Annotated in this window: 54 protein-coding genes and 1 pseudogene (2 of these 55 running past the window's edge); 25 read left to right on the plus strand and 30 right to left on the minus strand. The window is 72.0% G+C overall.

Annotated features, from left to right (window positions below; genetic code table 11):
* Positions 1-404, minus strand: partial view of an SRPBCC family protein gene (locus tag ACGF4C_RS09910; protein WP_393564856.1) — the 5' portion only. The gene continues 76 nt to the left of window position 1, outside the view; only the first 404 of its 480 coding nucleotides appear in the window; the start codon lies at positions 402-404; its stop codon lies off the left edge, out of view.
* 495 nt (positions 405-899) lie between these two features.
* On the opposite strand from ACGF4C_RS09910, the gene ACGF4C_RS09915 reads away from it, so the two are divergent.
* Entirely contained in the window at positions 900-2,450 is a 1,551-nt protein-coding gene (locus tag ACGF4C_RS09915) for a M4 family metallopeptidase (RefSeq protein WP_393565018.1), read from the plus strand.
* Positions 2,451-2,579: 129 nt separating this feature from the next.
* Here the strand turns inward: ACGF4C_RS09915 and ACGF4C_RS09920 are convergent, their stop codons facing one another.
* The gene (locus ACGF4C_RS09920; protein WP_393564857.1) at positions 2,580-2,804 is read right to left on the minus strand and encodes a hypothetical protein; all 225 of its coding nucleotides are present in this window, start codon (positions 2,802-2,804) and stop codon (positions 2,580-2,582) included.
* 161 nt (positions 2,805-2,965) lie between these two features.
* Here ACGF4C_RS09920 and ACGF4C_RS09925 point away from each other — a divergent pair, with 161 nt between their 5' ends.
* On the plus strand, positions 2,966-3,730 hold the full coding sequence (locus tag ACGF4C_RS09925; protein WP_393564859.1) for a Clp protease N-terminal domain-containing protein: 765 nt from the start codon (positions 2,966-2,968) through the stop codon (positions 3,728-3,730).
* Between the two features lie 146 nt (positions 3,731-3,876).
* Here the strand turns inward: ACGF4C_RS09925 and ACGF4C_RS09930 are convergent, their stop codons facing one another.
* Positions 3,877-5,514, minus strand: coding sequence for an APC family permease (locus ACGF4C_RS09930; protein WP_393564861.1), 1,638 nt, complete (start codon positions 5,512-5,514; stop codon positions 3,877-3,879).
* Between the two features lie 805 nt (positions 5,515-6,319).
* On the opposite strand from ACGF4C_RS09930, the gene gntA reads away from it, so the two are divergent.
* The 3 genes from gntA to ACGF4C_RS09945 all read left to right on the plus strand — a co-directional run bounded on the left by gntA (position 6,320) and on the right by ACGF4C_RS09945 (position 8,458).
* Complete coding sequence (gntA, locus tag ACGF4C_RS09935) at positions 6,320-7,060, plus strand: guanitoxin biosynthesis heme-dependent pre-guanitoxin N-hydroxylase GntA (RefSeq protein WP_393564862.1); 741 nt, start codon at positions 6,320-6,322, stop codon at positions 7,058-7,060.
* Between the two features lie 109 nt (positions 7,061-7,169).
* Entirely contained in the window at positions 7,170-7,862 is a 693-nt protein-coding gene (locus ACGF4C_RS09940) for an RraA family protein (protein ID WP_393564863.1), read from the plus strand.
* 56 nt (positions 7,863-7,918) lie between these two features.
* Complete coding sequence (locus ACGF4C_RS09945) at positions 7,919-8,458, plus strand: DinB family protein (protein WP_393564865.1); 540 nt, start codon at positions 7,919-7,921, stop codon at positions 8,456-8,458.
* A gap of 138 nt (positions 8,459-8,596) precedes the next feature.
* On the opposite strand, the gene ACGF4C_RS09950 is transcribed toward ACGF4C_RS09945, so the two are convergent.
* On the minus strand, positions 8,597-9,460 hold the full coding sequence (locus tag ACGF4C_RS09950) for a calcium-binding protein (protein ID WP_393564867.1): 864 nt from the start codon (positions 9,458-9,460) through the stop codon (positions 8,597-8,599).
* Between the two features lie 177 nt (positions 9,461-9,637).
* Between ACGF4C_RS09950 and ACGF4C_RS09955 the strand changes: the two genes are divergently transcribed.
* The gene (locus tag ACGF4C_RS09955) at positions 9,638-10,036 is read left to right on the plus strand and encodes a DUF3662 domain-containing protein (RefSeq protein WP_393564869.1); all 399 of its coding nucleotides are present in this window, start codon (positions 9,638-9,640) and stop codon (positions 10,034-10,036) included.
* Between the two features lie 567 nt (positions 10,037-10,603).
* Complete coding sequence (locus ACGF4C_RS09960) at positions 10,604-11,104, plus strand: RICIN domain-containing protein (protein ID WP_393564870.1); 501 nt, start codon at positions 10,604-10,606, stop codon at positions 11,102-11,104.
* A 263-nt stretch (positions 11,105-11,367) separates the two neighbouring features.
* On the opposite strand, the gene ACGF4C_RS09965 is transcribed toward ACGF4C_RS09960, so the two are convergent.
* Positions 11,368-11,898 (minus strand): hypothetical protein, encoded by a 531-nt coding sequence (locus ACGF4C_RS09965; RefSeq protein ID WP_030415604.1) that lies wholly within the window; start codon positions 11,896-11,898, stop codon positions 11,368-11,370.
* A gap of 202 nt (positions 11,899-12,100) precedes the next feature.
* Positions 12,101-12,820: a 1,4-alpha-glucan branching protein gene (locus ACGF4C_RS09970; RefSeq protein WP_393564872.1), complete on the minus strand. Its 720-nt coding sequence runs from the start codon at positions 12,818-12,820 to the stop codon at positions 12,101-12,103.
* Between the two features lie 260 nt (positions 12,821-13,080).
* Here ACGF4C_RS09970 and ACGF4C_RS09975 point away from each other — a divergent pair, with 260 nt between their 5' ends.
* Positions 13,081-13,596: a hypothetical protein gene (locus tag ACGF4C_RS09975; RefSeq protein WP_393564873.1), complete on the plus strand. Its 516-nt coding sequence runs from the start codon at positions 13,081-13,083 to the stop codon at positions 13,594-13,596.
* An 89-nt stretch (positions 13,597-13,685) separates the two neighbouring features.
* Positions 13,686-16,718 carry a M48 family metalloprotease gene (locus ACGF4C_RS09980; RefSeq protein ID WP_393564874.1) on the plus strand — a complete coding sequence of 1,011 codons (3,033 nt, stop codon included), beginning with the start codon at positions 13,686-13,688 and terminating at the stop codon, positions 16,716-16,718.
* On the opposite strand, the gene ACGF4C_RS09985 is transcribed toward ACGF4C_RS09980, so the two are convergent.
* Positions 16,664-18,157, minus strand: coding sequence for a VCBS repeat-containing protein (locus ACGF4C_RS09985; protein ID WP_393564876.1), 1,494 nt, complete (start codon positions 18,155-18,157; stop codon positions 16,664-16,666). The genes ACGF4C_RS09980 and ACGF4C_RS09985 overlap by 55 nt on opposite strands.
* Before the next feature lie 252 nt (positions 18,158-18,409).
* On the opposite strand from ACGF4C_RS09985, the gene ACGF4C_RS09990 reads away from it, so the two are divergent.
* The gene (locus ACGF4C_RS09990; protein WP_351535016.1) at positions 18,410-18,649 is read left to right on the plus strand and encodes a hypothetical protein; all 240 of its coding nucleotides are present in this window, start codon (positions 18,410-18,412) and stop codon (positions 18,647-18,649) included.
* 24 nt (positions 18,650-18,673) lie between these two features.
* On the opposite strand, the gene ACGF4C_RS09995 is transcribed toward ACGF4C_RS09990, so the two are convergent.
* Together ACGF4C_RS09995 and ACGF4C_RS10000 are read right to left on the minus strand one after the other, a co-directional pair.
* On the minus strand, positions 18,674-18,964 hold the full coding sequence (locus ACGF4C_RS09995) for a hypothetical protein (RefSeq protein ID WP_393564877.1): 291 nt from the start codon (positions 18,962-18,964) through the stop codon (positions 18,674-18,676).
* 217 nt (positions 18,965-19,181) lie between these two features.
* The gene (locus ACGF4C_RS10000) at positions 19,182-19,646 is read right to left on the minus strand and encodes a hypothetical protein (protein WP_393564878.1); all 465 of its coding nucleotides are present in this window, start codon (positions 19,644-19,646) and stop codon (positions 19,182-19,184) included.
* A gap of 365 nt (positions 19,647-20,011) precedes the next feature.
* Between ACGF4C_RS10000 and ACGF4C_RS10005 the strand changes: the two genes are divergently transcribed.
* Positions 20,012-22,279 carry an FUSC family protein gene (locus ACGF4C_RS10005; protein ID WP_393564880.1) on the plus strand — a complete coding sequence of 756 codons (2,268 nt, stop codon included), beginning with the start codon at positions 20,012-20,014 and terminating at the stop codon, positions 22,277-22,279.
* Between the two features lie 21 nt (positions 22,280-22,300).
* On the opposite strand, the gene ACGF4C_RS10010 is transcribed toward ACGF4C_RS10005, so the two are convergent.
* Positions 22,301-23,089, minus strand: coding sequence for an MBL fold metallo-hydrolase (locus ACGF4C_RS10010; protein ID WP_393564881.1), 789 nt, complete (start codon positions 23,087-23,089; stop codon positions 22,301-22,303).
* A gap of 111 nt (positions 23,090-23,200) precedes the next feature.
* On the minus strand, positions 23,201-24,124 hold the full coding sequence (locus tag ACGF4C_RS10015; RefSeq protein WP_393564883.1) for a PhzF family phenazine biosynthesis protein: 924 nt from the start codon (positions 24,122-24,124) through the stop codon (positions 23,201-23,203).
* A gap of 84 nt (positions 24,125-24,208) precedes the next feature.
* Between ACGF4C_RS10015 and ACGF4C_RS10020 the strand changes: the two genes are divergently transcribed.
* On the plus strand, positions 24,209-25,117 hold the full coding sequence (locus ACGF4C_RS10020) for a LysR family transcriptional regulator (protein ID WP_393564885.1): 909 nt from the start codon (positions 24,209-24,211) through the stop codon (positions 25,115-25,117).
* Positions 25,118-25,459: 342 nt separating this feature from the next.
* A complete protein-coding gene (locus tag ACGF4C_RS10025) occupies positions 25,460-26,122 on the plus strand; it encodes a CAP domain-containing protein (RefSeq protein WP_393564887.1) in 663 nt (220 codons plus the stop codon).
* A gap of 86 nt (positions 26,123-26,208) precedes the next feature.
* Here ACGF4C_RS10025 and ACGF4C_RS10030 read toward each other — a convergent pair whose 3' ends face one another.
* From ACGF4C_RS10030 to ACGF4C_RS10070, 9 genes are all read right to left on the minus strand, one after another.
* Positions 26,209-27,441: a cytochrome P450 gene (locus tag ACGF4C_RS10030; RefSeq protein ID WP_393564889.1), complete on the minus strand. Its 1,233-nt coding sequence runs from the start codon at positions 27,439-27,441 to the stop codon at positions 26,209-26,211.
* Positions 27,442-27,487: 46 nt separating this feature from the next.
* Positions 27,488-28,858 (minus strand): NAD(P)/FAD-dependent oxidoreductase, encoded by a 1,371-nt coding sequence (locus tag ACGF4C_RS10035; RefSeq protein WP_030411827.1) that lies wholly within the window; start codon positions 28,856-28,858, stop codon positions 27,488-27,490.
* The gene (locus ACGF4C_RS10040) at positions 28,848-29,057 is read right to left on the minus strand and encodes a ferredoxin (protein ID WP_393564891.1); all 210 of its coding nucleotides are present in this window, start codon (positions 29,055-29,057) and stop codon (positions 28,848-28,850) included. Before ACGF4C_RS10040 ends, ACGF4C_RS10035 begins: the two co-directional genes overlap by 11 nt.
* Positions 29,058-29,330: 273 nt before the next feature.
* A complete protein-coding gene (locus tag ACGF4C_RS10045; RefSeq protein ID WP_393565020.1) occupies positions 29,331-30,215 on the minus strand; it encodes an aminoglycoside phosphotransferase family protein in 885 nt (294 codons plus the stop codon).
* Positions 30,216-30,327: 112 nt separating this feature from the next.
* The gene (locus ACGF4C_RS10050) at positions 30,328-31,599 is read right to left on the minus strand and encodes an FAD-dependent oxidoreductase (RefSeq protein ID WP_393564893.1); all 1,272 of its coding nucleotides are present in this window, start codon (positions 31,597-31,599) and stop codon (positions 30,328-30,330) included.
* A gap of 169 nt (positions 31,600-31,768) precedes the next feature.
* Positions 31,769-32,344, minus strand: a complete 576-nt coding sequence (locus ACGF4C_RS10055) for a hypothetical protein (RefSeq protein ID WP_393564895.1) — start codon at positions 32,342-32,344, stop codon at positions 31,769-31,771.
* A gap of 171 nt (positions 32,345-32,515) precedes the next feature.
* Complete coding sequence (locus ACGF4C_RS10060; RefSeq protein WP_393564897.1) at positions 32,516-33,142, minus strand: alpha-ketoglutarate-dependent dioxygenase AlkB; 627 nt, start codon at positions 33,140-33,142, stop codon at positions 32,516-32,518.
* A 74-nt stretch (positions 33,143-33,216) separates the two neighbouring features.
* The gene (locus tag ACGF4C_RS10065; protein ID WP_393564899.1) at positions 33,217-33,615 is read right to left on the minus strand and encodes a DUF4345 domain-containing protein; all 399 of its coding nucleotides are present in this window, start codon (positions 33,613-33,615) and stop codon (positions 33,217-33,219) included.
* A 43-nt stretch (positions 33,616-33,658) separates the two neighbouring features.
* Positions 33,659-35,053, minus strand: a complete 1,395-nt coding sequence (locus ACGF4C_RS10070; RefSeq protein WP_393564900.1) for a tetratricopeptide repeat protein — start codon at positions 35,051-35,053, stop codon at positions 33,659-33,661.
* A gap of 238 nt (positions 35,054-35,291) precedes the next feature.
* Between ACGF4C_RS10070 and ACGF4C_RS10075 the strand changes: the two genes are divergently transcribed.
* Positions 35,292-36,092, plus strand: coding sequence for an alpha/beta fold hydrolase (locus ACGF4C_RS10075; RefSeq protein ID WP_393564901.1), 801 nt, complete (start codon positions 35,292-35,294; stop codon positions 36,090-36,092).
* Here ACGF4C_RS10075 and ACGF4C_RS10080 read toward each other — a convergent pair.
* The gene (locus ACGF4C_RS10080; protein ID WP_393564903.1) at positions 36,049-37,536 is read right to left on the minus strand and encodes a PLP-dependent aminotransferase family protein; all 1,488 of its coding nucleotides are present in this window, start codon (positions 37,534-37,536) and stop codon (positions 36,049-36,051) included. The two genes, ACGF4C_RS10075 and ACGF4C_RS10080, sit on opposite strands and share 44 nt — an antisense overlap.
* Positions 37,537-37,690: 154 nt before the next feature.
* Here ACGF4C_RS10080 and ACGF4C_RS10085 point away from each other — a divergent pair.
* A pseudogene (locus ACGF4C_RS10085) lies at positions 37,691-38,410 on the plus strand (YitT family protein); the annotation flags it as partial.
* Here ACGF4C_RS10085 and ACGF4C_RS10090 read toward each other — a convergent pair.
* Positions 38,382-39,119 (minus strand): ribonuclease H, encoded by a 738-nt coding sequence (locus tag ACGF4C_RS10090; RefSeq protein ID WP_393564904.1) that lies wholly within the window; start codon positions 39,117-39,119, stop codon positions 38,382-38,384. The pseudogene ACGF4C_RS10085 and the gene ACGF4C_RS10090 overlap by 29 nt on opposite strands.
* A gap of 134 nt (positions 39,120-39,253) precedes the next feature.
* Here ACGF4C_RS10090 and ACGF4C_RS10095 point away from each other — a divergent pair, with 134 nt between their 5' ends.
* The 3 genes from ACGF4C_RS10095 to ACGF4C_RS10105 all read left to right on the plus strand — a co-directional run bounded on the left by ACGF4C_RS10095 (position 39,254) and on the right by ACGF4C_RS10105 (position 42,060).
* Positions 39,254-40,516, plus strand: coding sequence for an alpha/beta hydrolase family protein (locus ACGF4C_RS10095; RefSeq protein ID WP_393564905.1), 1,263 nt, complete (start codon positions 39,254-39,256; stop codon positions 40,514-40,516).
* A gap of 206 nt (positions 40,517-40,722) precedes the next feature.
* Entirely contained in the window at positions 40,723-41,271 is a 549-nt protein-coding gene (locus tag ACGF4C_RS10100; protein ID WP_393564907.1) for a DoxX family protein, read from the plus strand.
* A gap of 51 nt (positions 41,272-41,322) precedes the next feature.
* A complete protein-coding gene (locus ACGF4C_RS10105) occupies positions 41,323-42,060 on the plus strand; it encodes a class I SAM-dependent methyltransferase (RefSeq protein ID WP_393564908.1) in 738 nt (245 codons plus the stop codon).
* Between the two features lie 33 nt (positions 42,061-42,093).
* Here ACGF4C_RS10105 and ACGF4C_RS10110 read toward each other — a convergent pair whose 3' ends face one another.
* Both ACGF4C_RS10110 and ACGF4C_RS10115 read right to left on the minus strand, forming a co-directional pair.
* A complete protein-coding gene (locus ACGF4C_RS10110; RefSeq protein WP_393564910.1) occupies positions 42,094-42,567 on the minus strand; it encodes an SRPBCC family protein in 474 nt (157 codons plus the stop codon).
* The gene (locus ACGF4C_RS10115) at positions 42,564-43,343 is read right to left on the minus strand and encodes an alpha/beta fold hydrolase (RefSeq protein WP_393564912.1); all 780 of its coding nucleotides are present in this window, start codon (positions 43,341-43,343) and stop codon (positions 42,564-42,566) included. Before ACGF4C_RS10115 ends, ACGF4C_RS10110 begins: the two co-directional genes overlap by 4 nt.
* A 64-nt stretch (positions 43,344-43,407) precedes the next feature.
* On the opposite strand from ACGF4C_RS10115, the gene ACGF4C_RS10120 reads away from it, so the two are divergent.
* A complete protein-coding gene (locus tag ACGF4C_RS10120) occupies positions 43,408-44,055 on the plus strand; it encodes a TetR/AcrR family transcriptional regulator (protein WP_393564914.1) in 648 nt (215 codons plus the stop codon).
* A gap of 123 nt (positions 44,056-44,178) precedes the next feature.
* Entirely contained in the window at positions 44,179-44,880 is a 702-nt protein-coding gene (locus ACGF4C_RS10125) for a hypothetical protein (protein ID WP_393564916.1), read from the plus strand.
* A 69-nt stretch (positions 44,881-44,949) separates the two neighbouring features.
* On the opposite strand, the gene ACGF4C_RS10130 is transcribed toward ACGF4C_RS10125, so the two are convergent.
* Positions 44,950-45,321 (minus strand): cupin domain-containing protein, encoded by a 372-nt coding sequence (locus ACGF4C_RS10130; protein ID WP_393564917.1) that lies wholly within the window; start codon positions 45,319-45,321, stop codon positions 44,950-44,952.
* A gap of 98 nt (positions 45,322-45,419) precedes the next feature.
* On the opposite strand from ACGF4C_RS10130, the gene ACGF4C_RS10135 reads away from it, so the two are divergent.
* The 4 genes from ACGF4C_RS10135 (at position 45,420) to ACGF4C_RS10150 (ending at position 50,414) form a co-directional block, all read left to right on the plus strand.
* Positions 45,420-46,388, plus strand: a complete 969-nt coding sequence (locus ACGF4C_RS10135) for a helix-turn-helix domain-containing protein (RefSeq protein ID WP_393564918.1) — start codon at positions 45,420-45,422, stop codon at positions 46,386-46,388.
* 159 nt (positions 46,389-46,547) lie between these two features.
* Positions 46,548-47,474 carry a carbohydrate kinase family protein gene (locus ACGF4C_RS10140; protein ID WP_393564920.1) on the plus strand — a complete coding sequence of 309 codons (927 nt, stop codon included), beginning with the start codon at positions 46,548-46,550 and terminating at the stop codon, positions 47,472-47,474.
* Positions 47,475-47,553: 79 nt separating this feature from the next.
* On the plus strand, positions 47,554-49,680 hold the full coding sequence (locus ACGF4C_RS10145; RefSeq protein ID WP_393564922.1) for a trehalose-6-phosphate synthase: 2,127 nt from the start codon (positions 47,554-47,556) through the stop codon (positions 49,678-49,680).
* A 227-nt stretch (positions 49,681-49,907) separates the two neighbouring features.
* A complete protein-coding gene (locus tag ACGF4C_RS10150; RefSeq protein WP_393564924.1) occupies positions 49,908-50,414 on the plus strand; it encodes a hypothetical protein in 507 nt (168 codons plus the stop codon).
* Positions 50,415-50,503: 89 nt separating this feature from the next.
* On the opposite strand, the gene ACGF4C_RS10155 is transcribed toward ACGF4C_RS10150, so the two are convergent.
* Entirely contained in the window at positions 50,504-51,253 is a 750-nt protein-coding gene (locus ACGF4C_RS10155) for a L,D-transpeptidase family protein (RefSeq protein WP_393564926.1), read from the minus strand.
* 190 nt (positions 51,254-51,443) lie between these two features.
* Here ACGF4C_RS10155 and ACGF4C_RS10160 point away from each other — a divergent pair, with 190 nt between their 5' ends.
* Complete coding sequence (locus ACGF4C_RS10160) at positions 51,444-51,953, plus strand: DUF664 domain-containing protein (RefSeq protein WP_030411800.1); 510 nt, start codon at positions 51,444-51,446, stop codon at positions 51,951-51,953.
* Between the two features lie 209 nt (positions 51,954-52,162).
* Here ACGF4C_RS10160 and ACGF4C_RS10165 read toward each other — a convergent pair whose 3' ends face one another.
* The 4 genes from ACGF4C_RS10165 to ACGF4C_RS10180 all read right to left on the minus strand — a co-directional run.
* The gene (locus ACGF4C_RS10165; protein ID WP_393564928.1) at positions 52,163-52,666 is read right to left on the minus strand and encodes a metallophosphoesterase family protein; all 504 of its coding nucleotides are present in this window, start codon (positions 52,664-52,666) and stop codon (positions 52,163-52,165) included.
* A 115-nt stretch (positions 52,667-52,781) separates the two neighbouring features.
* Complete coding sequence (locus ACGF4C_RS10170; RefSeq protein WP_393564929.1) at positions 52,782-53,606, minus strand: SDR family oxidoreductase; 825 nt, start codon at positions 53,604-53,606, stop codon at positions 52,782-52,784.
* A gap of 215 nt (positions 53,607-53,821) precedes the next feature.
* Positions 53,822-54,493, minus strand: coding sequence for a hypothetical protein (locus ACGF4C_RS10175; protein WP_393564931.1), 672 nt, complete (start codon positions 54,491-54,493; stop codon positions 53,822-53,824).
* Positions 54,493-54,695: the 3' end of an RNA polymerase sigma factor gene (locus ACGF4C_RS10180; RefSeq protein WP_051823151.1), read on the minus strand. 340 nt of this gene lie beyond the right edge of the window; only the last 203 of its 543 coding nucleotides appear in the window; its start codon lies beyond the right edge, outside the window; the stop codon is at positions 54,493-54,495. The genes ACGF4C_RS10175 and ACGF4C_RS10180 overlap by 1 nt, the downstream gene beginning before the upstream one ends.

Genomic DNA, 54,695 nt, shown 5'->3' on the forward strand with positions numbered 1-54,695 from the left:
TTGGCGAGCATGCGGCGGTGGCGCAGCTGGAGCAGCATGTCGACGCCGGCATTGTGCAGCCGTCCGCTCGGGCCGGTCAGCGGGTGCTCGTCGGCGATGACCACGGTGTGCTCGCCCCAGGGGCGCAGTTCCAGGGCGATGCGTGCGGTGCCGAGCCGGCCGCTGTCGATCTCCAGCTCGAGCCGTCGCGGTGGCTCGCTGCACCGGACGATGGTCTGGCCGTCGAGTGCCCACGGGCCCAGCCGGAACGTGTAGGCAAGGGCGGAGCCGAGCTGCGGCCAGTTGTCGTCCTTCGGGCGCGAGTGGACCGTTCCCACCACCCAGTCCTGGTAGCGCGAGCCGTCCGCCAGGACGGCCCATACCGTCTCCCGCCGGGTCCTGATCAGCTGGTGTCGTAGTGCCATGGGCACGCCACCGCCTCACCGTGTGCCTTGGCGTTCAGCCTAGGGCGCTGCGCCGTGGTTGGCAGGTGCAGGAATACCCTCCCCCGGGCGGCACACGGTCGGTGAACGTGCCGATGCGCTCTGTTCCCGTGGGCTGTGGTGGGTGTGCGTCCTGCGGCATGTGGTGGGCGCGAGCAGCAGGAGTCACGTCGGCGGGGGCCGCAAGCACAGCCGGGCGTCCACAAGACGCCGCACTGCGGGACAAAACCTGTCAGGAAACGGTCCGATTCGTAAATTCGCAGTTTCTTGCTTGTTGAACATCTGTCAATCGATCTCAACTCGTGGCAATCTTCGGTCGATTCACTCCTCCACCGGGCACCCCACCCCTCGGCTGCCCGGCCCCACCTCTTGGGCCGCGACCCCGCGGCCCTCACAAGGGAGACCGAGTTGAGACGGACTTCGTCCACCCCCCGCAAGAACACCCTGCGCGCTGCCGCCCTGGTCGCCTCTGCCGCGATGGTCGCGGTCGGCGTCCAGGCCGGATCGGCCAGTGCGCAGGCGGACCGCGCGACCGGCGCGTCGGCGGTCCAACTCTCCGCAGCTCAGCGGGTATCCGCGCTGCAGGAGGCGCAGAGCAGCGCCGCCACGATCGCCGCCAAGATCGGCCTTGGCGCGAAGGAGAAGCTCGTCGTCCGGGACGTCATCAAGGACGCGAACGGCACGGTGCACACCCGCTACGACCGCACCTACGCCGGCCTGCCCGTTCTGGGCGGTGACCTGGTGGTGCACCAGGCCAAGAACGGCACCCGCAGCGTCACCAAGGCGACCAAGTCCCGGATATCCGTGGCCAGTACGACCGCCGCGCTCGCCCCCTCCGCCGCGAAGAAGAGCGCCCTCAGCGCTGCCGCGGCGAAGAAGGACACCGAGACCGGCACCTCCGGCACGCCGCGCAAGGTGATCTGGGCCGCCTCGGGCAAGCCGGTCCTCGCGTACGAGACCGTCGTCACCGGCACCCAGAAGGACGGCACCCCCAGCGCACTGCACGTCATCACGGACGCGGCCACCGGCAAGAAGCTGTTCGAGGACGAGGCGATCGAGACCGGCACCGGTACCAGCACCTACAGCGGCAAGGTACCGCTGACCACCACGAAGAGCGGGTCGACGTACCAGCTCACCGATGGTGCCCGCGGCGGCCACAAGACGTACGACCTCAACCAGCGGACGTCCGGCACCGGGACGCTGTTCACCGACGCGGACGACGTCTGGGGCGGCGGCCGGCAGACCGCCGGTGTCGACGCCCACTACGGTGCGGCGGTCACCTGGGACTTCTACAAGAACACCTTCGGCCGCAACGGCATCCGCAACGACGGCAAGGGCGCATACTCCCGCGTCCACTACGGCAACAGCTACGTCAACGCCTTCTGGGACGACGGCTGCTTCTGCATGACGTACGGCGACGGCAGCGGCAACAGCCACCCGCTGACCGCCCTCGACGTGGCCGCCCACGAGATGAGCCACGGTGTCACCGCGGCCACCGCCGGTCTCAACTACAGCGGTGAGTCCGGCGGTCTGAACGAGGCGACGTCCGACATCTTCGGCACCTCGGCCGAGTTCTACGCCAAGAACGCCACCGACCCGGGCGACTACCTCATCGGCGAGAAGATCGACATCAACGGTGACGGCACCCCGCTGCGCTACATGGACAAGCCCAGCAAGGACGGCGGCTCGGCGGACTACTGGTCGAGCACGGTCGGCAACAAGGACGTGCACTACTCGTCCGGCGTCGCCAACCACTTCTTCTACCTGCTCTCCGAGGGCAGCGGCGCCAAGACCATCAACGGCGTCAGTTACAACAGCCCCACCGTCGACGGCTCCAAGGTCACCGGCATCGGCCGGGACAAGGCCGAGAAGATCTGGTACAAGGCCCTCACCACGTACATGACCTCCACCACCAACTACAAGGCCGCGCGCACCGCGACCCTGAAGGCGGCCGGTGACCTGTACGGCACGACCAGCGCCGAGTACACGGCAGTCGGCGCCGCCTGGGCGGGCGTGAACGTGAAGTAAGCCCCTAGCCGGCTCACGGCATCGGGCACCGGGCACCAGGGCGTCCCGGCACCGCGCGGACCTCGATGAACGGACATCGAGGTCGGCGTCGGCGCCGGGACGCTTTTCGTCGGTGCGCGACGCAGGCCGTCAGCGGCCGGCGGCATTGCGCGGATGGCGGCGCGCCGACCGTTCGTTCCCCCTGCGGTAGTTGCCCGTCCACCGCGCCATCACCAACTGGGCGTCCCCGGAAGTCACTTCGCGCAGGAACTGCCCGGCCCGATCGCCGCGCAGCACCGCCGCCCGCCGCCCGTGGTGCCACACCACGACGCCGTCACCCTCCTCTTCGTACGTGAAGCCCTGCGCCCTCGACACCGATTGCCCCCTTCGCCACCGTCCGGGAGAGTCGCCCCGGAACGGGCCTCGCACGCCATCGTGGCCTTCTCCCTGACCTCGCGCGACCCGATTTCGCCCCGGATCCAGCCATCGTCAACCACGGGTTGACACCCGCTCTACTGTCAACCTACGGTTGTCACATGACGAATCCAGGCGCACCCACCCATCCCGTACGCCTCGACGACCTGATCGAGGCCATCAAGAAGGCCCACCCGGACGCCCTCGACCAGCTCACCGACGCGGTGATCGCCGCTGACCACCTCGGCGACATCGCCGATCACCTCATCGGCCACTTCGTGGACCAGGCCCGGCGTTCCGGCGCCAGCTGGACGGACATCGGCAAGAGCATGGGCGTCACCCGCCAGGCCGCCCAGAAGCGGTTCGTGCCGAAGACGTCGGGCGACTCGGACCTCGACCCGAGCCAGGGCTTCAGCCGGTACACCACGCGGGCGAGGAGCGTCGTGGTGGCCTCCCAGAAGGAGGCCCATGCGGCGGGCAACGGTGAGATCGGCACCGTGCACCTCGTCCTCGGGCTGCTCGACGAACCCGATGCGCTCGCGGGGAAGATGATCCTCGACCAGGGCGTGTCGCTGGACGCCGTCCGGGAGGCGGCGACGGCGGCCCTGCCTCCGTCCGGTGGACCGGTCCCCGCGCTCATCCCGTTCGACGCCGAGTCGAAGAAGGTCCTCGAACTCACCTTCCGCGAGGCCCTGCGGCTGGGTCACAACTACATCGGCACCGAACACATCCTGCTGGCACTCCTGGAGCACGAGAACGGCTCAGGGCTGCTCACCGACGCGGGCCTCAGCAAGGCCGCAACGCAGGAGCGCGTGGAAGCCGCCCTGGCGGTGCTCAAGGGGGTGCAGGGAGCAGCGGCGGACGAGCAGGAGAAGGCGGACGGATAGCGGGATCCCGGCCTCGGCATCCTGACGAGGAAAAGCAGAGGCCGGCGCGGAAGCCGCCGGACGCCCGTGCGAAGACCGATGGGCCCGGCCGGAAAACCGGCCGGGCCCATCGGCTCTTGGTCGTTCAGGTGGAGGGTCGAGTGCGGTCAGTGGCCGCCCTCGTCCACGACCGCGACCTCCTCGATGTTCTGCTCGATGGCCTCGGTCGAAACCGCGGTGCTGCGGGCCCAGTAGTAGATGCCCAGCGCGAACGCCGTGACGAGCACGATGTCCCACCACATCGGGATGTGTCCCTGACCGCCGAAGCCGCCCTGCCAGGCGATGAGGCCCATGCCGAGCAGGTAGACCGGCAGCCACTGGGCGGCCTTCCAGTCCAGCCGGGGCGCGTTCGGCAGCTGCTTCTTCGTCGCGTACCAGGCGTAGCTGCCGAGCAGCACGTACCCGAGGATGATCGCCCAGCCGAGCCGCTGCAGGGTCTCCCAGCCGGCCCAGTAGATGATCAGGCTGGCCACGACGAAGGACAGCGGCGAGATGATGTTGCCGCCGGGCAGGCGGTACGGACGCTCGCGGTTCGGCAGGCGGTCGCGGAAGACGCCGAACGCGAGCGGGGCGCCGGCGTACATCAGGACGCTCGCCGAGGTGATGAAGGAGACCAGCTCCTGCCAGCTCGGGAACGGCAGGAAGCAGATCACTCCGGTCAGGAAGGAGATGATCAGGCCGAACCACGGCACACCGCGCTTGTCGATGCGCTCGAACAGCCTCGGGGCGTAGCCGTTCTTGCTCAGGCCGTAGGAGATGCGCGAGGTGGAGGTGGTGTAGATGAGGCCGGTGCCGCCGGGGGACACGATGGCGTCCGCGTACAGGACCCAGCCGAGCCAGCCCAGGCCGATGACGGTGGCCAGACCGGCCCACGGGCCGCTGATGCCGACGTAGTCCAGCTTGGCCCAGCCGTGCGCGAAGGAGGCCAGCGGCAGTGCGCCGATGTAGACCACCTGCAGGAGCGTGTAGATGACGGCGCCGATCACGACCGAACCGATCGTGGCGCGCGGCAGGTCACGCTTGGGGTTGCGGCTCTCGCCGGCCAGCTGGATGGCCTGCTCGAAGCCGAGCAGCGCGAAGATGATGCCGCTGGTGCTGATGGCGCTGAGGACGCCCTTGGCGCCGAACGGCGCGAAGCCGTGCGAGGTGAAGTTGTGCGGGTGGAAGTTGGTCGCCGCGATGACGAAGATCGCCCCGAGGGGTACGGCGATCTTCCACCAGGTGGCGGCGCTGTTGGTGTGGGCGAGGACCTTCACACCGAGGAAGTTCACCGCGACGAAGACCGCCATCAGGATGACGGCCACGATGAAACCGCTGGTGGTGAGGGTGCCATTGGCATGCAGGAAGCCCTGGGCCCAGGACCAGTGACCGGCGTAACCGATCATGGCCTCGACCTCGATGGGAGCCACGGTCGCGGCCTGGAGCCAGGAGAACCAGCCGAACGACATGCCGGCCAGGCCGCCGAAGGCGTAGTGCGGGTACCGCGCCGTACCGCCGGCCACCGGGAAGAGTCCGCCGAGTTCGGCGTGCACCAGGGCCAGGAGCACGATCGCGACCGCGCCGATGCTCCAGGAGATGATCGCGGCCGGGCCCGCCACGACCACGGCTTTCTCTGCTCCGTACAGCCAACCGGAGCCGATGATCGAACCGACCGAGGCCCACATCAGGCCGATCAGTCCCACGTCCCTGCGGAGGGAGCCCGGATCGCGTGTCTTCAGGGGAGCGATCTGGTCAACGCTTGCCATAGGAGGCCTTTCAAGACAGGGCTGGCCGAAAAGTTGCCTCAGATTAGAGAGCATTCAGAGCCCTGCAAAGAGCCGTTGACTGAATAGTTACATTCGGAGGAAATGCGTGCCCGATACAGAGATTTAGCGTCGGGCCATTCGGGCGGCACGGGGCGCCCAGTTGAGCCTCACAGCGCCCCCTGCACACCGGAGAGCTACCGACCGATTACTCGTACGGGCCGGAAATTCTAGAATTCGAGTTGGCGAAAATTTGAACATTCGCAGCGGATAAATTGGCCTGGCGGGTATTGCTCGGAGTCGGCATTCGGGGTAGTTGCGGCGGGACGGGAGTGGGGATCCGCCCCCTCGGTGGATACGACTCGGGCGGACAGTCCGGTCGACCCCGGCGATCATCACCGCAAGCGATCACTACATGCCGCCCGATGAAATACCGAACCCCAACGCCCTTACCGTTTCGGCAAGTTGCGACATGGCGCACCCACAGCCCCACGGAAAGGCGGCACCGACTCCACCCCAGGCCGCCGCACAGGCGCTTCTCATGACCGGACCGGGCTGCCCGTCCTGAGGCTGGATGCCGCCATGAGCCACAGTTTGTCCGCTTTAGGTATTGCCTAGGGGACTCGTGCACCTCAGTGTCGATTCGGTCAGCCGTTGATCACGTCCCGGGAGGGCGGCGATCAGCAGCCACGGTGCCCTGCGCTCCCCCACCGGCACGCCGACGGCACCCCTGAAGCAGGGGACGCATCCGGGCCCGCCCACACCGCTGACATCAAGCGCTCACATCCAGCCAAGGCAAGGTCTCACGATGACTGAACCCGATACCGCCCTGCGCAGCACCGCAGCCATACGCAGCCAACTGGACCGCTTCATTCAAACCCGGGAGTTCAGCTGCCTGGGCGCCCGCGCCGCACTCAAACGCGACACCATCACACACCGGCACTACCGAAGAATGGGCGACGAAAGGTCGGCCCGGGAGAATTACCGCGACCTCCTGGAATATGTGGAGACCGTGCGGCCGCTGCTGTCGGACCAGAGCTTCCGTACGTTCGTCGCGACGTTCGACGAGCCGGGGACCGTGGACGAGCTCACCTACGAGGGCCTCATATGGCGGCACCTCCAGCTCATGCATGACCTCGACAGCCGCACCTTCGGGCTGGACAAGGGCGCCTCGTCCGATCCCCGCACACCGAACTTCGGATTTCACACGGGCGGCCACGCGTTCTTCGTCGTGGGAATGCACCCGGGCGCGTCCAGGGCGAGCCGTCGCTTCTCGACGGCGGCGATCGCTTTCAACTCCCTGGCCCAGTTCATGCTTCTCGGTGAGAAGTTCTACTCGATGCAGGGCGCCATTCGCCGGCGCGAGACCACGAACAACGGTTCCGTCAATCCGAGCTTCACCGAGTATGAATACGAGCAGCCCGCACGGCACTTCTCCGGCCGGTTCACGGAGCGGGACTGGACGTGTCCGTACACCTCACGGCACGCACCGGCGACCGAGGACTTCACCGAGGGACTGCTCCAGCACGGGGCCCCGAGCGGGCGATGAGCCAGCAGGAGGACCGGCCGGCACTCCTCACCACGGTCCGGCGCCGACGCGTAGAGTCCCGGCCGGTAAGAGATCTTGGAAGCCGCACGTCAGAGAGCGGGGATCGCACATGCTGAGTTCCTTCACCGACCTGTCCACCCCACTGGTGGCCGACGCATGCGTCCGCCGTGGCGCACCGCTGCGTACGGCACCGGCCGGTATCGCCCCCGTCGTCCCCGGTCAGCGGGTCGCCGGCCGCGCGTTGCCGGTGCGCCATTACGGCAGTGTGGACGTCTTCCTGGAGGCGTTCGCCCAGGCCGAAGCGGGCGACGTACTGGTCATCGACAACGGCGGGCGGACGGACGAAGCGTGTATCGGTGACCTGACGGTCCTGGAGGCCGAAGCGGCGGGTGTGGCGGGGCTGGTGGTGTGGGGCCTGCACCGCGACACACCGGAGTTGGTGGACATCGGCCGCCCGGTATTCAGCTACGGCGCCTGCCCGCCCGGCCCGGTACGGCTCGACGAGCGGGAGCCCGAGGCGCTCACGACGGCACGGTTCGGGGAGCACCTGGTGGGCCGGGACGACCTGGTCTTCGGTGATGACGACGGTGTGCTGTTCCTCGCCGCCGAACATGCCGAAGAGGTCCTCGCCACCGCACACGAGATCCGGCGGACCGAACGCGACCAGGCCCGCAAGATCCGCGCCGGCCAGACCCTGCGCGACCAAACGGCCTTCGACGACTACCTGGCCCGCCGCGCCGCCGACCCCACCTACACCTTCCGGCAGCACCTCCGCCGCATCGGCGGTGCCATCGAGGAGTGATCGAGGAGGAGGACAAGCCCCTGCCCTGCCCCGCCCCCTGTGCGAAGGTGTGGTTCATGGTCATGACACCGGACGGACGCACCGTACCGCCACCGCTCGCCGATGAACGCGCCACGTTGGAGGCCTGGTTGGATTTCCACCGCGCCACGCTCCCCCTCAAGTGCGAGGGGCTTGACGATCAGCAGCTGCGGGCGGCCTCGGTGCCGCCGTCACCGATGACGCTGCTGGGCCTGGTGCAGCACATGGCGGAGGTGGAACGCAATTGGTTCCAGCGGGTGTTCGCCGGCCAGGACGTGCCCGCGGTCTTCGGCGATGACCACGGCCAGGGGGCGGGCGACGGCTTTGCACTCGTTGCCGGGCGCGGGATCGACGAGGCGCTGGCGGCCTGGCGGGCGGAAGTCGCCCGGAGCCGCGAGCTGCTCGCGGGCCGTTCCCTGGACGACTCCGGCCGGCTCTCGGAACGAGAGGCCGGCCATGTCGGCGGCCAGGACGTCTCGCTGCGCTGGATCCTGGTCCACATGATCGAGGAGTACGCGCGCCACAACGGCCATGCGGACCTGCTCCGGGAGCGCATCGACGGCGTCACGGGGGCGTGAGCGGCAGCGGGGCCGGCGCCACGGCCCCGCTGCCAAAGACTGCGGGCGGGGCGGCCGTCAACCGGCCGCCCCGCCCCGGTTTCCCCGACTTCACCTCGGCGAGTCACCTCGCGCGGCCGGGGACCTCACCTCGGCGCGTTACTTCACGTCGACGTAGTCGCTCGTGGAGGTCGCCACCGACGACGTCGGCGTGCCGGCGAAGACGTAGCGCCAGTAACCGTCGGCCGACGCCTTCACGGTCGTCTTCAGGTTGCCGCGGCTGTCCGACGTCACGGTCTTGACGGTGCTGTAGCTGCTGGCGCCCTGCTTGCGGAACTGCAGCTGCACGGACTGGTTGCCGTACCCGCCGTACGTGTCGTTGTCCCAGTTCGCCCGGGTCAGGGCGCCGGTGACGGTGAGGGTCGCGCCCGCCTTCACCGGCTCGGGCCCGGCGTTCGTGGTCAGCTTGGACGCACGCTTCACCCAGCCGGACTTGTAGGTGTCCTTGATGGTGTAGTCACCGTCCTTGCCCACCGCGGCCGCGTAGACGTGCCACCTGCCGGCGAGGAGGTTGCCGTAGATCGTGGAGGCGGGGTCGGCGACCAGGGTGACCGAGCAGGTGGAGGTCGTGGCGTTGACCTGCTTGCAGCTGCCGTGGTCGGTGCCCGGGGTCATGGCACCGTCCACACCGGTCTTGGAATCCAGGTCGGTGCCGTGCCACAGGAAGGCGTAACCGTCGTAGATGCCGGCCGGGTCGGTGGCGGTGACGGAGACGGTGTACGTCTTCTTCAGGCTGGTGCCGACCACGATGTCCTTGCCGCCGTTGACGGTGACGTTCGTGATCTTGGTGTCTCCCTGTGCGTCGTCCGCCCCTGCTACGGCGGGGGACTGCGCGGCGAACGACGAGAGCTGCGCCTTGGCGGCGCCGGCGCCCGGGGCGTCCGCGGCCTGTGCGGCCGGGATCGCGAGGGCGGATATGGCCAGGGCGCCGGACAGTGCGGCGGCAGTGGCACGAATGCGCATGTGTTCCTCGAATGAGAAAGGGGAACCGCCGGCGTGGAAGACGCCCGGCGGGACCCGGATCGGTCGTGGAGTCCACTGACTCCGATCACGAGACCCGCGAAGGATGTGAAGGGTTGTGCGTTCACCTGGAGTTCTTGTGTCCGCATGCACCCGGCACTCCCGGGCACGCGCCCTTCCATGGGACTCCTGAAGCAGATGGAACAGGTAGTGGAGGAGTGCGAGAGCGCGCTGATCGCCAAGATCGCCGGGAACGACCCCGTCGAGCTGTGCGACGACCTGCGGCGTGAATGCGACGACCACGCGGTCGTCTGCAGCCAGCACCGCGTCCTCGTGCCCAATGAGTACACGGTCGAACTCGCACCCGAGGTCCATGACGAACTGGCCGCGCAGGGCGGCCAGATAGGCCAGCGGCTCACCGACGTACTGGCGCAGCACGCCGCGAAACGCGAGTACGAGTGGGCCGGCCCGCTCGCCGTCCATGTCACCGCGGCGCCCGTACCCAACGGCCGCTACCGCATCACCAGTTCGGCCCGCACCCACATCCCCGCGGGCGCTCTCGGCCCACGGACGGACTGACCCCGCGCGGACACCTCCCTCTCCCCCGGGCGCCCGCCCTTCGCACCCGGCAGCTTTACACCGACACCTGCGGCGATGTCACGCTTTGCCGGGATCCGGCCACGTACGCCGTCGCCGTCGCGCACCGTTTCGCGCCGAGGGACGGGTTTCGCACCACCTCGCACGCGCCCTGATCACGACGCAACCGTCGGAGCAAACCTCCCTCCCGGGCGTGGAGATCAGCGGGCCGTTCCCGCCCCCGTAGCGGCCGTCCCCTATCCTTTCCCGTCCGGCCCCGCATACTGACGACCGAGTACTGGCCGGAAATTCTCCGCATTCGGCCGAACCGGCCGGCGTGCCGTACGGGCGGCCTTCGGACAGGCCGAACGACCCCTTGCCGTAAAGCCACTCCTCTGGGAATGCAATTCGTTTGAACGGGAAACCGCTCGGCCTGTTCGACGTCCGGAACTCGGCTTCCGGGCGGGCCGCGGCCAGCCATAGGTTCCTTTCCGAGGCACATGCCTTGGGAAAGTGCACAATCAACCTTTTCGCGTGACGCGCACAGCGTCACCAGGTCAGGAGGAGCCCGTGGCAAGTCGCAAGGCCATCGCCGCCGTTCTGTCCGCATCCGCCCTGCTGAGCATGGGTCTGTTGAGCACCGGCAGCGCCCAGGCGGCGACCGTCCCGACGATCCGGCCGGACGTGCGGTACACGTTCCAGAACGTCGGTAGCGACCGCAACCTCGACGCCTTCGGAAACGACACCCTCAAGTCCTGGACTCCCGACATCTCCGGAACTCAGGACTTCTACTTGAAGTCCGGAAGGTTCCAGGGTTACCAGCTGGAAAGCGCCATCCACCCCGGCCGGTGCGTCACGGCCAAGGCTATCGGACAGCAGATCGCCCTGGAGGACTGCAATTCCGGAATCCAGGCCCAGTACTGGGACTACGCGAACAGAGACGAGGGCTCGGCCCTCATCAGCCGTAAGTTCGCACGGGGTTGCATTGCCGATGCCGGCAATCGCAGCGCGGTAGCCCTCGCACCGTGCACCGGGTCCGACGACCAGCGGTGGATCCCCTTGATCGGCTGAGTCGGCGGCACCATCTCAACCTGGCGGGGCGGCCTGCCCGGCAGACTTACCGCCCCGTCAGGCGTTCAGCGCCTCCGTCACCCCGGACCGCCAGTCGGTCAACGTCCCGAATACGTCGAATACCGCGGCATCGATGTCCATGTCCGTCGTCCCCCCGTTCCTCGAAGCCGGCCGAAGCCGACCGCCGCCCGCAGGAAACGGGCGACGTCCGGCGTCACCTGATGAGCGGGACACGCGATGAGCAAGCAGCCGCGAGCGGCGGATCAGACCTTGCTGAAGCACAACGTGTAGCTGGCGGTGTGGCGGCCCACGTACTCGATGCCGTAGTCCCACTTCGGCCCGCACTTCTGGGCGGGCCCGTCCAGCCGCTCGCCCAGCTTGTACTCGGCATCGGCGGAACCGCAGTCGACGATCAGCGTCACCGGCTCGCCCTGGGGGTCCTTGATCTTGACGCAGTCGCCGATCTTGGGGTTGTACTTCTTGTCCGCCGCCTCGCGCCGGGCGACCCGATCGGCCTCCTCCTTGGCCTTACCGCCGTTGGGATTGGTGTTGTAGTCCCACACGTACCAGGCCCCGCCGCCGAAGATGGCCAGGATGACGACGGCGGTGATGAGCCCCCGCAACGGGCTGCGCTGCGGCGGCCGCTGGGGACCGCCGGGGGGCTGCGGGTGTCCGTAGGGCTGCTGTCCGTACGGCTGCTGTCCGTAGGGCTGCTGGACGGGCGGCTGGACCGGCTGCGCATAGCCGTACTGCTGGTGCGGCGGCTGGTTCTGGTACGGCGGTGGTGCGGACATTCCGGGGTCCCCCATGGTGGACTGCTCGACTGTGGCTGAAGATCAACGGGATGTTGACCGGGGCAGGCTACCTGCCGCAACCTGCACGGCGGGCATCAGTCCCCCGCCGGATGAGCCTTCTGCCGCTCTGTGCCGTATGGGCGGTCGGCCCGGCACATACGGGTTGTCGGTCCACCCCCCGGCACTCCCCCGCTATTCCCCGCTATGCGGTGGTGCGGCCCGGCGCACCGTCATGGACGGAGACGAACGGACCGTGTGCGGTGCTGCCGTCGGGCAGCTGCCAGCCAGCGGTGACGTGCCCAATCGCCTTCGGGTCGCCGGGAGTTGAGTCGCCCCCGCGCTGCGGCTGAAGCACACGGTGGAGGGAAAGGGTGAGGTGCCTGCTGGGCTCCGTGGCCACGAGGGCGTCGGTGCCGCGCGGTCCGTTGAGCACGTCCACGAGGGTGAGCGCGACCGAACCGTCGCCGCTGACGCTCGCCGCTGTGGTTGCGGCGGCGGTGAACGATGCGGTGACGGACGGGTCGACGGCGTCGCTCGCATCCTGGTCCTGGGCCTGCGCCTGTCCGGTGACAAGGGCGAAGAGTTGGGCTATCAGGACCGGGTCGTGAGTGCCGTCGTAGATCCAACGGCGGCCCAGCACCCCGTGCTCCGTGTTCCCGACGAGCGCGTGCGCACTGCCCTCCAGCGGCGCGCCCCGGTAACTGAGCGGAACGTGGTACGTGACCGGCAGGTCGCCGGACGCGTCGGTGACGGCCATGAATTCGAGGCCGACCTCACCTTCCGGATCGTCGAGCCGGAAGCCCCCGGCCTTGGTGAGGTCCGGCGCACTCCCGGTGCCGAGGTACCAGGGCTGCGTGGGCAGCCATGAGGTGAGCAGCTCCAGTTTGCCGGGCTTGAGGGTGGTGTGGTGGACGACGGCCATGGTGCCTCGGACCCTTCTCGGACTTCCCCAGGGTTTCCCCCTGTTGCGGCCATCTTGCCAAGACGGAAAGCCCGCTGTCGGAGGCACCGGAGAGAGGGCGTTACTACGATGTGGGGGCGGTGGGTCGTTCGTTCGGGGTGAGGTTGAGGGCGACGAGGGGGCTGGGGCGGATGGAATCGGTGCGGGGGACTGACGGTCGTACTGCGGGCGGGCAGGGCGCGGGGGCCCGGGTCGGCGGGGGTGGCCGGGGTGGGGTCCCGGTGCGGGAGGTGGTCCGGGAGGTCGTCGGCGATGTCGCGCCGGACGAAGTCGTCCTGGTGGAAGGGCTGTTGCGGATCGATGACGAGCGGGCCGTGGCGCGGCTGAGGGGGCGGGGGCGGGCCCGGGAGCCTCTCGGGTTCGGGGTGCAGGAGGTCACGGCGCTGGTGACGCCGGTGGTGTGGCTGGCGCTGGACGAGGCGGCGCGGAAGGTGGCGGGCGCGGCCGTCGAGAACGTGGGCCGCCGGTCGAAGGCGTGGCTGCGCAGGGTGGCGCGCCGGCCCGCGGCGGTCAGGGTCGTTCCCCCACTGACGGCGGAGCAGTTGGAGTCGGTACGGCAGCGGGTCCTGGAGCTGGGGGCGGAGAGCGGGCTGGCGTCGGAGACGGCGACCGCGCTGGCCGAGCGGGTGGTGGCGCGGCTGGTGCTACCGCCGCCGCAACGGCAGTTGGCGCAGGAGGGCGGGGCCGGTGGGGCCGGCGGGGACGACAGGTCCGGGGAGCCGGGGCCCGAGGCGTAGGGGCGGCCGTCGTGAGTGAGGGCGGGAAAGCAATCGGGAATGGATGGGCGGGGCGTCGGGTGAGCGTGGGGCCGGCTGCCGGGCCGGGTGTGGACGAGCGTGTCCTCGGGGCCGGCACGGGGCTGCGCTTCGTCCTGCTGATGGTGCTGTTCGTGACCAGCAGTGCCACCGTGACGGACAAGATCGTGGAGTCGGTCGCCGATCCCCGCAACATCCGGGTCGGGTGTGCGCTCGCGGCCGGAGCCGATCCGGACAGCGACTACCTGGGCATCGCGCTGACCACGGTGCGCGCCGGTGACGCGTACCAGAACTGTCTGGACCGCTTCGTCCCGTCGGCCGCGGGATGGGTGCCGGTCGTCGTGCTCGGTGCGCTCCTCGCCGCGGCGGGCGGGCTCTACTGGATGCTGCCACGCTGGAAGGGCCGCCGCGGGCGGGTCGTTCCGGTGGAAGGGAGACCTCTCGAGGGAGCCGGTGAGGGGCCGGGCGGCGGACGGGCCGACGGCCGGGGCGAGTTGCGTGCGGTGCTGGACGAGCTGGTCGAGGTGGCCGGGCTGTCCGGTCGTCCGCCGCGGTTCGTGATCGCGCCGGCGGAGGTCACGGCCGGTGCGGTGGTGTTCGGACGGCTGCGGCGCCATACGGTCTGTCTGCACGGCGGGCTGGTGGCGCGCAGACGGCAGGATCCGGCGGGCTTCCGTGCGGTGGTCCTGCATGAGCTCGCGCACATCCGTAATCGGGATGTCGACGTCACGTACGCCACGGTCGCCCTCTGGCGCGTGTTCCTGGTCGCTGTGCTGCCGGCGTACCTGGTCTGGATCGCGCTGGACCTCCGGTCGTCCGCGGCGTCGGCGGTCCTCGGGCCCGCGGAGCGGCTCGGGATGGCGCATGAACTGGTGCTGTCGGCCGCGATGATCGCGTTCGTCCATCTCGCCCGGGCGGATGTCCTGCGGACCCGTGAGACCTATGCGGACCTGGACGCACTTGCCTGGGGCGCGGATGCCGGGGCGTGGCGCGGCCCGGGGTCCTCGCCGGCTTCCGGTTTTCGCCGGCTCTGGGGGTCGTTCGTCGCGTGGTGGCGGACGCATCCCTCCTGGGACCGGCGGGTCGCGTCGCTCAGCGATCCGCGGGAGCTGTTCGCGCCGCACGCCGGCACCCTCTTCGTCGCCGGTGCCACGTCGACGATCGTCGGCGACCAGATGACGGACCTGTTGCCGGGCGTGCGGCAGGGATGGCTGCTCGGGCCGCTGACGGCCCTGCTCGCGGGCCTGATCGCGGCGATTCCGGGCGTGGCGTTGTGGCGCGGTGTGGCGCGTGCGGTGCTGACCGGCGGGCGGGTGCCGTCGGGGCTGCGTGCGGGGTGGTGGCTCGGAGTGGGGCTCGTCGTGGGCGAGTTGCTGATGAGCACGACGTCCGGGAGCACGCGGTGGCTGCCGCGGCATCCGGAGGCGTTCGCCCTGCTCATCGTGATGAGCGTGGGCATCCTGTGCTGGACCGCGCAGTACGCGGAGCTGTCGGTGCGGTCGTGGCGGGGCCGCACGCTGCGTCCGGCGATGCTGCTCGGGCTGGCGGCGACCTGGGCGGTGTTCGCCCTGTGGTACGCCTGGTGGCAGGCCGACGGCCATGTGCTGACCATGGGGTGGGCGTACTCCGGGACCGGTATCCGGGAAGCGCTGGAGCACGATCTGCCGGGCACGGTGCCCGGGCATGAGGGTGCGCTGTCGGCGATCGCGATGGCCTTGCCGATACTGCTGCCGATCGGTACGGACCCGATGATGCTGTGGGCCGCTGCGCTGCTGTGGCTGCTGCCGCTGCTCGGCTGGGTACGGCGGAGGAGCGGGGAGACGGTGACGCCGCACTGGGTGCTCGGTGCGCTGCGCGGGGCGCCCGGCCCGGCCCACGGGCCCGCGGTGCTGCCGCCGCTGCGACGGCCCTTGTACGCCGCCGGTGTCGGCACGCTGGTGTGCTGGGCCGGCATCGTCGCGGTCATGGCCTCGATGCACACCTGGCAGCCGCCGGTCGACCGGCGGTACGGCACCTATCTGCTGGTCTTCCTGGCGTCCGTGCTGATCGTGCTGGTCTGTACCACGGCCGTCACAGCCGCGCTGACCGCCGCGTCCACCGCCCGTTTCCCGCTGCTCATCGCTCTCGTGGCGGCCGGGACCACGGCGCTGCTCGGGCTGGCCGGCCTGTTCCTGCTCGGGTCCTTCGACGGCTGCCTCGGTCCGCTCAACACGCTGAGCTCCACGTGTCATTGGCTGCCCGGCGGCATCTGGCCGGCCACCGAGATCCTGCTGCCCCTGGTCCTGGGGCTCGGGATCTTCGTCTCCGCCGCGGCCGCTCTGCTGGGTTCGGGGGCGCGGCGGGTGGGGCGATGGGCGCTGCGTCGGGGTGGTCGAACTACCCTTGACGGGCCAACTACCCGTAAAACCCTGCCAGTTGATAAGAGCGTGCAGCGAACGTCGGGGCGGCCCGGGCCCCGGCGGGAGCGGGTGGTCGCGCGACGGGTGCTGGTCGGCGTGACCTGCGGAGCCGTTCTTGCGCTCAACGCGACGGTGAGCCTGCCCGGCGGCGACGAAGGACGGCCCGCCCGGGCCTCGCTCACCGAGGAGCGGCTGGTGCCCCGGGAGGCGATCCCGGCCGCCTCGCCCCAGGTCCTCGGAGTACAGACGGACGCCTGGCTCCGGCTCGGCGGAAGGAACCTCACGGGGCGCTTCGGGGCCGGGGTGCTGGGGATCGTCACGGCGCTGCAGGACAGGTCGGCGCTCACCGACCGCGGTTTCGCCGCCCGCCGGATCCGTCCGCACTGCATCGCCGTCGAGCAGGTCGTGACGGAAGCCGGCCGCTACTTTCCGCTGCCGGACCCGCGGGCCCAACAGCGGTGGGCGCAGCTGCAGCGACGGGGCGGGCAGGCGGGCGCCGACTGCTGGCGGGCGATCGCCGCGGGCAAGTTCGGGGTGTTCACGAAGGCCATGCGGGACTTCCTGGACCTCGGCGGGGCCACCACGGAACTGCTCGGCCTCATCGCGGCGCAAGCCGCTCCCGGGAGGCCACCGGCAGCCGGCGGGCCGGCTCAGCCCTCCAGCGGCACCCCGAACCGTACGGCAGGAGCGGCAGGAGCCCCGTAGTACGCCGAGCCGGTGCCGGTCGGGCCGGCCGGGCTGCCGGGCAGGCGCCAGACCATGCCGGTGCCGTTCTCGCCGTCGGCGGTCACGACGAGGTCCGCCCGGGTGTCGCGGTCGGTGTCGGTGAGCAGCAGGGCCGCGCCGAAGCGGTCGCCGGGCTCGGCGGCGCCGGGCACTCCGGGGCTGTCCTGGGTGTACATCTGCGCCCCGGCCGTCGTGAGTCCGCCGGGTGAGCCGCGCAGTACGGTCACCGCACCGGCCGACTTCACGGCCGCCGTGCCCGAACCGAGCGTCTCCCCAGGGGCACCGATCACGAGGTCGCCGATGTGGTCGCCGTCCACGTCACCGATGGCGAGCGCCCCGCCGAAGGCGTCCTCGGGCTCGGCCGTGCCGGGGGCGCCCTCGGTGTCCTGGTCGACGGAGAGCGTCGGGCGCCCGGTGCCGGGGCCGGCTGCCGCCCCGTACACGACGGTCACCCGGCCGCCCACACCGCCACTGCCGGCGTCCTCGCCCCGGCTGCCGACCGCGAGATCGGCCCGTCCGTCGCCGTCGAGGTCGCCCGCGGTGAAGGCCTTGCGGCCGGCGAGGTGTGCGCCGGCCGGCAGACCGGGCACCACCTTGCCGGCCGCCAGCCCGTCCGACGCCCCGGGGAACCACCAGATGCCGGAGGAGGTGTCCGCGTCGTTCTCGGGCTGGGGATTCGCCTCGGCGAGCAGATCGGCGCGGCCGTCGCCGTTCATGTCGGCGGCCCGTACGGCGTCGATCCACTCGCTCCCCTCGGGGAGCCGGTGCACGCTGACGCCGGTGTTCGCGCCCGTGCGGGTGAACGGGCCCTTGAGCAGCCGCACTCCGCCCTCGTGGCCGACGGCCAGGTCCGGGCGGCCGTCACCGGTGAAGTCCGCGGCGGCCAGGGTCGCGCCGACCGCGCTGTACGGGCCCTCGGGGTCCGACGCGCCGGTCGGCAGCGGCGTACCGCCGGACAGGCCGGACGGTCCGCCCCAAAGGATCGTCACCGAGCCGGCCTCCCAGGGGCCGGTGCCGACCACTTCGTGCGGGATGCCGACCGCGAGGTCGCTGAAACCGTCGGCGTCGAAGTCCCCGGCGGCCAGGGCCCGGCCGAAGCCGTCCCCGTCCTCGTTGTGGCCCGGTACGCCCGGCGACTCCTGGTCGAGGACGGCTCGTGGGGAGCCGAGGCCGGCGGCCGCGCCGTAGAGCACGGTGATCCGGCCCGGCCCGCCGTCCGAGGCGGCCACCACGTCGCCGTGGCCGTCACCGTTGAAGTCACCGCGGAGGCCGGGCGTGGCGGCGGTGGCCGGGCCGGCGTCCAGGGAACCCAGGCCGGCCGCGAGCAGTATCGAGCAGGCCGCCGAGGCGAGCGCGGACCTCCTGCGTCCGGCGGGACGGACGGTGTGGGCCGGGCTCGTGGCGTTCCCGGGGGTCACCGCCGGCTTCCCCTCCTTCGACGTCCTTGTCGGTCCACTGGTGTGCTGCACGCTGGGCATGGCAGGTCCGTTCTCTGCGCCGGGAGCCCGTGGTCCGGCGGGTTCCCGAGGTGTCTTTGCCCAGGGAGACAGTTCGGCCCCCGGAGGGGTTGTGGCGATCGCGGAACGGGACCGACGGCGGCGGCCGGGCGTCATAAAGTGTGAGTTTCGCGGCCGCGGTTGCCATCGGGCCGCGCTGTCGTTGAGAACGGCATGACCAAAATGAACCGTACGTTCGCCGCCCTGCTGCTGGCTGCCGGGGCCTCGGCCGCCGTCCACCCTGCCGCGAACGCCTCGCAGACGGACCGTCCGCTGCTGTTCAGCGTGGACGAGGAATTGGCCAAGCTGAATCAGCTGGGACCCAACGGGAAAGTGGCCCGGGCGGCGACCTCCCTCACGTCGGTGTTCCAGCTGATCACCCCGGTCAGCCGGGTGCTGAACAAGGGGAAGTAGTGAGCACGGCCCCCTCGTCCGGGATCAGACGACGTGGTCGGCGAGGGAATAGATGAGGTAGGCCGAATACGCGATGAGCACCAGGCCCCAGAAATAGGCACTGGGCTGTTCGTGCCGGATGTTCCACATCTTCTTCAGGCAGCCGATGGTGGCCAGAATGCCGAGAAGTCCGACGGCCGCGGAAATCCAGAAGATGACCGGGCGGTCGGCGGCGAAGCCGGTACCGATGTTCGCCACGATGAACAGCAGTACGGGCCAGGTGTGGTTCAACGGCGATTCGTCGGTTCCGGAAGCCTGCTGTGTTTCGTGCGCCATGGTTGCTCCTCGGTTACGTGGACGGGCGGTGCCGGCGTCCCGGGGTCGGCGGCGAGTCCGGGAAAGGCCCGCCTAGGGTGTCTCCGGCAACCCGTGGCCTTCCCGTAACTCGCTGCGGTGGTACGGGAATTGCTGGATATACGGCGTGCGCCCCGGGTCGCCGGAGCGTACCAGGGGCGCACGTCGTTCAGCCTGGGATTCCGCTAGCGGCGGGAATTCACAGGATGATGTCGATCAGCCACTCGATGGCGACCTTCGTGGAGATCACGCCGCCCAGGGTCAGCGTCTTGCGGAGCCACTTGGGAAGCTTGTTCCACTGCTTGGTGAAGTAGCCCTTGCCCTTCTTGGCCCACTTGGTGAGCTTGATCTGCCAGCTCTTCGGCAGGCGCTTGAAGGCGGCCTTCAGGGCCTTCTTCTTCAGCTTGTCGATGATGCCGTGCGGCTTGACCTGGCTCGCGCCGGTCTGCGCGGCGGTGCTGGCGCCACCGGTCTTGGCCGCGGCGTCCGCGAGCTGCTGCGACAGGTTCGCCGGCAGGACGGTGCGGGCCTGGTCGACGGTGAGGGTCTGCACGGCGGCGGTGCGGGCCGGGGCCTCGGTGGCGGCGGACGCGGCCGGCGCGGCGACGCCGAGGGCCACGGCGGCGGTCAGGGCTGCTGCGGTTATTCGCATCTTGTTGCGCATGAAGACTCCTCAAATCAACTGTGCGGTACGGCCGTACCCGCAGGGGGTCCGGAAGCGGCCTTACCTGGACCGGAAGTTCCGATCGACTGGTGAAGAGTTTTCCGAGTGCGCGGTCTTCTGGGTATTGAATCTTTGGGCAGTTGAACGGGTGGGCAATGCCCTTCGGGACAATGTCTCGCCGCGGGAATTCACCCGGCCTCGGGCGGCGTTCGGCGCCGTACCGTAATAACCCGCCGGACAGGGCAATTCGCCCGTTTCTTCGTCTTCCGGATCGGGCGTGGCGACCGGCCGCGGCCCCGGAAAGCCGCCATGGGATGCTGAGTCATCCCTGCTCAGGACGAGAATCGGGAGTGTAGGGCGGCGTGATGTCAGCGATACGACGGGCTGTGACCGGTACCTGGGACCGCTTCGCGGCCTCCGATCCCGGGCTGCTGCGGTTGATGGCGGGGCTGCGGACCGTGGGGGCGATCCTGGTCACGCTCGTCGTCCTGGCGCTGCTCCACACCGGTGTCACCCTGATGGTCGCGGGTGCGATGACAGCGATGGTCGCGACCTTCGCGATCCGGGAGAAGGAGGTCCGCGGCCAGGCGATCACGCTGGCGCTGGGCCTGCCCGTCGCACTCGCCGCGATGACCCTCGGAGCGCTGCTGCACGCCGACGTCATCGCCGGCGACCTGGCCTTCCTGGCGCTGATCTTCGGTGCCGTGTACTCCCGCCGGTTCGGTGACCGCGGCACGGCGCTCGGACTGATCGGGTTCCAGGTCTACTTCGTGTCGCTGTTCGTGCGGGCCACCGTGCCGGCGCTGCCCCAGGTGGCGCTGACCCTGGCGGTCGCCTTCGTGTGCAGCGCGGTCGTACGGTTCACCGTCGTCCCGGAGACCCCGCAGCGCACCCTCGCCCGGTTGCGCGCCGCCTTCCGGGCGCGGCTGGCGCAGCTGGTGGCCACCCACCTCGCCCTCATGGACGCGGAGCCCGGGCAGCTGGACGACGTCCTCGACGATCTGCGCCGGGACACCGCGCGGCTGCACGAGGCGGCGCTGATGATCCAGGGCCGCCTGGAGGAGGGCACCCCGGACGAGACCACGGCCGGGCTGCTGCAGCGCCGGGTCGCGGACGCCGAGATCGCCGCCGAGCGGCTGGGGATGCTGCTGCTCAACGCCCGCAGTGCCGAGCGCGCGGACACCCTCACCCTGCACCTCCCGCACGCCGCGCTGCCCACCACCACGAGCGTGCTGGAGACCGGTGGCGATGTGCACACCAGGCTGCGCCGGGATCTGGAGGCGCTGAACCTGCTGGTGGCTCGGCGGGCGCCGGACGACCGCGGTACGGCGCTGGCGCACGTACGCAACCGGTTGCTCGGCTACCGCGACGAGGACAAGCTGCCGCCGGCCTCGCCGGCCGTCCAGGACGCCTTCCGCGGTATCGGTGAGGCAGCGCGCGCCGTGCTGGGTCTGCGGCTGGCGCTGGACGGGCCGCAGGACGAGTCCGACGACTCGCCGGCCACCACGCGGTCCCGGGAGGAGTTCGACGCCGAGGACCTCGCGATCGTGGCCGGTACGGGCGAGGCCGGCGACGAGCCCGAGGACGACCGCACCGGGCTGCAGCGGCCCACCACCCGGGCGGCCTTCCAGGTCGCGGTGGGCTCGGCGCTGGCCATCGTCGGCGGGGAGTTCCTGTCCAGCCAGCGCTGGTACTGGGCGGTGCTCACCTGCTGGGTGGTCTTCCTCAACACCTCGTCGACGGGCGAGATCCTGGTGAAGGGCTACCGCAGGCTGGTGGGCACGGTGTTCGGGGTGGTCGCCGGGGTCGCGCTGGCCGGCCTGGTCGGCAACCACACCTGGACCGCGTTCGCCCTGGTGCTGGTGTGCGTCTTCGGCATGTTCTTCACCGCGCCGCTGTCGTACGCGCTGATGTCGTTCTTCGTCACGGCGATGCTCGGTCTGCTCTACACCCTCCTCGACACCTACAGCCTGTCCGTGCTGGTGCTGCGCATCGAGGAGACCGCGCTGGGCGCGGCCTGCGGGATCATCGCCGCGATGCTGGTGCTTCCGGTGCACACCGACCGGCGGACGGACGAGCACCTGGACACGGTGCTGGTGCGGCTGCGGGAGGTGGTGGCGGCGGCGGTCGAGCAGCTGAGTGGCGGGCCCGCCGTCGACCTGCTGGGCCTGGCCCGTGATCTGGACACGGCGCTGGACGAACTGCGGGCCTCCACCCGGCCGTTGACGCATCCGATCACGCCGCTGCGGGTGCGGCGGCAGACCGCTCAGTATCTGGTGGCGCTGCTGGAGACCTGCGCCTATCACGCCAGGTCGCTGGCGGCGACGGCCGAACTCGTGCCGTACAGCAGGACGGTCGCGGCCGATCCGCGGCTCTCGCTCGCCGGGAAGCGCATCGCGCGGAACCTGGATCTGATCGCCGCGCGGGTGCGGGACGAGCCGGCCGAGGGCGAGGTGGAGGCCGGGGCCAGCATCGCCGCGATGCTGGAGGCGAGCGACTCCCCGGCGCTGCGGTCGGGGACCGTCACCTTCCGCGTGCTGCGGCATCTGCAGCGGCTGGACGAGAACGTGGTGGGCATCGCCCGTCCGCTGGACGTGCCGGTGGCCGGCCGGAACGCCGGCCCGCGGGCCTGACGCACCGGCCGGTCCGGGCCGTCACAGATCGATCTGCTCCCCCGGCTTCGGCAGCCGCAGCCGGTCCTCGATGCCGGCCTGCCGGAAGGCGTCGACCAGCGTGTCGCCGCCCTGGGTGAAGTGGCCCCAGTGCTCGAAGTGCAGGGGGACGACCCGGCGGGCGCCGAGGATGCCGGCGGCCTCGGCGGCCCGGTCGCTGGGGAGGGTGAGGTACGCGTCGCCGAGCAGCGGGGTCCGGGCCCCGCCGGCGAACAGCAGCGCCACGTCGAACGGCCCGAACCGCTCGGCGATCGACCGCACCACGTCGAGTGAGGCGTTGTCGCCGCTGACGTACACCGTCGGCAGGCCGGGGCCGGACAGTACGAAGCCGGTGACCTCGCCGACCAGGTGCTCGGTGCCGTCGGGGCCGTGCTGGGCGGGGACTCCGGTGACGGTGAGGGTGCCGCCGTCCGGGCGGGGCAGGGTGATCCGTTCGCCGTCGGCCAGCGCCCGGACCGGGCCGCCGAGCCGTTCGCGCGCGGCGGCGGTGGACAGGACCAGCGGTGCCTTCGCGGTGTACGCCCGGCCGGTGCGGTCGAGGTTGTCCGGGTGGTGGTCGTGGGAGAGCAGCACCGCGTCGACCGGGCCGATCTCCTCCGGGGTGAGCGCGGCGCCCGCCGTCTTGACCAACTTCCGCTCGCCTATGGGGTGGTCACCGGGCGGGTCGAAGGTGGGGTCGGTCAGCAGCCGCACCCCGGCGATCTCCAGGAGTGCCGTGGGACCGCCCACATACCGGACGGTGAGTCCACCGGACGACGGGGATGCGCTCATGACCGCCTTTCGCTTGCCGGGCCGCCGCGGGGCGACGGTGCGGCCGGCGGGAGGCCGTCCGCATGATCCGTAACGCCGGTGTGCCCGGGCGCATTCCGGTCCGCTTCGCGGCTAGTCCGTGAGTGGGACGGCCGCGCCGGTCACCCTGATCCGCGCGTCGTCGGGGTCGATGTCGACGTACAGGTCGCTGGGCCGGCCCATGTCCTCGCCCTGGCGGAGGTGGGCCCGCACCGGCTCGGTGACCAGGCCGAGGGTGCGCAAATAGCCGCCGAAGGCCGCGGCGGCGGCACCGGTCGCCGGGTCCTCGACGACGCCGCCGACCGGGAAGGGGTCCCGGGCGTGGAAGTCGAGCCGGTCCGGCGCCTGGCGCTGCACGAGGTGCACGGTGGTCCAGCCGTGCTCCCGCATGAGGTCGTGCAGGGCGTCGAAGTCGTAGTCGAGGGCGGCCAGCCGCTCCCGGCTGCGGACGGCCAGGACGAGGTGCTCGTTGCCGGCGAAGGCGATGTGCGGCGGGAGGTGCGGGTCCAGGTCGTCCCGGCTCCAGTCCAGCGCGCCGAGGACGGTGTCGACGAGGGCGTCGCCGGCCGGGCGGGAGTGCGCGGGCACGCTGGTGAGGGTGGCGCGCAGGGAGCCGTCCTGGACGGTGGTGGACACCCGGATCTCCCCCGCCGGGGTGTCGAAGACCAGCTCTCCGGTGCCGGTCCGGGAGGCGAGGGCGACCGCGGTGGCGATGGTGGCGTGGCCGCAGAAGGCGACCTCGGCGAGGGGGCTGAAGTAGCGCAGCCGGTAGCGGCGGGCAGCGGTGTCGTGTGCGGTGACGAAGGCGGTTTCGGAGTAGCCGACCTCGGCGGCGATGGCCAGCATCCGGGTGTCGTCGAGGGTTTCGGCGTCGAGCACCACGCCGGCCGGGTTGCCGCCCGCGGGGTCGGTGGTGAAGGCGGAGTAGCGCAGCACCTCGACGTCCGCGTCCGCGGGTGCGGCGGGGTGGGTGTGGGAGTCGAGGGAGTCGAGGTGGGAGGTCGTGTGGTTCGTCATGGGTAAACCGTGTCACCGCGACGGCCATCGCGTCCAACGATAAATCTTGCTGGACTCCATCGGGTCTCACGATAGCGTGGAGAGATGGAGACCCGGCTTCTGGAATCGTTCGTGGCGCTCGCGCGAGCGGGCAGCTTCACCGCCGCGGCCCGTGCCCTGCATCTTGCCCAGTCCACCGTCACCGTCCAGATCCGCACGCTGGAGAAGGAGTTGGGGACGCCGCTGTTCGACCGGCTGCCGTCGGGGACGGTCCCGACCGCCGCCGGGCTGCGGCTGCTGACGGAGGCCGAGGCGGTGCTCGACGCGGTGGCCAGGCTGCGGGCGACGGCCTCGTCCTGGCACGGGGACGCGGCGGGCGGGACCGTGGCGGGCCAGGTCACGATCGGGGCGGCGGACTCGCTGTGCGCCTCGCGGCTGCCGTCGGTGATCGCCGCCCTGCGGCGGGCCCATCCCGGGCTGGAGGTCCATCTGAACGCGGTCGGTACGGCGGCGGCGATGGACGGGCTGCGCGGTGGCCGGCTCGATCTGGCCCTGGTGCTGGAGCCGGAGGTGGCCGAGAGCGACCTCCTGGCCCACCGGATCGCCGCGCTGCCGTTGGCGTACGTCGCGGCGCCGGACCATCCGCTCGCCGGGCGGACCGCCGGCTGGGAGGAGCTGGCCCGGGAGAGCTTCTTCGTCCACGAGGAGGGCTGCTCGTACAGCGACCGGCTGGTCCGTGCCCTGCAGGGCGTGCCGGGAACTCGTCCCGGAATCACCCGTTTCGGCAGCATCGATGCCGCCCGCTCGTGCGTGGCGGCGGGCCTGGGGCTGACCCTGCTGCCGCAGGTGACGGTCGAGGGGCAGCTGGCGGACGGCCGACTGGCCGTCGTGCACGGGCCCGAGGCCCCGCCCGTGCCCGTGCAGCTCGTCCGGCACCGCAGGCGGTGGGTCTCGCCGGGCGCCCGGGCGGTCACCGAGGAACTGACCGCCGCCTTCGCCGACACCTCCCTGTGACATCTGCCATAACCTTCACCGGCCGCCACTAAGCCGGCTAGTAGGAAACCCTTCCGCCGACATAAGGGATTTGTCCACCTTGAGGCGGTGATTCCCCGCGGATGCGCGGACGGTATGCGACCCCTCGGCCTTTTGTCCCCACGAGATGAGCATGACGGCAATTCTGACGGGGCGACAGGCATTCCCGGGAATTGCCGGTACCGGGCAGCACACCTCACCGCCGACGACAAGGGCCGACGCGCGCTACTAAACGCATTAGTAGATACCCCCTCCTGCCTTTCCTTGCCTTATGTGGCGGGGCTTTCCAAAAATGACGACCCCCATCACCGAGTGAGGTCATCGATGACGAAGCACCGCCGGACGAGGCATTACCGGAAGATAGCCATCGGCGCCCTGGCCGTCAGCGCGCTCGCCGTGCCGACCGCCGCCATGGCATGCCTGAACGGACCGGCCGAAGGCCATTGGGACCACGCAGGCCATTGGGGCCACGGGAAATGGCACGGGCACGCCTCCCACCACCACTGGGGACACCGGTCGGGAAGCGCCGGATCGCACGCCACGCCGAGCGCGGGAACCACGGCGAAGCCCGCCGCGGCCCCGAGCGCGACACCGAGCAGCGCGCCGGCCTCGGGCGCGGCGGCCAGCATCCTCAAGCTGGTCAACAGCGAGCGCAGCAAGGCCGGTTGTTCCCCGCTGAAGCTCAATGCGAAGCTGACGAAGGCCGCGCAGGACCACAGCAAGGACATGGCCGCGCACCGCAACATGTCCCACACCGGTTCCGACGGATCGGACCCCGGCCAGCGGATCACCCGCGCCGGATACGACTGGAGCGCGTACGGCGAGAATGTCGCCTACGGATATTCCTCGCCGGCGAGCGTGATGAAGGGCTGGATGAACAGCCCCGGCCACAAGCGCAATATCCTCGACTGCTCCTTCAAGGAGCTCGGTGTCGGTCTCGCCCAGCCCGGCGACTACTGGACGCAGGACTTCGGCACGGCCGGATGAGGAAATTGCGGAACGGCCGGATGACGGCCGGCTGAATTCCCCCGCTCCCGCCCCGTCCCGTTCTTCCGCCGCGTTCCGCGCGGCCCTCAGCCACCTGCCCGGTCGTGGTCGATCAGCAGGTGCCGGGGGCCGCGCAGAATGGGGCTGCGGCGGTACGGGGGCGGATCCTCGACGAGCCGGGGGCCGGCGAGGTGCTGGACGAGGGCGGTGAGCGCGGCCTGGGTCTCCAGCCGGGCCAGCGGGGCGCCGAAGCAGCTGTGGACGCCGCCGCCGAAGCCGAGGTGCTGGTTGTCCTCGCGGCCCGGGTCGAACCGGTCCGGTTCGGGGAACCGCCGCGGGTCGCGGCTGCCGGACGCGAGCACGAGGATCAGCGGGGCGCCGCGCGGGACGGTGACGCCGTTGATCTCGATGTCGGCGAGCGGGGTGCGCTGCGGCAGCATCTGCACCGGGGGCTCGTAGCGCAGGAGTTCCTCGACCGCCCGGGGCATCAGCGCCGGTTCGTTGCGGAGGCGTTCCAGCGCCTCGGGGTGGCGCAGCAGGGTGAGCATGCCGTTGGTGATCAGGTTGACGGTCGTCTCATGGCCGGCGATCAGCAGCAGCACGGCGGTCGTCATGATTTCGATCTGGTTGAACCCGCCGCGGTCCGGCCCCGGGTCGGTGGCGAACGCGGAGAGCATGTCGTCGCCGGGGTTGCCGCGGCGCGATTCGGCGAGTTCGCCGAGGTAGAGGCCCATCGCCCGGCGGGCGTCGGCGACCGCGTGCTGCCGTTCGCCGGGGTCCGCGCCCGGGGAGGGGTCGAGCCCGGAGACGATCGTGTCCGACCAGCCGCGGAACTTCGGCTCGTCCTCGGTCGGTACGCCCAGGAGCCGGCAGATCACGGTGACGGGCAGCGGGTAGGCGAACTCGTCGACGAGGTCGATGCGGTCCTTGGTCCGGAGCTCGGTGAGCAGTTCCTGGACGATGCGGGTGATCTCGCCGTGCAGGGCGTCGATCCGGCCGGGGTTGTGGGGCGGCCCGAAGGAGCGCATGGCGAGGCTGCGCAGCCGGTGGTGCTCGGGGTCGTCCAGGCCGATGAAGGACGGCGGGATGCCCTGCTCCGCGTCGCCCGGATCGTCGGGTTCGGTGCGGTTGCGGCGGTCGGAACTGATCCGCGGATCGTGCAGCAGGGCGTTGATGTCGTGGTACGTCCCGACCAGGTAGCTGCCGTTCTGCTGCCGGGCCACACCGTGCTCGCGCAGTTCGGCGTAGAGCGGGTACGGGTCGGGCCGGCTGGCGTAGTCCGTGATCCGCTCGAAGAGCGTCTCGGGGTCCGCGGCCATGGGCGGGGCTCCTCACGCGGTGGGGGACGGTGGTCCGTCCGTGGTCTCAGCGGCCCGGTTGGACCAGGGTCAGGCGACGGTCGGGCAGGTGGCCGGTGAGGGCGACGGTCGGGCCGTGCGAGAGCACCTTGGGGTCCGGGACGTCGGAGGGGACCGGGGCCGGGGACTCGCCCTGGTCGGCGGCGCCCGGCGCGGGCGGGAAGGGGGCCGCGGTCTCGATCAGGCGCTGGTAGTACTCCAGCGATTTGGCCTGGTTGACGCTCACCGCCGCGGTGACCCGCCCCCGGTAGCCGTAGACGGCGACCAGCCGGAGCTCTTTGAGGGAGCCCTGGGCGATGACCACCTGGTCGGAGAAGGTGGGGACGCCGACGGATTTGATGTTCAGGCCGAACTGGCTGGACCAGAAGGCCGGCACGGTCAGGTGCGGGCGTCGGCGCGGCCCGGGGTTGACCATGTTGTGGGCGGCCACCTCTGCCTGGGCGACCGCGTTGCCCCAGTGCTCCAGGGACAGCAGCTGGTACTCGAAGAGCGGGTGCGGGAACCGCGCCACGTCACCGGCCGCGAAGACGTCGTCGGTGACGATCCCGTACATGTCGAACGCCCGGCAGCCCGCGTCGCAGGTGACCCCGCGCGGGCCGGCGGCGATGCCGGATTCGGCCACCCACTCGGTGTTGCGGACCGCGCCCAGGGCGACCACGGCGACGTCGGCGTCGATCCGCGTCCCGTCGGAGAACTGGGCGCCGATGAGCCGCCCGGCGCGGTCGCCCTCCAGGGCGGTGACCGTCACGCCGCAGCGCAGGTCGACGCCGTGCGCACGCTGCAGTTTGGCGGCGAGCGCGCCCAGTGTGCCGCCGAGCGCACCGACGAGCGGCGCCGGTCCGCGTTCGGCGACGGTCACCGCGAGGCCCCGCTCGATGCAGCCGGACGCGATCTCCGAGCCGGTGAAGCCGGCGCCGATGACCAGGACGCGGCGCGGCCCGGCGTCCAGCCGTGCGGCGAGCCCGGCCGCGTCCCCGCTCGTGCGGAGGGTGAACACGCCCTCCAGGGCGGCCTGTTCCGGGTTGGGCCAGGGCCGGGCCCGGGTTCCGGTGGCGATCAGCAGCCGGTCGTAGGGCTCCTCCGTGCCGTCGGCGAGCAGCACGCGCTTGCCCAGCGGGTCGAGCCCGGTGGCCCGTACGCCGAGCCGCCAGTGCGCGTCCACCGGGCGGCGCCGCGGCAGCCCGGTGTCGGCCGCGGAGACCCGTCCGAGCAGCACCTGCTTGGACAGTGGTGGCCGGTCGTACGGCGGCTGGGCCTCGTCGCCGATCAGGGTCAGCGAGCCGGCGAAGCCCTCGTCGCGCAGCGTCTCGGCGGCCCGCAGACCGGCGAGCGAGGCACCGACGATGACGATCCGGCCGTCGCGCGGGTCACCGTTCACCGGTACCGGCCTCCGCTCCCACGAGGATGGCCTGCACCGGGCACGCGGCGGCGGCGCGCAGCACGCGTTCCTGCTGCCCGTCCGGGACGACCGGGCGGTACAGCAGGGCCTCCTCGCCGTGCATGGTGAACACCTCGGGGGCGAGGAAGGCGCACTGTGCATAGCCCTGACAGCGATTGAGGTCCACGACGACGTTCATCGGTCCGCTGCCACTCCTCTCACCCTCAGGGCCCGGCACGCCCGCGTGGTACGCGTGGTGTGCGGCGCATGCGTGCGGTGAGCGGCATGCGCACTGGGCGTCGGCTCGTCGTCCCTGTCTACCGCGGGACGGGGCGCGGGGCAGGTGGGGAGGGGCCGTTGGAGGGGCGGGCGGCCCCGCTACCGCGCGCGGCCGCCGGACGCCGGCCCGCCGTCGCGGGCGAGGGCTGAGGGACCTCGGCCGCCGCCGGGGCCGCCGCCTCTCCCGGGAATCTCAGCCCTCGGTCAGCACCGCCCGGATCACATGGCGGGCGTTGTGCGCCATCGTCGGGTTCGTCCGCCGGTAGTACGGCAGCGCGATCAGTGCCTGGGAGAGTGTCCGGGCCCGGCCGCGGGCCCAGGTCGCGTCGTCCACGTCCAGCGCCGCACGGAAGACCTTCCGGGCGTCGGCCGGCAGCAGGTTCCACGCCGGGAACAGGTCGCAGGCCGGATCGCCCACGCCCATGCAGCCGAAGTCGATCACCGAGGTCAGCCGGCCGCCGGCCACCAGCAGATTGCCCGGCATAAGATCGGCGTGCAGCCAGACCGGCGGCCCGTCCCAGCCGGGGGCGCGCAGCGCGTCCGCCCACACGGCGGCCACCGCATCGCAGTCCACGGCCTCTTCCGGGATGCCGCGCAGCTCCTCGATGGCCGCCCGGGTCGCCGCGTCGAGGGAGGCGAGCGGCCCGCCGCGGTGGGCCGCCGGTGCCCCGTCGAGGGTGAGGCTCCGCATCGCCGTCACGAACCGGGCCAGGTCCTCGGCCAGCAGCACGGGCTCGCCCAGCGCGCCCGCCTCGGGGTTCTCCCCCGCCAGCCACCGGTACACCGACCACGGCCAGGGATACCCCTCGGCGGGCTGCCCGGCCGCGAGCACCTCGGGGACGACCGTGGGGAGCCGCGGCGCGAGACGGGGCAGCCACTCCTGCTCCATGGTGATGTCCGGCGCCCCTCCCGGCACCAGCGGCAGCCGGACGACCAGGTCGTCGCCCAGCCGGTACATGGCGTTCACCGTGCCGCCGGACGGAAACCGCTGCACCGCCAGCCCCGACCAGTGCGGGAACTGCCCGGCGATCAGCCGCCGTACGAGGTCGTCGTCGAGGGGGTGCAGGCCGGGATGCATCGGCCCTGTGCTGCTCATGGGGCGTCATCCGACCGCCGGACGGTGGCGGGCGTCAAACGCTTTTCGGGGCCGGCGCACCGGCCGGCGCGGCGAACCGGGTCGGCGCACCGGGTCAGCGCACCGAGGCGGCCGGTGGGCGTTCGCGCAGGGCGCCGTAGGCGAGGAAGTACGCCGGCACCCGGTTCAACCACCGGGAACGGGTGAGCAGTTCGGCCATCCGCTCGGCGCGCCGCGGGTGGCCGAACGGCGGCCGGCCGGTCAGCACCGGCTCGATGACCCGGGCGTGCGCCACCCGTTGCAGCCCCTGGGTGAGCACCGTCGTCGGCCACCGGCGGCGCTGGACACCGCGCACGTCCCGCAGGCCCACCGCGCCGGCGCGCAGCGGTTCGACGAGGTACCGGGCGGCGGCCACCGCGTCCTCGACGGCGAGGTTGATGCCGATGCCGAAGACCGGCGACATCGCGTGCGCGGCGTCCCCGATGCACAGCAGACCGGGCCGGTGCCAGCGCCGCAGCCGGTCGAGGCGTACGTCGAGGAGCTTGACCTCGTCCCAGGACCGCACGGCGTGCGCCCGGTCGGCGAGCCAGGGAACGGCGGCGGTGAACTGGGCCATGAACGTGTCGAGGCCGGCGGCGCGGCGCTCGGCGTCGGTCCCCTTGGGGATCAGTCCGGCGCACTGCCAGTAGTCGCCGCGGTCGATCATGGCGGTGAGGAAGCGGTCGCCGACGCCGCCCACGAGCCCGTGCGGATCGCCGTCCCGCCGCGGCAGCCGGAACCACCAGGCGTCCATCGGGCAGGCGAACTCCTCACGGCCCAGTTCGGGCAGTGTCCGGGCCAGCGAGCCGCGGCCGTCGCAGGCCACGGTGAGGGTGGCGCGCAGTTCCCCGGTCCGCCCGTCGGACGTCCGGTACCGCACGCCGCTCACCCTCCCCCGAGCTCTCGACTTCGCTCGAGCAGGGGGTACCCCCATGCGATCCATGAGGAACGACGTCGCCTCGGTGTTCATCCGGACGGAGAACGACGGCTCCTGCCGGGCCTCGTCCGCCAGGAGGTCGAGGAGGTCCCACTGCGGCACCATCGCGATGTAGTTGAACGGGGCCGGCAGCGCCCCGATGTCCCCGACGGTGACCAGCGAACGGCCCGGCCCGAGCGGCAGTTGAACGCTCGTCACCCGCCGTTGCGGCAGGGCCGCGAACCGCTTGCCCAGGCCGAGGTCGTCCAGCAGAGCCAGCGTCGAGGGGTGCACGGTGTCGCCGCGGAAGTCGCGCAGGAAGTCGCCGTGCTTCTCCAGGACGGTGACCTCCACGCCGGCCCGGGCCAGCAGCAGGCCGAGGACCATTCCGGCGGGGCCGCCGCCGATCACACAGCATGTGGTCCGTTCCATCGCCACCGCTCCTTCCGCGGGATTCCCGGCCCGCCACATCCGCACCGGCATGCGCACGGGCATCGGCACAGGCATATATGCCCGTACGCCCCGGTAGCCAGACCCGGGGCCGGGCGGCCCCGGGTCTGCTGCGGCGGAGGTGGCTCACCGTCTCACCGGCGGAGGCGGCTCACCAGGTGTGGGCGACGTCCACGATCAGCTGGTTGCCGGACTGCTGCACCCGGAACGGCAGCTTGGCCCGCACGCCGAGGCCGATCTGCGTCTGTCCCTCGAAGCTCGCCCCGAAGCGGGTGTCCTTGAAGGTCCGGTATCCGCTGATGTTCACGCCCGGCAGCGGCTTGCCGGCCGTCCCGGCGTAGGTCTGCTTGCCGGTCGCCGGGTCGTAGCTCGGGGCGGAGACGTAGACCTGCAGGATGGCACCGCCCTGGACCGGTATCTGCTCGCCGGAGCCGTCCTGGTGGAAGGCGTCGACATAGCCGACGTGGTAGCCGATCTTGCCGGTGGCGCCGCCGAGGTCGAAGACCATGCGGTCGTAGCAGGTGTGCCGGCTGGTGGTGATGTTCTTCAGCGGCTGGGCGTTCGCCCCGGTCGACGTCTTGTCGAGGCTCCCCCAGTTCGTCGTGCAGGCGGTGACCGTGCCGTGCGTGCCCACCGGGCCGGTCGCGGCGCCGGCCATTCCGGCCGTCCCGAGCACCCCGGCGCCCGTCAGGACGACCACCGTGGCCGCTGTCGCCAACCGTCGCATTTCTGCCCCCAAAGGAAGGTGATGGATGAAGTCCGCGCGGTAGGACCGACGGGACGGCACGGACGTTGCCCGAGTGACGCATTCCGGTCAGCGGGTGACGGAAGTTGTCGTGAAAAAGGGGTTACCGGCCGAGGTGGGACGGTGTCGCCGGCCATCGGACGGACCGGCCGGTCAGCGCACGCCGTGCGGCCGGAACTGGATGCTGATCCGCGGCCCGACCGCCCGGGTGCTCTTGGGTATCGCGTGCTCCCACGTCCGCTGGCAGGAGCCGCCCATGACGATCAGATCGCCGTGCCCGAGCGGCCGCCGTACGGTGCTGCCGCCGCGGCGCGGCCGGAGCAGCAGATCGCGCGGCGCGCCCACGGAGAGGATGGCGACCATGGTGTCCGCCCGGCTGCCGCGGCCGGTGCGATCGCCGTGCCAGGCCACGCTGTCCCGGCCGTCGCGGTAATAGCAGAGCCCGGCCGTGGTGAACGGTTCGCGCAGTTCGTCGGCGTAGTGGGCGGAGAGCGCCTCCCTGGCCTCGGTGAGGACGGGGTGCGGCAGCGGGTCGTCGGCCTGGTAGAAGGCGAGCAGCCGGGGGACGTCCACGACCTGGTCGTACATCTGCCGGCGCTCGGCCTGCCAGGGAACGTCGGCGGCGAGCCGTACGAACAGCGCGTCCGCCCCGCTCAGCCAGCCGGGCAGCAGATCGATCCAGGCCCCGTCACCGAGCTCGGTCCGGCGGATGCCGTGCAGCGGGCCGAGTCGGATCTCGTCGGTCTGGTCGAAGAGCGAGCCTTGGAGTTGCGTGCCCATGTCTCCAGCGTACCGAGAGATTCGAAAGTGTGTTCTGTCGGGCGGTGCGCATGGTGCCGCGTGCCTGGTGCCGCTCAGCGCTCCGCGGTTGCCGCCCGGGTCCGCTCGTCCGCGTCCGCCAGCCAGAAGTACACCGGCGGCAGGACGAGCTCCAGGACGGTCAGCGGGACCTGGAACCACTGCGGCGGACCGTGCACCGCCAGGGAGAGCAGCCGGCCGATCCCGCCGAGCAGGAAGATCCCGGCGAGTGCGCGCACCGCCTTCGCCGGGACCGGTGACTGCCGGGCCGCCCAGATCCAGGCCAGGCCGTACCCGAGGAAGACCGCGTTGTAGAACCGCTCCCGGCTGTCCACGGTCGCCCCGGCCGCGCCCTCGCCCGGTACCGAGGCGATGCCGAGCACGAGGTGGAAGGCCCCGATCGCCACACAGGCGATCCCCATGGCCCACACCAGCCACCTGAGCACTCTGTCCATGACTGTTACCCCCTTCGTGTTGTTTCGTTTCGTTCCGTGCGGTTCAGACCGTGGCCTGCGCGGTGGCGCGCCGGCGGGCCGCGGTGGCCCCGGCGTGGTCGCCGAGCAGGTCGGCGAGGCGGGCCTTGGCGGACCAGTTGTACGGGCAGACCGGGCGCAGGTTGCTGCGTTCGCTGAGCAGGGTGCGGGCCAGGTCCGTACGGCCCGCGCGCAGGGCGGCCTCGACGAGGGTGCGCTGGAGGGCGTCCCGCTGGGCGTGGCTGCCGCCGAAGTCGTTGAGGCGGTGACGGACCGGCAGCAGGTGCTCGACGGCCGCGGCGTGGTCCTGCCGGCCGTAGGCGATCAGGGCCCGGCAGACCGGCAGGCCGATCTCCGCGGTCATCCACCGGTTGGAGACCGCGGGGGCCGAAGTCACCCAGTTCTCCCGGTCCTTGACGAGTCGCTCCGCCCGGTCGATGCGGTCGGCACCGACGTAGGACATGACGGCATGGGCGTCGTTGAAGGCGTAGTGCGGACCGTCCGCGCGGCGCTCCCAGGCATCGGCGAGCCGGGCCCAGCGGGTGCCCTGGTCGTCGCCCGCCAGATGGACCCGCCACAACAGGGCCGCGGCGTCCAGCAGTTGCATCGCCGCGCCCGGGGACCCGTCGTGGTGCAGGGCCGCGTCGTAGATCTCCAGTACCCGGTCCGTGTTGCCGGTCTCCAGGGTGAAGAGGGCGTAGTGCCACCAGTTGTGGACGGTCAGCAGGGTGTCGCCGGACCAGTTGCCGGTGCGGTCGTCCAGGAAGCGGATGCCGTCGGTGAAGCGGCCGCGCATCTCGTAGGTGTGCGCGACGCCGTGGATGCCCCAGACGTCGTTCGGGTGCTGCGCGAGGGCGGCCAGGCCGGTCTCCTCCGCGCGTTCGTAGTGGCCGGACTCCTCCAGGCCGAAGGCGTACATGCCGAGCAGCGGGCCGTGGTGCGGATCGTGCTCGTCCCAGGCGTCCAGGGCTCCGCCGACCCGGTCGCGCAGGCGCTGGGCGTCGCCGGTGAGGAAGTCGTGCTGGTGCCCGGCGACGAGGGCGAGCACGTCGCGGGGGAAGGCCACGGTGAGGTCGCCGAGGATGCGGCCGGCGCCGTGCACATCGCCGTCCAGCCAGGTCGTCGCGGCGGCGAGGTGCATCCGCTCACGGGGCGTCAGTTTCCCCTCGTCCAGGCCGGTGCGGAAGCCGTGGAAGGCGGTGCGGGCCGCGGCCGCGTCCTTCTCCTCGGTGCCGAGCACCCCCAGGTACGCGGCGAGGGCCCGGCCCATGACCGACCGTGGCGAGTCGGCGAGCACGGCCCGGGCCGAGTCCACCACCCGCGGCCGGAAGAAGAGCAGGTCGTCCAGCGCCTGTTCGTAGTGGACGAGGGCTGCGGAGCTGGTGTCGCTCATCACGTGCCCGTGGCGGTCCGTGCTCATGGGGGCTCCTGGTGCCGGGAACATCGTCACTGATGACCATCGTCCCCGGCGCGGACCGGCTTCAGCAGGCCGTTCCGCGGTAACTGGCCGAATCGGCGCAGCCGGGGCGAGGGGGGACCCTTCCGGGACCGGTGCGGGACGGGACCGGGACAATGACCTTGCGCACGGACGTGCGGGGTTCGCGTGCCCGCCGCGTGGAGCGATGTGGGCAGGAGAAACGCTGCGAGGGGAGCAGGTTGTGCACAGTGCCGTGGTGACGCCCGGGGGCGACCGGATGCGGTGGGTGGAGCTGCCGGGGGCCGAGCCCTGCCGGGTGTATGTGCACGGGCTGGGCGCCGCGTCGCTCCCGTACTTCACCGAGGTGGCGGTGCACCCCCAGTTGGCCGGCCGCCGCTCCCTGCTCGTCGATCTGCTCGGGCACGGCATCAGCGACCGCCCCACGGACTTCGACTACACCCTGGAAGCGCACGCCGATGCCCTGGCCGCCGCCCTGGAGTCGGCCGGGGCGGCCGGTGCCGAGCTGATCGCGCACAGCATGGGCGGTTCGGTGGCCATCGTGCTGGCCGCCCGGCATCCGCGGCTGGTGTCCCGCCTGGTGCTCGTCGACGCCAACCTCGATCCCCTCACGCCGGCGCCCGGAACGGGCGGCAGCCGGGGTATCGCCGCGTACTCCGAGGAGGAGTTCCTCTCCCGCGGCTGGGCGGAGGTCGGCGAGCGGGCCGGGCCGCACTGGTGGTCCACCATGCGCCTGGCCGGCCGGGAGGCGCTGCACCGCAGTGCCACCCACCTCGTCCGCGGCACCTCGCCGACCATGCGGGAGCTTCTGCTGAAGCTGGCGGTCCCGCGCACCTACCTGCTGCCGGAGGCCGACGGTCCGCTCCCCGGCGCCGACGCCCTCGTCCGGGCGGGGGTGCAGGTCGTGGCCGTCCCGGACTGCGGCCACAACATCATGCTCGACAATCCGGCGGCCTTCGTGAGCGCCACCGCGGCGGCCCTCACGCCACCCAGTGGGGCCGAGAGGCGGCGGACCGGACCGTGAGGTCGTCGGCGAGGGCGGTGGCCATACGCCGCACCGCCTCGCGCAGGGTGTCCGCCGGCATGGTGTACGGAATGCGCAGGCGCTGTTCGAAGATGCCCGGGTCGGTGGCGAAGTAGGCACCGCTCTCGATCCGTACGCCGTGCTCCAGCGCCCGTTCCGCGAGCGCCGAGGCGACCGGCTCGCCCAGGTCGGCCCAGAGCGACAGCCCGCCGGGCGGCAGCCGCCAGGTCCACTGCGGTAGGTGTTCGGCCAGCGCCGCGGCGAGGGCGGCGCGTTGCCGGCGCAGCTGGTCCAGGCGGGGCGGCAGCAGGTCCTCGGCCTGGGCCAGCAGGGTCAGCGCCAGCAGCTGGTCCACGACAGAGCCGCCCATGTCGGTGGCGACGCGCTGGCCGGCGAGTTCGGTGACCAGCCGGGCGGGGGCCCGCAGCCAGCCGATGCGCAGACCGCCCCAGTGGGTCTTGCTCATCGAGCCGATGGTGATGACCTGTCCGGTCCCCCCGGCAGCGGCGTGCGCGGCGAACGGCGGCGGGGCGGGGACGTCGAGGGCGAGGTCGGCCAGGGTCTCGTCGACGACCAGCCAGGTGCCGGACCGTCCGGCCGCGCGCAGGGTGCGGACGCGTTCCTGCTCGGGCATGAGAAGGCCGGTCGGATTGTGGAAGTCCGGTATCAGATAGGCGAGTTGGGGCACGACCTGGCGCAGGGTGGACTCGATGATCTCGATGTCCCAGCCCTCGTCGGTCACCGGGACCGACACGGTACGGAGCTGGGCGCGGCGCAGGGCGTCGAGGGCGTTCGGGTAGGACGGGTTCTCCACCATGACCCGGTCGCCGGGCCGGCAGAGCAGTCCGATGACGAGGGTCAGGGCGTGCTGGGCGCCGGAGGTCACCAGGATCTGTTCGGGCAGGGTGGGCAGGCCGCGCCGGGTGAAGCGCTCGGCGACGGCGGCGCGCAGGTCCGGCAGGCCGTAGGGGTGGTAGCCGGGGGTGGGGGCGTGCTCGGCCAGCTGCGGGGCGACCCGGGTGAGGGCGTCGACGAGCGTCCGTTCCGGCAGGCCGGGGGCGGCCCTGGCCAGGTCGATCGCGGTGTCCTGCGGGCCGATGAGCCGTGAAACGCCGCGCGGGGTGCGGCCCTCGGGCAGGTCGGTCCAGGTGCCGGAGCCCTGTCGGCTGTGCGCGTAGCCACTCTCGCGCAGCAGGTCGTACACGGCGGTGATGGTGGTCCGGCTCGTGCCGAGCGCGACGGCCAGTTCCCGTTCGGCGGGGAGCTTGGTGTGCAGGGCGAGGCGGCCGTCGAGGATCAACGTGCCGATGGCCTGGGCGAGATGACGGTAGGCGGGCCGGGTGCCCGCCGGGTCGGGCAGCAATGCGGCGAGCTGCCGGGCCCCCACCGCCCTGCCCGGACGGGGCGCCCGGTCCGCGGGCCGGGACGGAGCTGCGTCCACCACACCATTCTCCTGAAATTGGCCGTGTCAACCGGGCCAATCACTGTACAGAGTGGCCGCATTGGCCTGGAGAGCGGGCCTGACAGGCACCTATGACGACGGATGTGACGCCGTACGGGGAGACAGCCGTACGGCACGGCAGGAGGCAGGCACGCCCATGCGGCAGGACATCACCCCTACGGACCCGGAGCCTCGCCCTCGGGAGGCCACGGCTCCCGCCCCTACCCCGCTCAGCCACCTCCCGCTCACCGAGCGCCCGTTGCGGCGGCTGCCGCAACTGTTCGTCGGCCTCGCCCTCTACGGGGGCAGCCTCGCGCTGATGGTGCGGGCCGGGCTGGGTCTCAGTCCCTGGAGCGTGCTGAACGAGGGGCTGGCGCAGCGCACCGGCCTGAGCTTCGGCACCCTCACCGGCCTCGTGGGGGCGCTCGTGCTGCTCCTGTGGATCCCCCTGCGGCAGCGGCCCGCGTTCGGCACCTTCGCCAACATCGTGGTCCTGGCGGGCTCGTCCGACCTCGGGCTCCGGCTCCTCCCCCAGCACCTCGGACTCCCCGCCCGGATCGGCCTGCTCGCCGGCGGCGTTCTCCTCAACGCGTTCGCCATCGCCGTCTACGTCGGCGCGCGGTGCGGCCCGGGCCCCCGGGACGGGCTGATGACCGGCGCGTCCGCCGCCACCGGGCGTTCACTGCGGCTGGTCCGGACGCTGATCGAGATCGGTGTGCTGGTCGTGGGCCGGCTGCTCGGCGGGAGTGTCGGTGCCGGCACCGTGCTGTACGCGCTCGCGGTCGGCCCGACGACGCAGTTCTTCCTGCCCTGGTTCGTCCACCGGAGTCCTGCCGAGGGCGGCAGGGTCAGTCCGCGGTCGCTGCGACCCCGTCGCGGCAGTCCGGGTGCCCCCAGCCGTCCGGGTTCTTCGCGATGGGTTCGCCGGCCGCGTAGGAGCGCCCGCAGCGGCAGCGGCCCGGGAACTTGGCGTTGAGCGTGCGCCCGGCGCTCCCGGCCGTGCGGCGGCGCGGCGCGGCGGCCGTTTTCGCGGTGGGCCCGGTGGTGGCGCGGCGGCGGGTGCCGGCCGGCCGGGCGGTGTCCGGCGCGGCCGGTGGCTCCGGCGATCCGAGGGCGCTGCCGGCGGCTTCCTGGACGGTCGCGGCCTGGCTGGCGGCGCGGTCGGCGAAGTCGTTGAGCCGGTCGCCGTCCACCTGGTGCGCGGGGACGTAGCGGAATTCCACCGTGCGGCCGGCGAGCAGTTCGTCGATGCGGACGACGAGTTCCTGGTTGGCGACGGGCTTGCCGGAGGCGGTCTTCCAGCCCTTGCGCTTCCAGCCGGGCAGCCAGGTGGTGACGGCCTTCATCGCGTACTGGGAGTCCATCCGGATCTCCATCGGCACGGCCGGGTCGGTGGCCGAGAGCAGGCGTTCCAGCGCCGTGAGCTCCGCGACGTTGTTGGTGGCGGTGCCCAGCGGACCGGCCTCCCAGCGGACCACGGCCTCGCCGGCATCGGCGAGGACCCAGGCCCAGCCCGCCGGCCCGGGGTTTCCTTTGGAGGCGCCGTCACAGGCGGCAATCACGCGTTCAGCCATGCCCGCGATCATGCCAGGCCGGCGCCCGCGGGGCGAAGTCGCGCAGGGTGCCGTGATCGCTACGCGACGGGCGGCGCCGGGCGCGGTGCGGTGGCCGCTCCTAGGCTGGGGGGACGAGGGCCGCGCACCGTAACGGGAGAAGCCCCATGGCGTACCGCTTCAGCGCGAACGACCAGTTCAACTACGAGATCCTGCTCGCGCTGGGCTCGGCATGGCGGCGGGGTGCGGACGTGGGTGAGGTGCTGGCCACCGCCGCGACCCTCACCCGGAGCGACGGGCAGTCCTGGGTACGGGCCTGGGGCGGTCTCGGCCGTACGGTCCGCGCACGGGCCGAGGAGTGCGCCGCCCGAGGCCGGGCGGTCAGCGCACGGGACGCGTACCTCCGGGCGGCCGGCTACTTCGGCATGGCACTGGTGGCCGTCGATGCCTGCCCGGACCCCGAGGCCCGGCTCCGCGAGCTCTTCGCGGAGCACCGCACCTGCTTCGACCGCTTCGCGGCAGCCGGGGAACCGCCGGCCGAGCGCGTCGCGATCCCGTACGAGGACCGCACGCTGCCCGGCTACCTCTTCGGCCCGCCGGACCGTACGGGAGCGCTGCCGACGGTGATCGTCAACAACGGCAGCGACGGCCCGGTCTCGGCCGCCTGGACGCTGCTCGGCGCGCCCGCGGTGGAGCGCGGGTACCGCGCCCTGCTGTTCGACGGGCCCGGCCAGCAGTCCCTGCTGTTCGAGCACGGGGTCACCTTCCGCCCCGACTGGGAGCGGGTCATCACGCCGGTCGTCGACTTCCTGACCGCACGCGCCGACGTCGACGCCGGGCGGCTGGTCCTCGCCGGGATCAGCCAGGCCGGTTACTGGGTGCCCCGCGCGCTCGCGTTCGAGCACCGTATCGCCGCCGCGGTCGCCGACCCCGGGGTCGTCGAGGTGGTGGCGAGCTGGTGGCCGCAGCTGGGTCCTGACCTGCGCGCACTGTGGGAATCCGGTGACCGCGAGAGCTTCGACCGCATCCTGGGCGAGGCCATGGCGGAGTTCCCCGAGCTGGCCGCCAGGTGGCGCTGGCGGGCCAAACCGTACGGCATCACCTCGCCCTTCGACCTGCTCACCGAGGTCTCCCGGTACACGGTGCTGCCGGTGGCCCACCGGATCACCACCCCGCTGCTCATCACGGACCCCGAGGGTGAGCACTTCTGGCCCGGCGCGTCGGCACGCCTCCACGACGCCCTGCCGGGCCCCAAGGAACTGATCCGCTTCACGGCGGCCGAAGGCGCCCACCTGCACTGCGAACCGATGGGCCGGGCCCGCTTCGAGCAGCGCGTCTTCGACTGGCTCGACGCACGGCTGGGCCTCGATCCCGGGGCCGCGGCGCCGGGTCGGGTGCGCGCCCTTGAAAAGGAAAGGAAAATTTCCTGAGCCTCTAGGCAGGGGCTGCCGGGCGTAGCACCATCGGCCGTAGAGGGCCCGGGCCCGAACCCGCTCCGGCCCCCATGGACACAGCACTCGAAGGTCGGCACAGACCGACGTGGCTCCACCCTCTCGACGTTCCCCACTGTGAGCGCACCGGCGCCGGTGTTCGACACCGCGGCATCCGACGCGCCGGTGCCGGAATCGACACCATCATGAGACTGCTCGCTGAGCGGCGGCCGGACGTGCAGGCCCGGCCCGACGCCCTTCGCTCTCCCCCGCTCGGCGCGGACCTCGGTCTGCTCCTCCTGCGCCTGACCGTCGGCCTGCTCATGGCCGGCCACGGCGCCCAGAAACTCTTCGGCTTCTACGACGGCTACGGCCTCGGCGGAACCGGCCGGGCGTTCGCCGCCCTCGGCTTCCACCCGGGCAGGTTCTACGCGGGTCTGGCCGGAGCCTCCGAATTCCTCGGCGGCCTCGGACTCGCGGCCGGTCTGTTCACCCCGCTCGCCGCGGCCGCCGTCATCGGCGTGATGATCAACGCGATGGTCCTCGGCGTGCCCCACGGGCTCTGGACGACCGACGGCGGCATCGAGTACCCGCTCTGCCTCGGCGCCGCCGCACTCTCCATCGCGGCGATCGGACCGGGCCGCTTCGCGCTGGACCGGCCGTTCCGGTGGCGGGACGGTGGTCTGGGCTGCGCCGCCTTCGCCCTGGGCGTGGGCGGACTCGGCGCCGCCCTCATCCAGCTACTCGGGCTGTGAGGCCGGCCGGCCCGCCCCCTTTCGACCGTGGACCGACCTATGCTGAGGCGGATGTTCGCACCCGAAGGTCCCACGTTCCGTGAACTCGCCGTGCAGGCACTGTCGTCCGTCGAGCACGGCTATGACCTGCTCGCCCCGAAGTTCGACCACACGCCGTTCCGTACGCCGGAGTCGGTGCTGGCTCCGGTGTCGCGGGCGCTGCGGGAGCTCGGCCCGTTCGGCAGCGGCCTCGATCTGTGCTGCGGTACGGGCGCGGGCATGGACGTCCTGCGCCAGGTGTGCCGGGAGCGGGTGACCGGGGTCGACATCAGCGCGGGGATGCTGGCGGTGGGCCGCGCCCGGGAGACGGTGACCGCCCGGCCGCCTCAGCAGGAGTGGGTACGCGCGGATGCGCGGGCCCTGCCGTTCGGGCCGGTCTTCGACCTCGTGGTGAGCTTCGGGGCGTTCGGGCACTTCCTGCCGGCCGAGCGCCCCGGGCTGTTCGCGCAGGTCCACTCCGTCTTGCGGCCGGGCGGCCGGTTCGCGTTCCCGATCGCGGCGCCGTCCCGGCCCGGGTCGGCGGCGTACTGGATGCTGGCGGCCTTCGACGCGGCGATGCGGGTCCGCAACGCGCTGTGGCACCCGCCGTTCGTCATGTACTACCGGCCGTTCCGGCTGAGTGACGTCCGTGCGGAGCTGACCCGCGCCGGCTTCACCGTGCGGTTGCACGCCCTGCCGGAGCTCGGCCGGCGCCCGGACGGCAGCCCCCGGTGCCGGCTCGTGGTGGCCACCCGGGCCGGGGCGGTTTGACGGCCCGCGCGCGGGCCTGAACCGGGTACCGGATCACGGGAGTTCACAGGCCGCGCACAGTCGTCGCAGCGTGGCCCGCATACCGGCGCGGTTGCGTGTGGCGCGCTGTCCGGCCGGGGTGCCGGTGAAGAGCAGCCCGAGCGTTTCGGCGATCCGGGCCCGCCATCCACCGCGCCGGTGGTCGACCCAGTACTCGGTGACCCGGGTTCCGCCGCCGTCCGCCGTCGGGGCGAAGCGGTAGCCCCAACGGGCCACCGGTAGGCCGAAGGTGGCCACGTCGAAGGCGTACTCCCGGCCGGGCTCGTCGACGACGATCCGGCAGTGGGTGAACCACACCCAGCCGGCCCGGCGGTTGAACCCCACGAACCGGTCACCGCGCCGCCACACCCCGATGACCTCCGGACTCCACTCCTTCATCCGCCGGAGGTCCGAAACGGCCCGGTGGAGGACATGCGGCGGGGCGGCGCACTCCAGGGACTCCTCGACGGTCCATTCACGTGCGGTCATCGTCCGGCTCCTTCCCGCACAGTGCCGTCTGCGGTGGTGGGGGCGTGGGTGCGGGCGGCCACGACCGTGGCGGCGTCGAGGATCTGGCGCGTGACGGCGGCCGTGTCGGACAGGACGGAGAGGTGTCCGCAGCGCGGCCGGACGACGAGGCGGCCGTCCCGGCATGCCGCCAGGAAGCGGCGCTCGTCGCGGCGGAGCTGATCGCGGGCGCCGTTCACCAGCCAGACCGGGCCCGGGTAGGCCGCGAGCAGGGACACCGGGTCCATCCCGCAGACGGTCTCGATGACGCTCGGCATCAACTCGCTGCTCAGACCGCCGGCGACCATGGCCTCGGCCAGCGGGGCGGGCAGCGCACGGCGGAACGCGTAGGCGCTCAGCCGGTTGGCCGCCTCTGGGTGCCTGCCCCCGAGGCGCGCCGCTCGGCGGTAGGCGGTGCGGAGCATTCCGCGGGGTACGGCGGTGCAGCCCATCGCCACAAGTCCACTGACCCGTTCCGGGTGGCGGGCGGCGGTGGCCGTCGCGACATAGCCGCCCAGGGACAGGCCGATGAGCATCGCCCGGCCGCCGAGCTCGTCGATGGCGTCGGCGACCGCCGCCACGGCGCCGGACAGGGTGAACGGTTCGCCGCGCCGGGAGCCGTGACCCGGCAGGTCGGGCGCGAGCGCGGGATGGCGGGAGCCGAGGGCGTCGATCACGGGGTGCCACATCGTGCCGCTCACGCGCATGCCGTGGACGAAGACGAGAGGCAGCCCGGCTTCTGAGAGTGGTGGTGTCATGGCCGGCACGCTAGCAGGAAATGCAACGCAACGTTGCGTTGTTTTTCGCTGCTAAGCTTCCGCCATGAACGGAAGTGGGCAGCAGGGCGGACCGGAGCGGCGGACCGGACGGGGTGAGCCGGGCGGGCATCCCGGCGGGCGGCGGACCGGGGGGCCGCGGAAGGCGCAGGAGATCTTCGACGCGACGCTGGACCTGCTCGCGGCGCACGGGTACGAGGGGCTGACCATCGAGGGCGTCGCCCAGCGGTCCGGCGTCAACAAGACCACGATCTACCGCTGGTGGCCGTCCAAGGGGGCCCTCCTGGGTGCCGCGCTCATCGGGGCGCGGCGGCTCGACTTCGACCTGCCCGACACGGGGAGCCTCCAGGGCGATCTGGAGGCCCTGCTGGGAGCGATCGTCACCCTCCTGACCGCACCGCCGTCCTGCGACATCGCGGTGGCGACGCTGGGCGCCGTCACCCACAGCCCCGAACTCGCGGGCCACATAAGGGAGTTCTTCGCCGACCGGCTCGCCCGCGAGCTGCCGGTCTTCGACCGGGCGGTCGCCCGCGGCGAACTCGCGGCGGACGCCGACCCCACGCTCTTGGTGGATCTGCTGGCCGGCGCCGCGTGGTTCCGCCTGACACTGCGCCAACTACCGCTGGACCAGGACTTCGTGTCCCAAGCAGTCCGCACGGTCCTCAGGGGCGCGGGCACTTCGGAACCCCTTTAAACGCTCTGTTGCATCATCAACTACAACTTTACGAATTCTTGGTGTAGTTGAATCACTTTTCACTCCAGTCTCAACTGCAACAGCGATGGACACGGGGGAAGAGACACGAGGAGCGAGCGCAGGATGACCACGATGACCCGGGGGACGAGCCGGTGGACGAGCGGCGGCATACGGTCGGCGGGCCGCGGAGCGGTGCTGTCCGCGGTGGCGCTGGGACTGGTGACCGCGATGGCCGCACCGGCCGTCGCGGCGGACGAGCCGACGCGTGAGCAGCTCATGGCGGACTGCGCCTCCGGCGAGGGGAAGTGCAGCTTCAACGAGCCGGTGCTCGGCAAGGCGTACCTCGGGGACTTCCACCAGGTCTCCGACTCGCTCTACAACTGCAGCACGTCGGACGCCACCCAGTCGATGGGCTGGTCGGACACGGTGGGTTCGACGGACTCCGCGGGCGTCTCGGTGACCGCCGGCGGCAAGATCGCCGGTCTGATCGACCTGAGCGTCACCGCGACGTACAGCCACACCTGGTCCAGCTCGCACACCGAGAACAGCTCCCTCAGCATGACCGTCAAGCCCGGTGAGGTCGGCTGGATCTCCCGCGCGCAGGTCATGCAGACGGTCTCCGGCACCTGGCAGACGCACTACGACAGCCCGAAGTGGGGCCACTACTACTGGTTCGTGCCGGACACCGTCACCGGTCCCGCGACCAACGGGACGGACGGGCAGAGCAACGCGGTGACGGTCAAGACCCGCAAGATGACGGCCGCCGAGAAGTCGTCGTGCGCGGCCGGCAGCAAGCACGGCCGGGCGTTCGTCGTGCAGCACTGACGCCGGCGCCGGTGCCGCCTCCCGGACGACGGGAGGCGGCACCGCGACCGGAGGCGGCCGGCGGCTCCGCTAGTCCAGGACCTCGGGCGCCTTCGTCCTCGGGCCTCCGGCGTCACCGGTGTTGGGCGTGCCGGCCGGTTCGAGCAGCAGGACCGCGGTCTCCTCGTCCGCCACCGGGCAGTGCTCGATGCCGCGGGGCACCACGAACAGCTCGCCGGGACCGAGGACCACATCGCCGTCCCGCAGCTGGATGGTGAGCCGGCCGCTGATCACCAGGAACAGCTCGTCGGTGTCCTCATGGGTGTGCCAGACGAACTCCCCCTTCAGCTTGGCGAGTTTGACCTCGTAGTCATTGAGGCCGGCCACCTTCTTCTGCGACCACAGGTCGGAGAACTGCGCGAGTTTGTCCGCGAGATTGATCGCGACGGGAGCCTGGGGCATACCGGTCCTTCCTTACCGTACGTCGGCCCGGACCGTTCGCATCCGGGCTGGTGACAGCCTCGCGGACAGCGCGCCCCCCGGTCTTGTACGTTCCTGACATGACTGCCGAGCGGCCCCCGTCCGCATCCCGGCCCCGCACGCCGGTCGTCCCGCCCCGTACCTCGGTCACGGCCTGGCGGCCCGCCGTGCCGGGCATCTCCGAGGTCCTGCATGCCCACTTCACCGACCACGCCTACCCGTCGCACACCCATGACACCTGGGACCTGATGATCCTCGACGACGGAACGGTCGACTTCGCGCTCGACCGCGACCGTCATGGCGCGACCGGCACGGGGACGGTCGTCCTGCTGCCTCCCGGTGTCCCCCACGACGGCCGGACGGTCACCGCGGGCGGCTTCCGCAAGCGGGTGCTCTACCTCGACACGTCCGTGCTGCCCGAGCGGCTGACCGGCCGCGCGGTGGACCGGCCCCTGCTCGACGACGCCCTGCTGCGCCGGCGCATCCACCAACTGCACACGGCCCTGGATGCCACCGGCGACACGTTCGAGGCCGAGTCCCGGCTGGCGTTCATACGGGAGCGGCTGCACGGACACCTCGCCACCTGGCGGCCGCGCACGCCCGGCCGCGAGGGAAGCCGGCTGGCCGCCGAGTTGCGGGAGCTGCTCGACGCGCGCGTCAGCGCCGGCCTCTCGCTGCAGGAGGCCGCCGCCACCCTGCACGCCCACCCGACGCATCTGATCCGCTGCTTCAAGCGGACCTACGGGCTGCCGCCGCACACCTATCTGACCGGGAAGCGGATCGAGTGGGCGCGCCGGCTGCTGCTCGACGGCCGGCGGCCGGCCGCGGTCGCGGCGGCGGTCGGCTTCCACGACCAGGCCCATCTGAACCGGCACTTCACCCGGCACATGGGCACGACGCCGGCACGGTTCGCCGCGGGGGCGGCCGCGCACGGCCGCAGGTCAGGTACCCGTAGTGGTGGCCTCGAAGTCGCGGACGAAGCGGGTCAGCAGGCGGGTCCCGGCGGCGCGGTCCTCGGTGGACCCGTCGCGGCGCGCTCCCCGCGCTGACCCTCACCGACGAGGGCCGCGCCGCACACCGGCGGGCATGACCCAAGGCCGTCTCCCAAGACCGCACTTCGGGCCGCGCCGGCCGGGTAAGACCACCATTTCGGCCAATTCACCTTCGCAGCAGGTTTGTTGCGCTACGTGGCTGCCTACAGTCCCGCCATGAGGCATGGGCGTGGCGCGGTGGACGGCCGGGTGCTGGTGGCCGGGTCCTACTCGGTGGATCTGGTGTTCCGGGAGCCGGCGGAACCCGTCGCGTACGGGAAGGAAGTGTGGGCCGACGGCTTCGGTACGGCGCCCGGCGGGGCGTACACCCTCGCCATGGGGCTGCGGCGGCTGGGCCGGGAGGTCGTCTGGGCGACGGACTTCGGTACCGACCCGTTCAGCCGGGAGGTGCTGGCCGCCGCGCGCCACGAGGGCCTGGACGAGCGGGGCTTCCGGCACCATCCGGGTCCCGTGCGCAGGGTGACGGTCGCGCTGTCCCGGCCGGACGACCGCGCCATGGTGTCCTACGAGGACCCGGTCGCCGTCCGCCCGTTGGCCGAGCTGATCGAGATCCACCGGCCGGCGCTGGTGATGCTGCCGCATCTCCAGTACGGGGCCGAGGTGTCCGCGGCGCTGGACGTTGCCGACCGCGTCGGGGCGGAGGTGTTCATGGACTGCCAGGACTTCGCGGGCACGGTGGAGGTACCGGAGGTGGCGAAGGTGCTCGGCAGGGTGGCCGTGTTCGCCCCCAACGCGGCGGAGGCGCTGCGGGTGACGGGGGCCGGTTCCGTGGCGGACGCGGTCGAGGTGCTGGCCGGGCTCGTGCGCACGGTCGTGGTCAAGCAGGACGCCGCGGGCGCCCTGGCCGCCGAGCACGGTGTACGGCTCGTGCAGCCGTCGGTGCCGGTGGAGGTCGTGGACACCACGGGCGCGGGAGACTGCTTCAACGTGGGCTTCGTGCACCGGCGGCTGGCGGGCGGGACGCTCGCCGAGTGCCTGGCCGCCGGTGTCGCCTGCGGCGCGGCGGCCGTCACGGCCGCGGGTTCGGCCGCCGCACCGGACCCGGCGGGCCTGGAGCGCTGGCTCGCGCGTCTCCCCGGATGACCGGGCGCACCCGCACACACCACGGCTGAGCGTCTTCCGCGTTCCGCCACCCACGGCATCCGAGGACAACGGGGGCACCATGACATCGCTGCGACCGGACGAGCGGCCCGCCCCCGCGCCGAAGGTGCTCGTCACCGACCTGGACGGCACCCTGCTCGGCGGGGACCGCGCGGACCGCCGGCGGCTGCGGGCGGCGCTGGACCGGCACCCCGAGGTGACCGTGGTGTTCGCCACCGGCCGCTCACTGGCGTCGGTCGAGCGGATCCTGGACCGGGACCCGCTGGTCCCCCGGCCCCGGTGGATCATCGCCGACGTCGGGGCGAGCGTGATCGACGGATCGGACCGGAGCCGCGTCGACGTGGTGCAGAACCAGCTGCGCGAAGGCTGGCCGGGACACCGGCGGGTGCGTGAGCGGATGGCGCGGTTCCCGGAGCTGGAGTACCAGGAAGGGGTGGTCCAGGAGGGCCGCTGCTCGTTCTTCCTGCGACCCGGGCGGCTCACCGACGACATCACCGCCGCAGTAAGGGAGTTGGGCTGCGGATGGACGTACTCGGCGGGGCGCTACTTCGATGTGCTGCCCGCCCCGGCGAGCAAGGGCCGGGCGCTCGCCCTGCTCGCCCGCAAACTCCAGTGGTCCATGCAGTCGGTGCTGGTGGCGGGCGACTCGCTCAACGACCTGTCGCTGTTCGAACTCGGCGCCCACGGCGTCCTGATGAGCGAGGCGGAACCGGCCCTGCGGAAGCGGATCGCGGACCGCGCCGAGGTGTACCGGCCGGACCGGGCCGGTGCGGCCGGCATCCTCGCCGCCCTGGAGGGCCTGGGCTGGATCGAGCGCACGCACGCCGTGGTGGTGGGGTACCACCGGCCGCCGGTGCGCTGGGCCGACGGGCGGTGGCGGCGGCCGGTGAGCCCCAACGGCGTACTGCCCACCCTGCAGGGCCTGTTCGGCGCCGGCGGGCCGGACGGGGTGTGGGCCACCGCGCTGGTCGAGGACGGCACCGCCCCGCACGCCGCTCCGGAGCCCGGCCGTCCGCACCGCACCGGGCTTCCGCTGGCGTTCCTGCCGGTGGACGGCGCGCAGTGGACGCAGTACTTCCACCGCGCCTGCAAGGAGACGCTGTGGCCGGTGCTGATGTCGCAGCCCGGCCGGATGCGGTACAGCGCCTCGGCCTGGCGTCACTACGAACGGTTCAACGCCCGCTTCGCCGACCACCTCAGCGCCCATGCGGCCCGTGACGCCACGGTCTGGCTGCACGACTACAACCTGTGGCTGGTGCCCGGCATGCTGCGCGCCGCGCGCCCGGACCTGCGGCTGGGACTGTTCCACCACACGCCCTTTCCCCCGGCGGACGCCTTCGGCCGGCTGCCGACGGCGGGGCAGCTGCGCGAGTCCCTCGCCTGCCTGAACTGGGCCGGGTTCCACACCGAGGCGTTCGCCGGCCACTTCCGGCAGGTGCTGGCCGGCGCCGCGTCGATCCCCCGTACGGGTGTGCATCCGCTGGGCATCGACCGCCTGGCCGTCGAAGAGCTGGCCCGCGCGCGCAGCGTCCGCGCCGGGGCGGCCCGCGGCGGGCCGGTCCTGATCCTGTCGGTGGAACGGCTCGACTATGCCAAGGCCCCGCTGGAGAAGGTCCGGGCGATCGACGCACTGCTCACCCGACGACCGTCACTGCGCGGCAGGTTGGTGTTCCGGCTGGTGTGCCCGCCGCCGGAGCCGGGGATCCGGATCCACGACACCACCAGGGCGGCCCTGGAACGCGCCATCGAGGAGGTCAACGGCCGCTGGAACAACGGGAGTTGGCGGCCGGTCGACTATCTGCCGCGGGCCCTGCCGTTCGCCGAGGTGGTCGACCAGTACCTCGCGGCGGAGGTGTTCTGGGTGACCTCTCTCCAGGACGGGATGAACCTCACCGCGAAGGAGTTCATCGCCAGCCACGCCGCGACCGGTCGCCCCGGGACCCTCATCCTCTCCCGGCACACCGGCGCGGCCGCCCAACTGGGCACCGCGGCACTGCTCACCGACCCGCGCTCACCGCAGGACCTCGTCGACACGCTGCACCGGTCGCTGACCATGACGCCCGGCGAACGCACCGCCCACCTCGGCCGCCTGGCGGCGCTGCTCGACGACCCACCACCCGCCCGGTGGGCCCTCGACATCCTCACGGCCATCGGGGAAGCGGCGGCGGACCGGCGGCCCCGGGCGTAGCACCGTAGGTGACATGACGTCAGGACCGGTCCGACACCGGTACCGGCCTGGCCGGATTTCCCCCCTTGACCCAGGGTGCACAGGCACGCACAGCGGGTATCACCTCTCCGCACCACTTCTCCGCGCCACTTCTCCGCGTCACTTCTCCGCGGCGCTTCTCCGCACCTCCCCCTTTCTCTCCTTCTCCCCCTTCGCGCCTCACCCTTCCGCGCTCCCGGGAGCCGCTCATGAAGCACACCCACCCCCAGCCCGGCGACATCGGGCTCACCCGCATCAACGGCGTGACCGGCCGGCTGATCCGCTTCGGCCAGTGGATCAACGGCGACGGCTTCGCCGACTACGAACACGCCTTCCTGGTCCTGCCCGACGACCGGCTGCTGGAGGCCGAGCCGGGCGGGGCGCGCATCCGGCCACTCACCTGGTACGACGACGCCGAGGTGCTTTACGTCTGCCCGGAAGGGCTCACCGGACAGCAGCGCTCGGCCATCTGCCGGGCCGCCACGCGCTATGTCGGCGTGCCCTACAGCTTCCTCGACTACCTCGCGATCGCCACGCACCGGTTCCACGTTCCCGTACCGGGCCTGCGCCGCTATGTCGCCAGCACCCGGCACATGATCTGCTCCCAGCTCGTCGACCAGTGCTACCAGGACGGCGGGGTGCACCTCTTCGCGGACGGCCGCTGGTCCGGCTATGTGACGCCGATGGCGCTGTACACGCTGCTGGCCACCGACTGAGCGGGCGGCCGGGGGCGACGGTCCGTTCCGCGGCGCCGCACCCCCCGGCCGTCTCCCGGCGCCGTCACCCGGCCCCACCGCCCGGCCCGTCAGGTGCCGGGCTTGCGTCCGTAGACGTGGACGTCGTCGCCGGTCCGCAGCAGGGACCAGTACTTCGCGGCGTCGCCGCTGCGCATGTTGACGCAGCCGTGCGAGCCGGGGGCCGACCAGACGCTGCCGCTGATGGAGTGGAAGGCCTGGCCGCCGTCGAAGAACTGGCTGTACGGCATGGCCACGTGGTACAGCGTCGAGACGTGGTGCAGATGGCGCCAGTAGATCTTCTTGGCGCCGGTGCGGGTCTCGTACCCGTCCCGGCCGCTGCGGATCGGCACCGGCCCGTAGACCAGCCGGGAGCCGTCCTGGATCCAGCTGAGCTGGCGGGTGAGGTCGACGCAGGCGATGCGGCCCTTGGTGGTCGGGCAGTGGTGCGCCTTGTTGGGGTGGTGGCCGGCCGCCCGCTGCTGGGTGACCAGCTTCATCACGCCCCAGGTGACGGGCCCGGCGTAACCGATGTTCGGGGTGATGCCGTGGCTGGTCTGGAAGGCCCGGATCGCGCGGCAGTCGGCGGCCGACTGCCGGCCGTCCACGGGCAGTCCGAGGAACCGCTCGGCCTGCTTCTGGTAGGGGCCGCGGGAGGCGGTGCAGGCCGAGGCCGCGGAGGCGGCCTGGGCCGGGGAGCCGAGGGCGACGGTCAGCGGAACGGTCAGCGTGGTGAGGGCGAGCGCGGCGGCGGCCCGGCGTCCGGCACCGGACCGCCGCGGGATGCGCCGGGGTATGCGCAGCGAGAATCGTCTTTTCATGCCCGGTAGGACTGTTTGCCCCACCTGGTGGTTGCGGCCGTGACCGACCCGGAATATCGGATACGCCGGATCCGGCCGCCGGTGGCCTCCGGGGTGGTGAGGGGACGGACCGGCCTCCCACGATTCGTGCGCCGGGCTTGCGACGATGGGCGCGCCGCGGGGGAACCGTGTCGCCGCCAAGGAGGCTGTCATGACCGCCAGCACGGACCTGCTCGTCGATGCCTTCGGCCGTATCCGGGAGGCCGTCGAGGAGGCGGTCACCGGACTCGGTCCGGACGAGCTCAGCACCCGTCCCGAGGACGACGCCAACTCGATCGGCTGGCTGGTCTGGCATCTGACCCGGATCCAGGACGATCACCTGGCCGGGGTGGCCGGCACCGAGCAGCTGTGGACGTCGGACGGCTGGTACGAGCGCTTCGGCCTGCCGTTCCCGGCCGATGACACCGGTTACGGCCATTCCCGCAAGGAGGTGGCGGCGGTGAAGGACATCGGCGAGGAGCTGCTCACCGGCTATCACGAGGTCGTCCACGACACCACGGTGCAGTATCTGGCCGGCATCGCCGACAAGGACCTGAAGCGCGTCGTCGACCGGTCCTGGACCCCGTCGGTCACCATGGGCGTCCGCCTCGTCAGCGTGATCGCCGACGGTCTGCAGCACGCGGGACAGGCGGCGTACGTGCGGGGGCTGCTCGGGTACTGAGGTGGGGGCGGGCGGCCCGTGGGGGTGGGCGTCGTCCTCCCGGGTGTCCCTCGCGTCGTGAGGGCGGGTGGGTGTCGGGAATACCTTCCCTGCCCGTCGAGTTGAGGCCCTGCAAGGGGCGCTCGCAACCCTTACGGGATCTGTTCGACCCTCCCCTACGGGTCCCGAGGTACGGGTCCCAAGCGCCCCTGGCGCGCCTCCGGCGGGGCTCAGGTACGCGGGGGCAGGCGGTGCAAGTCGACCCCGGTCAGCCGGCCGGACGCGATCTCCACGGTCATGTACGTGCAGTACGGCTGGCGTCGGCGGTCGGTCGGGGAGCCGGGGTTGAGCAGGCGCAGCCGGCCGTCGGCGACCGAGTCCCAGGGGATGTGGCTGTGCCCGAAGACCAGGACGTCGAGGTCGGGGAAGCGGGCGGCGCAGCGGCGCTCCCGGCCCTGGGCGGGGCCGGTCTCGTGCACCACGCCGAACCGCAGGCCCGCCAGGTCGGCGTGCGCCACCTCGGGCAGCCGGGCGCGCAGTTCGGGGCCGTCGTTGTTGCCGTACACCCCGATCAGCCGCCGGGCGCGGGCCTGGAGCAGGTCCAGGGTGGCGGTGTCGACCCAGTCCCCGGCATGGAGGACGGCATCGGCGCGCGGTACCTCGTCGAGCAGCTGGGGCGGCAGGACCTTGGCGCGCTTGGGCAGATGGGTGTCGGAGAGGAGCAGGAGTCGCACGGCCCCGACGGTAGCCCTCCCCCGGCCGCCCGGCATGTCGGCGTGCGCCCCTGCCCGGCTCGGTGTGCGCCCCTCCCCCGGCTCAACGCAGCACCCCTGCCCGGTGTGCCGCGGATCAGCGTTCCTGGGCGGTCGGCCGGACCGTGATCTCGTTGATCGCGACATGGGCCGGCTGGGTGACCATGAAGGTGAGGGAGCGGGCGATGTCCTCGGCCCGCAGCCAGCTCTCCTGCGGCATTCCGTGCGCCGCGGCGGCCTGGCTGCCGAGCGTCATCTCCGTGGTGGTCATGCCCGGTTCGACCAGTCCGACCCGGACGCTGCGGCCGGTCACCTCCTGCCGCAGCGCTTCGCTGAAGGAGCACACCGCGTGCTTGGTGGCGGAGTAGACGCTGTTGTCCTTGCGGGGCACCCGGCCGGCGACCGAGCTGACGGTCACCAGGTCGGCGACGCCGCGCGGGGCGTCGGCCGCGGCGCGGAGCAGATGCGGGAGCGCGGCGTGCGACATCCGCAGCACCGCCCGGAGGTTGAGGTCGACCATCCGGTCCCAGTCCTCGGGATCGCTCTGCTCGACGGGGTTGCGTGCGCCGTAGCCCGCGTTGTTGACGAGGATGTCGAGCCGCCCGAAGCGGGCGACGGTCTCGTCGACGGTGCGCTGCGGCAGGGCGGGGTCGGTCAGGTCCGCGGCCACCGCCAGGGACGGAACGCCCAGCTCGTCGAGGGTCGCGGTGAGGTCCGTCAGCCGTGCGCGGCGGCGGGCGACCAGTGCGACGGACGCGCCCTCGCGGGCCAGGGCCAGCGCGGTGGCCGCGCCGATGCCGCTGGAGGCGCCGGTGACCAGCGCCACGGTGCCGGCCAGCGGTGCTCGGCCGGCGCGACCGGGCGGCCCCGCCGTGCCGGACCCGCCCACCGCTCTGGTGGGGTCGCTCTCTTCGGTGTGCATGTCCGCCGCTCCTCCTGATCGCTCGCCTCGGGGACCTTGCTCGCCCGCCCGCGCGGTCTTGGTCGCGCGCGTGGCGAGCCGTGCCGGTCCCGACCTGCCCGTACCCCTCCTCGGGGCGGAATCACCCGGGGAGCCCGGTGGTGAGCGGTCTTTGCGCTGCATGGGTGAGGCCCGGCAGGCATGGTGTGCCTGCCGGGCGGTGGGTCCGGCGGGGGTCAGTGGGCGGCGAGTTCGCGCGGGAGGTGGTTGTGCTGGAGGAAGGACTGCAGCGTGCGGTCCCAGGTGCGGGCGAAGCCCAGGGCGAGTTCGGTGGTGCCGCGGACCGGGAGCGGGAGGTGCCGTTCGGCCGCGAAGCCCATCATGCGGGCGACGGCGCGCCAGAGCCGGGCGTCGGTGCTGCGGCCGACCGCGGCGTGGTGCACGGCCAGCAGGTGGGCGGCGAGCTCGTCGCCCGCGCCGGCCGCGAACCGCCACCAGTACAGGGCGCTGTCCCACTTGTCGAGCGTGTAGAGGAGGCAGGCGAAGGTGCGTGCGCCGGCCGCGTCGTAGTCGGCCGCGAAGGCGCCCAGGGTGTCGATGTCCTTGGAGCGGAGCACGATGTGGCACAGCCGCCGGGCCTCGGCGAGGACGGCCGCGGGCGGGACGTCCGGGTCGAGGAGGGGGGTGGGGCGGCGGCGCCGGCGTCCGCGGGCGGCGGCCGGGCGTACGGGGGTGGGGCGGATGCCGCCGACCGGTCCGCGGGTGACCGGGTCGGGTTCCCGTCCGGTGCCGTCGGCGATGCGGGCGGCCAGCCGCTGGGTGAAGGCCACCGGGTCGTGGTCGGCGAACTCCCGGCCGATGGCCTCGGCCTGCCGGCGCAGCAGGTCCACGAGCAGGTCGTCGGGCATCACGCGTCCTCTCCGGTCCCGCAGGAACCGTTCGTCATGATCTCTTTGAGCCGCTGCAGGCCGATGCTGGTGCTGACCTTGGCGGCGCCCGGGGTGGTGTGGAGCCGCTCGGCGATCTGCTCGTAGGAGAGGCCCGCGAGGTGGCGCAGGCGCACGGAGTTGGCCTGCAGCGGCGCGGTGGCCTCCAGTGCGTCCAGGGCGA

Origin of the sequence: Streptomyces sp. NPDC048197 (assembly GCF_043202395.1) — a bacterium.
GTDB classification, from domain to species: Bacteria; Actinomycetota; Actinomycetes; order Streptomycetales; family Streptomycetaceae; genus Streptomyces; species Streptomyces siderophoricus.

Coding starts and splice junctions, on each gene's coding strand:
- ACGF4C_RS10145 (WP_393564922.1), top strand. CDS start 47,554: ATGACATCGCTGCGACCGGACGAGCGGCCCGCCCCCGCGCCGAAGGTG.
- ACGF4C_RS10120 (WP_393564914.1), top strand. CDS start 43,408: ATGAACGGAAGTGGGCAGCAGGGCGGACCGGAGCGGCGGACCGGACGG.
- ACGF4C_RS10105 (WP_393564908.1), top strand. CDS start 41,323: ATGTTCGCACCCGAAGGTCCCACGTTCCGTGAACTCGCCGTGCAGGCA.
- ACGF4C_RS09915 (WP_393565018.1), top strand. CDS start 900: ATGGTCGCGGTCGGCGTCCAGGCCGGATCGGCCAGTGCGCAGGCGGAC.
- ACGF4C_RS10170 (WP_393564929.1), bottom strand. CDS start 53,606: ATGCACACCGAAGAGAGCGACCCCACCAGAGCGGTGGGCGGGTCCGGC.
- ACGF4C_RS09930 (WP_393564861.1), bottom strand. CDS start 5,514: ATGGCAAGCGTTGACCAGATCGCTCCCCTGAAGACACGCGATCCGGGC.
- ACGF4C_RS10175 (WP_393564931.1), bottom strand. CDS start 54,493: ATGCCCGACGACCTGCTCGTGGACCTGCTGCGCCGGCAGGCCGAGGCC.
- ACGF4C_RS09940 (WP_393564863.1), top strand. CDS start 7,170: ATGCTGAGTTCCTTCACCGACCTGTCCACCCCACTGGTGGCCGACGCA.
- ACGF4C_RS10130 (WP_393564917.1), bottom strand. CDS start 45,321: ATGCCCCAGGCTCCCGTCGCGATCAATCTCGCGGACAAACTCGCGCAG.
- ACGF4C_RS10040 (WP_393564891.1), bottom strand. CDS start 29,057: ATGAACGTCGTCGTGGACCTCAATCGCTGTCAGGGCTATGCACAGTGC.
- ACGF4C_RS10050 (WP_393564893.1), bottom strand. CDS start 31,599: ATGGAACGGACCACATGCTGTGTGATCGGCGGCGGCCCCGCCGGAATG.
- ACGF4C_RS10155 (WP_393564926.1), bottom strand. CDS start 51,253: ATGAAAAGACGATTCTCGCTGCGCATACCCCGGCGCATCCCGCGGCGG.
- ACGF4C_RS09925 (WP_393564859.1), top strand. CDS start 2,966: ATGACGAATCCAGGCGCACCCACCCATCCCGTACGCCTCGACGACCTG.
- ACGF4C_RS10100 (WP_393564907.1), top strand. CDS start 40,723: ATGAGACTGCTCGCTGAGCGGCGGCCGGACGTGCAGGCCCGGCCCGAC.
- ACGF4C_RS10095 (WP_393564905.1), top strand. CDS start 39,254: ATGGCGTACCGCTTCAGCGCGAACGACCAGTTCAACTACGAGATCCTG.
- ACGF4C_RS10135 (WP_393564918.1), top strand. CDS start 45,420: ATGACTGCCGAGCGGCCCCCGTCCGCATCCCGGCCCCGCACGCCGGTC.
- ACGF4C_RS10055 (WP_393564895.1), bottom strand. CDS start 32,344: ATGCGACGGTTGGCGACAGCGGCCACGGTGGTCGTCCTGACGGGCGCC.
- ACGF4C_RS10005 (WP_393564880.1), top strand. CDS start 20,012: ATGTCAGCGATACGACGGGCTGTGACCGGTACCTGGGACCGCTTCGCG.
- gntA (WP_393564862.1), top strand. CDS start 6,320: ATGACTGAACCCGATACCGCCCTGCGCAGCACCGCAGCCATACGCAGC.
- ACGF4C_RS10015 (WP_393564883.1), bottom strand. CDS start 24,124: ATGACGAACCACACGACCTCCCACCTCGACTCCCTCGACTCCCACACC.
- ACGF4C_RS10065 (WP_393564899.1), bottom strand. CDS start 33,615: ATGGACAGAGTGCTCAGGTGGCTGGTGTGGGCCATGGGGATCGCCTGT.
- ACGF4C_RS10030 (WP_393564889.1), bottom strand. CDS start 27,441: ATGGCCGCGGACCCCGAGACGCTCTTCGAGCGGATCACGGACTACGCC.
- ACGF4C_RS10160 (WP_030411800.1), top strand. CDS start 51,444: ATGACCGCCAGCACGGACCTGCTCGTCGATGCCTTCGGCCGTATCCGG.
- ACGF4C_RS10000 (WP_393564878.1), bottom strand. CDS start 19,646: ATGCGCAACAAGATGCGAATAACCGCAGCAGCCCTGACCGCCGCCGTG.
- ACGF4C_RS09955 (WP_393564869.1), top strand. CDS start 9,638: ATGGGACTCCTGAAGCAGATGGAACAGGTAGTGGAGGAGTGCGAGAGC.
- ACGF4C_RS10020 (WP_393564885.1), top strand. CDS start 24,209: ATGGAGACCCGGCTTCTGGAATCGTTCGTGGCGCTCGCGCGAGCGGGC.
- ACGF4C_RS09945 (WP_393564865.1), top strand. CDS start 7,919: ATGGTCATGACACCGGACGGACGCACCGTACCGCCACCGCTCGCCGAT.
- ACGF4C_RS09990 (WP_351535016.1), top strand. CDS start 18,410: ATGACCAAAATGAACCGTACGTTCGCCGCCCTGCTGCTGGCTGCCGGG.
- ACGF4C_RS10010 (WP_393564881.1), bottom strand. CDS start 23,089: ATGAGCGCATCCCCGTCGTCCGGTGGACTCACCGTCCGGTATGTGGGC.
- ACGF4C_RS10110 (WP_393564910.1), bottom strand. CDS start 42,567: ATGACCGCACGTGAATGGACCGTCGAGGAGTCCCTGGAGTGCGCCGCC.
- ACGF4C_RS10045 (WP_393565020.1), bottom strand. CDS start 30,215: ATGCATCCCGGCCTGCACCCCCTCGACGACGACCTCGTACGGCGGCTG.
- ACGF4C_RS09970 (WP_393564872.1), bottom strand. CDS start 12,820: ATGGCCGTCGTCCACCACACCACCCTCAAGCCCGGCAAACTGGAGCTG.
- ACGF4C_RS10115 (WP_393564912.1), bottom strand. CDS start 43,343: ATGACACCACCACTCTCAGAAGCCGGGCTGCCTCTCGTCTTCGTCCAC.
- ACGF4C_RS10150 (WP_393564924.1), top strand. CDS start 49,908: ATGAAGCACACCCACCCCCAGCCCGGCGACATCGGGCTCACCCGCATC.
- ACGF4C_RS10070 (WP_393564900.1), bottom strand. CDS start 35,053: ATGAGCACGGACCGCCACGGGCACGTGATGAGCGACACCAGCTCCGCA.
- ACGF4C_RS09950 (WP_393564867.1), bottom strand. CDS start 9,460: ATGCGCATTCGTGCCACTGCCGCCGCACTGTCCGGCGCCCTGGCCATA.
- ACGF4C_RS10125 (WP_393564916.1), top strand. CDS start 44,179: ATGACCACGATGACCCGGGGGACGAGCCGGTGGACGAGCGGCGGCATA.
- ACGF4C_RS10090 (WP_393564904.1), bottom strand. CDS start 39,119: ATGATCGCGGGCATGGCTGAACGCGTGATTGCCGCCTGTGACGGCGCC.
- ACGF4C_RS10140 (WP_393564920.1), top strand. CDS start 46,548: ATGAGGCATGGGCGTGGCGCGGTGGACGGCCGGGTGCTGGTGGCCGGG.
- ACGF4C_RS10025 (WP_393564887.1), top strand. CDS start 25,460: ATGACGAAGCACCGCCGGACGAGGCATTACCGGAAGATAGCCATCGGC.
- ACGF4C_RS10060 (WP_393564897.1), bottom strand. CDS start 33,142: ATGGGCACGCAACTCCAAGGCTCGCTCTTCGACCAGACCGACGAGATC.
- ACGF4C_RS09995 (WP_393564877.1), bottom strand. CDS start 18,964: ATGGCGCACGAAACACAGCAGGCTTCCGGAACCGACGAATCGCCGTTG.
- ACGF4C_RS09965 (WP_030415604.1), bottom strand. CDS start 11,898: ATGTCCGCACCACCGCCGTACCAGAACCAGCCGCCGCACCAGCAGTAC.